The 55,575-nt window shown below is 63.0% G+C and carries 59 protein-coding genes, 3 tRNA genes and 1 pseudogene (1 of these 63 only partly in view); 35 read left to right on the top strand and 28 right to left on the bottom strand.

Annotated features, from left to right (window positions below; genetic code table 11):
* The 8 genes and pseudogenes from BGI27_RS01650 to BGI27_RS01620 all read left to right on the top strand — a co-directional run.
* A protein-coding gene (locus BGI27_RS01650) for a DUF7168 domain-containing protein (RefSeq protein ID WP_095523177.1) crosses the window boundary here: on the top strand, positions 1-410 show its 3' portion. It extends 301 nt beyond the left edge of the window; only the last 410 of its 711 coding nucleotides appear in the window; its start codon lies beyond the left edge, outside the window; the stop codon is at positions 408-410.
* Positions 411-505: 95 nt separating this feature from the next.
* Positions 506-832 (top strand): hypothetical protein, encoded by a 327-nt coding sequence (locus BGI27_RS01645; protein ID WP_141239692.1) that lies wholly within the window; start codon positions 506-508, stop codon positions 830-832.
* The gene (locus tag BGI27_RS01640; protein WP_223871535.1) at positions 787-1,485 is read left to right on the top strand and encodes a gp16 family protein; all 699 of its coding nucleotides are present in this window, start codon (positions 787-789) and stop codon (positions 1,483-1,485) included. The genes BGI27_RS01645 and BGI27_RS01640 overlap by 46 nt, the downstream gene beginning before the upstream one ends.
* The gene (locus BGI27_RS01635) at positions 1,475-1,846 is read left to right on the top strand and encodes a Mor transcription activator family protein (protein WP_095523175.1); all 372 of its coding nucleotides are present in this window, start codon (positions 1,475-1,477) and stop codon (positions 1,844-1,846) included. Before BGI27_RS01640 ends, BGI27_RS01635 begins: the two co-directional genes overlap by 11 nt.
* A 120-nt stretch (positions 1,847-1,966) precedes the next feature.
* Positions 1,967-2,227: pseudogene (locus tag BGI27_RS18395) on the top strand (Ig-like domain-containing protein); the annotation flags it as partial.
* A gap of 45 nt (positions 2,228-2,272) precedes the next feature.
* Positions 2,273-3,463 carry an Ig-like domain-containing protein gene (locus BGI27_RS01630; protein ID WP_263406595.1) on the top strand — a complete coding sequence of 397 codons (1,191 nt, stop codon included), beginning with the start codon at positions 2,273-2,275 and terminating at the stop codon, positions 3,461-3,463.
* An 81-nt stretch (positions 3,464-3,544) separates the two neighbouring features.
* Positions 3,545-6,931, top strand: a complete 3,387-nt coding sequence (locus BGI27_RS01625) for a type I secretion C-terminal target domain-containing protein (RefSeq protein ID WP_095523173.1) — start codon at positions 3,545-3,547, stop codon at positions 6,929-6,931.
* Between the two features lie 309 nt (positions 6,932-7,240).
* Complete coding sequence (locus BGI27_RS01620; RefSeq protein WP_095523172.1) at positions 7,241-9,073, top strand: TolC family outer membrane protein; 1,833 nt, start codon at positions 7,241-7,243, stop codon at positions 9,071-9,073.
* Positions 9,074-9,091: 18 nt separating this feature from the next.
* On the opposite strand, the gene BGI27_RS01615 is transcribed toward BGI27_RS01620, so the two are convergent.
* Positions 9,092-9,724 carry a DNA alkylation repair protein gene (locus tag BGI27_RS01615; protein ID WP_095523171.1) on the bottom strand — a complete coding sequence of 211 codons (633 nt, stop codon included), beginning with the start codon at positions 9,722-9,724 and terminating at the stop codon, positions 9,092-9,094.
* 60 nt (positions 9,725-9,784) lie between these two features.
* Here BGI27_RS01615 and BGI27_RS01610 point away from each other — a divergent pair, with 60 nt between their 5' ends.
* The 5 genes from BGI27_RS01610 (at position 9,785) to BGI27_RS17800 (ending at position 14,563) form a co-directional block, all read left to right on the top strand.
* Positions 9,785-11,224 carry an MFS transporter gene (locus BGI27_RS01610; protein ID WP_095523170.1) on the top strand — a complete coding sequence of 480 codons (1,440 nt, stop codon included), beginning with the start codon at positions 9,785-9,787 and terminating at the stop codon, positions 11,222-11,224.
* A gap of 43 nt (positions 11,225-11,267) precedes the next feature.
* Positions 11,268-12,131, top strand: a complete 864-nt coding sequence (locus BGI27_RS01605) for an EamA family transporter (protein ID WP_095523169.1) — start codon at positions 11,268-11,270, stop codon at positions 12,129-12,131.
* Positions 12,132-12,148: 17 nt separating this feature from the next.
* On the top strand, positions 12,149-12,778 hold the full coding sequence (locus BGI27_RS01600; RefSeq protein ID WP_095523168.1) for a class I SAM-dependent methyltransferase: 630 nt from the start codon (positions 12,149-12,151) through the stop codon (positions 12,776-12,778).
* A 64-nt stretch (positions 12,779-12,842) separates the two neighbouring features.
* Positions 12,843-13,766 carry a cytochrome c biogenesis CcdA family protein gene (locus tag BGI27_RS18760; RefSeq protein ID WP_338140492.1) on the top strand — a complete coding sequence of 308 codons (924 nt, stop codon included), beginning with the start codon at positions 12,843-12,845 and terminating at the stop codon, positions 13,764-13,766.
* Positions 13,667-14,563 carry a redoxin domain-containing protein gene (locus BGI27_RS17800; protein ID WP_239591082.1) on the top strand — a complete coding sequence of 299 codons (897 nt, stop codon included), beginning with the start codon at positions 13,667-13,669 and terminating at the stop codon, positions 14,561-14,563. The genes BGI27_RS18760 and BGI27_RS17800 overlap by 100 nt, the downstream gene beginning before the upstream one ends.
* Here BGI27_RS17800 and BGI27_RS01590 read toward each other — a convergent pair.
* Entirely contained in the window at positions 14,550-16,709 is a 2,160-nt protein-coding gene (locus BGI27_RS01590) for an EAL domain-containing protein (protein WP_095523167.1), read from the bottom strand. The two genes, BGI27_RS17800 and BGI27_RS01590, sit on opposite strands and share 14 nt — an antisense overlap.
* 336 nt (positions 16,710-17,045) lie before the next feature.
* Here BGI27_RS01590 and BGI27_RS01585 point away from each other — a divergent pair, with 336 nt between their 5' ends.
* Both BGI27_RS01585 and BGI27_RS01580 read left to right on the top strand, forming a co-directional pair.
* The gene (locus BGI27_RS01585; protein WP_095523166.1) at positions 17,046-17,231 is read left to right on the top strand and encodes a hypothetical protein; all 186 of its coding nucleotides are present in this window, start codon (positions 17,046-17,048) and stop codon (positions 17,229-17,231) included.
* A gap of 39 nt (positions 17,232-17,270) precedes the next feature.
* A complete protein-coding gene (locus tag BGI27_RS01580) occupies positions 17,271-18,644 on the top strand; it encodes a rhamnogalacturonan acetylesterase (protein ID WP_095523165.1) in 1,374 nt (457 codons plus the stop codon).
* Positions 18,645-18,688: 44 nt separating this feature from the next.
* On the opposite strand, the gene BGI27_RS01575 is transcribed toward BGI27_RS01580, so the two are convergent.
* Together BGI27_RS01575 and BGI27_RS01570 are read right to left on the bottom strand one after the other, a co-directional pair.
* On the bottom strand, positions 18,689-19,075 hold the full coding sequence (locus tag BGI27_RS01575) for a group II truncated hemoglobin (protein WP_223871533.1): 387 nt from the start codon (positions 19,073-19,075) through the stop codon (positions 18,689-18,691).
* Between the two features lie 207 nt (positions 19,076-19,282).
* Positions 19,283-19,459, bottom strand: a complete 177-nt coding sequence (locus tag BGI27_RS01570) for a hypothetical protein (RefSeq protein WP_170942888.1) — start codon at positions 19,457-19,459, stop codon at positions 19,283-19,285.
* Positions 19,460-19,674: 215 nt separating this feature from the next.
* Here BGI27_RS01570 and BGI27_RS01565 point away from each other — a divergent pair, with 215 nt between their 5' ends.
* From BGI27_RS01565 to rpoH, 4 genes are all read left to right on the top strand, one after another.
* Positions 19,675-20,355, top strand: coding sequence for a DUF3334 family protein (locus BGI27_RS01565; RefSeq protein ID WP_095523163.1), 681 nt, complete (start codon positions 19,675-19,677; stop codon positions 20,353-20,355).
* Between the two features lie 88 nt (positions 20,356-20,443).
* Complete coding sequence (locus BGI27_RS01560; RefSeq protein WP_095523162.1) at positions 20,444-21,097, top strand: cell division ATP-binding protein FtsE; 654 nt, start codon at positions 20,444-20,446, stop codon at positions 21,095-21,097.
* Entirely contained in the window at positions 21,094-21,999 is a 906-nt protein-coding gene (gene ftsX / locus BGI27_RS01555) for a permease-like cell division protein FtsX (RefSeq protein ID WP_095523161.1), read from the top strand. The genes BGI27_RS01560 and ftsX overlap by 4 nt, the downstream gene beginning before the upstream one ends.
* Before the next feature lie 139 nt (positions 22,000-22,138).
* A complete protein-coding gene (gene rpoH, locus BGI27_RS01550) occupies positions 22,139-22,987 on the top strand; it encodes an RNA polymerase sigma factor RpoH (protein ID WP_095523160.1) in 849 nt (282 codons plus the stop codon).
* Between the two features lie 70 nt (positions 22,988-23,057).
* On the opposite strand, the gene BGI27_RS01545 is transcribed toward rpoH, so the two are convergent.
* From BGI27_RS01545 to BGI27_RS01525, 5 genes are all read right to left on the bottom strand, one after another.
* Positions 23,058-24,425, bottom strand: a complete 1,368-nt coding sequence (locus BGI27_RS01545) for a methyl-accepting chemotaxis protein (RefSeq protein WP_095523159.1) — start codon at positions 24,423-24,425, stop codon at positions 23,058-23,060.
* Positions 24,332-24,676 carry an MCP four helix bundle domain-containing protein gene (locus BGI27_RS01540; RefSeq protein ID WP_141239822.1) on the bottom strand — a complete coding sequence of 115 codons (345 nt, stop codon included), beginning with the start codon at positions 24,674-24,676 and terminating at the stop codon, positions 24,332-24,334. Before BGI27_RS01540 ends, BGI27_RS01545 begins: the two co-directional genes overlap by 94 nt.
* 203 nt (positions 24,677-24,879) lie before the next feature.
* A complete protein-coding gene (locus tag BGI27_RS01535; RefSeq protein WP_095523157.1) occupies positions 24,880-25,809 on the bottom strand; it encodes a 5'-nucleotidase in 930 nt (309 codons plus the stop codon).
* 60 nt (positions 25,810-25,869) lie between these two features.
* Positions 25,870-26,082 (bottom strand): KTSC domain-containing protein, encoded by a 213-nt coding sequence (locus BGI27_RS01530; protein WP_095523156.1) that lies wholly within the window; start codon positions 26,080-26,082, stop codon positions 25,870-25,872.
* Between the two features lie 31 nt (positions 26,083-26,113).
* Positions 26,114-27,010 carry a LysR family transcriptional regulator gene (locus BGI27_RS01525; protein ID WP_095523155.1) on the bottom strand — a complete coding sequence of 299 codons (897 nt, stop codon included), beginning with the start codon at positions 27,008-27,010 and terminating at the stop codon, positions 26,114-26,116.
* A gap of 116 nt (positions 27,011-27,126) precedes the next feature.
* Here BGI27_RS01525 and BGI27_RS01520 point away from each other — a divergent pair, with 116 nt between their 5' ends.
* The 13 genes from BGI27_RS01520 to BGI27_RS01465 all read left to right on the top strand — a co-directional run bounded on the left by BGI27_RS01520 (position 27,127) and on the right by BGI27_RS01465 (position 39,988).
* Positions 27,127-27,720, top strand: coding sequence for an FMN-dependent NADH-azoreductase (locus BGI27_RS01520; protein WP_095523154.1), 594 nt, complete (start codon positions 27,127-27,129; stop codon positions 27,718-27,720).
* A gap of 72 nt (positions 27,721-27,792) precedes the next feature.
* Entirely contained in the window at positions 27,793-28,671 is an 879-nt protein-coding gene (locus BGI27_RS01515; protein ID WP_095523153.1) for a pirin family protein, read from the top strand.
* A 68-nt stretch (positions 28,672-28,739) separates the two neighbouring features.
* Entirely contained in the window at positions 28,740-30,260 is a 1,521-nt protein-coding gene (gene ilvA, locus BGI27_RS01510; RefSeq protein WP_095523152.1) for a threonine ammonia-lyase, biosynthetic, read from the top strand.
* Positions 30,261-30,284: 24 nt separating this feature from the next.
* Positions 30,285-31,133 carry a hypothetical protein gene (locus BGI27_RS01505; RefSeq protein ID WP_095523151.1) on the top strand — a complete coding sequence of 283 codons (849 nt, stop codon included), beginning with the start codon at positions 30,285-30,287 and terminating at the stop codon, positions 31,131-31,133.
* Between the two features lie 121 nt (positions 31,134-31,254).
* On the top strand, positions 31,255-34,281 hold the full coding sequence (locus tag BGI27_RS01500; protein WP_095523150.1) for an HD domain-containing phosphohydrolase: 3,027 nt from the start codon (positions 31,255-31,257) through the stop codon (positions 34,279-34,281).
* A gap of 245 nt (positions 34,282-34,526) precedes the next feature.
* Entirely contained in the window at positions 34,527-35,534 is a 1,008-nt protein-coding gene (locus BGI27_RS01495; protein ID WP_095523149.1) for an alginate lyase family protein, read from the top strand.
* A complete protein-coding gene (locus BGI27_RS18390; RefSeq protein ID WP_263406592.1) occupies positions 35,516-35,644 on the top strand; it encodes a hypothetical protein in 129 nt (42 codons plus the stop codon). Before BGI27_RS01495 ends, BGI27_RS18390 begins: the two co-directional genes overlap by 19 nt.
* A gap of 222 nt (positions 35,645-35,866) precedes the next feature.
* The gene (locus BGI27_RS01490; protein WP_095523148.1) at positions 35,867-36,178 is read left to right on the top strand and encodes a (2Fe-2S) ferredoxin domain-containing protein; all 312 of its coding nucleotides are present in this window, start codon (positions 35,867-35,869) and stop codon (positions 36,176-36,178) included.
* Positions 36,175-36,825: an alpha/beta hydrolase gene (locus tag BGI27_RS01485; RefSeq protein ID WP_095523147.1), complete on the top strand. Its 651-nt coding sequence runs from the start codon at positions 36,175-36,177 to the stop codon at positions 36,823-36,825. Before BGI27_RS01490 ends, BGI27_RS01485 begins: the two co-directional genes overlap by 4 nt.
* Before the next feature lie 32 nt (positions 36,826-36,857).
* Complete coding sequence (locus BGI27_RS01480) at positions 36,858-37,466, top strand: glutathione S-transferase (RefSeq protein WP_095523146.1); 609 nt, start codon at positions 36,858-36,860, stop codon at positions 37,464-37,466.
* Positions 37,467-37,482: 16 nt separating this feature from the next.
* Positions 37,483-37,806: a divalent-cation tolerance protein CutA gene (gene cutA, locus BGI27_RS01475; protein WP_095523145.1), complete on the top strand. Its 324-nt coding sequence runs from the start codon at positions 37,483-37,485 to the stop codon at positions 37,804-37,806.
* A complete protein-coding gene (dsbD, locus tag BGI27_RS01470; RefSeq protein WP_095523144.1) occupies positions 37,803-39,635 on the top strand; it encodes a protein-disulfide reductase DsbD in 1,833 nt (610 codons plus the stop codon). The genes cutA and dsbD overlap by 4 nt, the downstream gene beginning before the upstream one ends.
* Positions 39,632-39,988 (top strand): RidA family protein, encoded by a 357-nt coding sequence (locus tag BGI27_RS01465; RefSeq protein WP_223871532.1) that lies wholly within the window; start codon positions 39,632-39,634, stop codon positions 39,986-39,988. Before dsbD ends, BGI27_RS01465 begins: the two co-directional genes overlap by 4 nt.
* Positions 39,989-40,040: 52 nt before the next feature.
* Here BGI27_RS01465 and BGI27_RS01460 read toward each other — a convergent pair whose 3' ends face one another.
* On the bottom strand, positions 40,041-40,589 hold the full coding sequence (locus BGI27_RS01460) for a carbohydrate-binding protein (protein WP_095523143.1): 549 nt from the start codon (positions 40,587-40,589) through the stop codon (positions 40,041-40,043).
* 403 nt (positions 40,590-40,992) lie between these two features.
* Here BGI27_RS01460 and BGI27_RS01455 point away from each other — a divergent pair, with 403 nt between their 5' ends.
* Positions 40,993-42,324, top strand: coding sequence for a M23 family metallopeptidase (locus BGI27_RS01455; protein ID WP_095523142.1), 1,332 nt, complete (start codon positions 40,993-40,995; stop codon positions 42,322-42,324).
* A gap of 66 nt (positions 42,325-42,390) precedes the next feature.
* Here BGI27_RS01455 and erpA read toward each other — a convergent pair whose 3' ends face one another.
* Together erpA and BGI27_RS01445 are read right to left on the bottom strand one after the other, a co-directional pair.
* The gene (gene erpA, locus BGI27_RS01450; protein ID WP_095523141.1) at positions 42,391-42,744 is read right to left on the bottom strand and encodes an iron-sulfur cluster insertion protein ErpA; all 354 of its coding nucleotides are present in this window, start codon (positions 42,742-42,744) and stop codon (positions 42,391-42,393) included.
* A gap of 124 nt (positions 42,745-42,868) precedes the next feature.
* Positions 42,869-43,126 carry a YgaP family membrane protein gene (locus BGI27_RS01445; protein ID WP_095523140.1) on the bottom strand — a complete coding sequence of 86 codons (258 nt, stop codon included), beginning with the start codon at positions 43,124-43,126 and terminating at the stop codon, positions 42,869-42,871.
* 332 nt (positions 43,127-43,458) lie between these two features.
* On the opposite strand from BGI27_RS01445, the gene BGI27_RS01440 reads away from it, so the two are divergent.
* Positions 43,459-43,815, top strand: coding sequence for an ArsR/SmtB family transcription factor (locus BGI27_RS01440; RefSeq protein ID WP_095523139.1), 357 nt, complete (start codon positions 43,459-43,461; stop codon positions 43,813-43,815).
* Positions 43,816-43,821: 6 nt separating this feature from the next.
* Here the strand turns inward: BGI27_RS01440 and BGI27_RS01435 are convergent, their stop codons facing one another.
* From BGI27_RS01435 to BGI27_RS01410, 6 genes are all read right to left on the bottom strand, one after another.
* Positions 43,822-45,111: an MgtC/SapB family protein gene (locus tag BGI27_RS01435; RefSeq protein WP_095523138.1), complete on the bottom strand. Its 1,290-nt coding sequence runs from the start codon at positions 45,109-45,111 to the stop codon at positions 43,822-43,824.
* A 156-nt stretch (positions 45,112-45,267) separates the two neighbouring features.
* A complete protein-coding gene (locus BGI27_RS01430) occupies positions 45,268-45,750 on the bottom strand; it encodes an FKBP-type peptidyl-prolyl cis-trans isomerase (protein WP_095523137.1) in 483 nt (160 codons plus the stop codon).
* Positions 45,716-46,279: a peroxiredoxin gene (locus tag BGI27_RS01425; protein ID WP_095523136.1), complete on the bottom strand. Its 564-nt coding sequence runs from the start codon at positions 46,277-46,279 to the stop codon at positions 45,716-45,718. Before BGI27_RS01425 ends, BGI27_RS01430 begins: the two co-directional genes overlap by 35 nt.
* Before the next feature lie 98 nt (positions 46,280-46,377).
* Complete coding sequence (locus tag BGI27_RS01420; RefSeq protein WP_095523135.1) at positions 46,378-46,734, bottom strand: YkgJ family cysteine cluster protein; 357 nt, start codon at positions 46,732-46,734, stop codon at positions 46,378-46,380.
* Positions 46,731-47,396: a tRNA (guanine(46)-N(7))-methyltransferase TrmB gene (trmB, locus tag BGI27_RS01415; protein WP_095523134.1), complete on the bottom strand. Its 666-nt coding sequence runs from the start codon at positions 47,394-47,396 to the stop codon at positions 46,731-46,733. Before trmB ends, BGI27_RS01420 begins: the two co-directional genes overlap by 4 nt.
* A complete protein-coding gene (locus BGI27_RS01410; RefSeq protein ID WP_223871531.1) occupies positions 47,393-48,346 on the bottom strand; it encodes a tRNA dihydrouridine synthase in 954 nt (317 codons plus the stop codon). The genes trmB and BGI27_RS01410 overlap by 4 nt, the downstream gene beginning before the upstream one ends.
* Before the next feature lie 96 nt (positions 48,347-48,442).
* Here BGI27_RS01410 and BGI27_RS01405 point away from each other — a divergent pair, with 96 nt between their 5' ends.
* Entirely contained in the window at positions 48,443-48,883 is a 441-nt protein-coding gene (locus tag BGI27_RS01405) for a DUF1178 family protein (protein ID WP_223871530.1), read from the top strand.
* On the opposite strand, the gene BGI27_RS01400 is transcribed toward BGI27_RS01405, so the two are convergent.
* From BGI27_RS01400 to dnaB, 10 genes are all read right to left on the bottom strand, one after another.
* The gene (locus BGI27_RS01400) at positions 48,840-49,016 is read right to left on the bottom strand and encodes a hypothetical protein (protein ID WP_170942889.1); all 177 of its coding nucleotides are present in this window, start codon (positions 49,014-49,016) and stop codon (positions 48,840-48,842) included. The genes BGI27_RS01405 and BGI27_RS01400 overlap by 44 nt on opposite strands.
* 149 nt (positions 49,017-49,165) lie before the next feature.
* Positions 49,166-49,242: transfer RNA gene (locus BGI27_RS01395), tRNA-Gly, on the bottom strand.
* A gap of 7 nt (positions 49,243-49,249) precedes the next feature.
* A tRNA-Cys gene (locus BGI27_RS01390) sits at positions 49,250-49,323 on the bottom strand.
* A 61-nt stretch (positions 49,324-49,384) separates the two neighbouring features.
* Positions 49,385-49,460 (bottom strand) — tRNA-Gly (locus tag BGI27_RS01385).
* A 73-nt stretch (positions 49,461-49,533) separates the two neighbouring features.
* The gene (recG, locus tag BGI27_RS01380) at positions 49,534-51,576 is read right to left on the bottom strand and encodes an ATP-dependent DNA helicase RecG (protein ID WP_095523131.1); all 2,043 of its coding nucleotides are present in this window, start codon (positions 51,574-51,576) and stop codon (positions 49,534-49,536) included.
* 73 nt (positions 51,577-51,649) lie between these two features.
* Entirely contained in the window at positions 51,650-52,030 is a 381-nt protein-coding gene (locus BGI27_RS01375; protein ID WP_095523130.1) for a RidA family protein, read from the bottom strand.
* Positions 52,031-52,101: 71 nt separating this feature from the next.
* A complete protein-coding gene (fliW, locus tag BGI27_RS01370) occupies positions 52,102-52,509 on the bottom strand; it encodes a flagellar assembly protein FliW (RefSeq protein WP_223871529.1) in 408 nt (135 codons plus the stop codon).
* 101 nt (positions 52,510-52,610) lie between these two features.
* Positions 52,611-52,910: an SPOR domain-containing protein gene (locus BGI27_RS01365; protein WP_095523129.1), complete on the bottom strand. Its 300-nt coding sequence runs from the start codon at positions 52,908-52,910 to the stop codon at positions 52,611-52,613.
* 432 nt (positions 52,911-53,342) lie between these two features.
* A complete protein-coding gene (locus BGI27_RS01360) occupies positions 53,343-53,657 on the bottom strand; it encodes a DUF2802 domain-containing protein (protein WP_170942890.1) in 315 nt (104 codons plus the stop codon).
* A 384-nt stretch (positions 53,658-54,041) separates the two neighbouring features.
* Positions 54,042-55,445, bottom strand: a complete 1,404-nt coding sequence (gene dnaB / locus BGI27_RS01355) for a replicative DNA helicase (protein WP_095523127.1) — start codon at positions 55,443-55,445, stop codon at positions 54,042-54,044.
* Positions 55,446-55,575 lie beyond the last annotated feature (130 nt).

Here is a 55,575-nt window from a genome sequence, read left to right as displayed (position 1 = left end):
CTTTTATCGGCGTTTATCCCGCCAACGACGTGGCGCAGTACGCCTTCGAAGTACTGTTCCGCCAGGCTAGCCGTGCCCGCAAGCAGCACATCAAGGATGTGCTCAAGCGCTACAAGAGATCGAACAAGACGCGTCTGGCGGATCTCTTCTGCGAGGGCTGGGTGCAGACTGCCGCGCTCCAGGTTGCGCCGCTCTCCGGATCGGTAGCCACCGAAGAGGCGCTGGATGCATACATGAAGGTGAATCACCCGGAAACGAGCACGCTCGATGTGCGCGACCGCAACGCCGGCCGCCAGTTCAGTAACAAGGAATACGCCAGTTTCACGGCAGGTAAGGACGCCGGCCGCGAGGCCGAACTCAACAAGGGCATGGGCGCAGCGTCGGTGCCGCTGATGATTGGGGGTGCGTGATGCCTTCTCTGTCATTCAAGAAACAGTTCGCCCCGGCCGTGCGCGCCGGGCTGGCGGTGCGGGCCGCAGGGCGCGAGCCGTTCCTCGGGGAAGCTGTGAAACTGCAGACCATCCGCTTCAGCCCGCGCCGGCAGTACAAGGCGGGCGATCAGCTGCATATGTTTACAGGCATGCGGCAAGCCGGGTGCGAGCGCCTAGGCGTGGCCGTGTGCCGCAGCGTGCAGTCGATCGCGATCAATCCGAGCGCGGGCGCGGTGGAGCTGCAGAAGGCTGGCGTCCGCATGCCGCTCTTCGAAGACGAAATCGAAGAGCTGGCCCGCGCAGATGGCTTTGCTGATGCGAAAGCGTTTTTCGCATTCTTCAATGCGGAGGCGGAATGCTCTGGCGTGGTCTGGCTCGCGGGCCAGCTCATCAAGTGGTGAATGCGATGGCGACGACATCATCAGATGACCGCATCCGCCTGATCCGCTTGATCCACGTCGGGCGCCGCGAACTTGCGATGGATGAAAATACCTATCGATCCATCATCCGCGAAAAGACGCGCGGCGCGCATGACAGCGCGGCGGATTGCAGCGTGACTCAGCTGGAGCGGGTGATCGCGCATCTCAAGTCTGCAGGCTTCAAGGTGAAGGTGAATGCCAGCGCTGGCACACAGCGCCGGGGCGGCAATCGAGCCATGGCAGATGACGATCAGAGCCGCATGATCCGTGGCATTTGGCTGGAGCTGCACGGCATGGGGATCATCCGCGATCCGTCAGAGCAGGCCATGGCTGCCTTCGTCTGCAGGCATACAAAGATCGAGGCGTTGCAGTGGCTCTCAAGCAAGCAGGCCAGCAGCGTGATCGAGCACATGAAGAAGTGGCGCAACCGCATCCTCACCGAGCGGCAGCGGGCGCTTTGGCAGGCGCTCGGTCTCTCGATGACGCCCAGCTTGGCCGAGTTGGCTGTGCAGCATGAGCGGTGCCTGGCGGTGGCAGAGGCCGCGCTCGGTGGTCGCGTCGATCCGATCCAGCAGCACCAGGCACGGTTCGAGCAGGTGCTGCGCAAGGCAGGGGAATTGCGAGATGGCGATTAATACAAAGACCGAGGCACTGCGTACCGAGCTGCTGTCAGACGTGGAATCGCACGGTCGCAGGATCTGCATCGATCACGGCCTGCCTGCAGATGTGGCAGAGCAGGTCGCGGTCGCCATCGCGGATTTTCTCGCTGAGCACTGGGGAGGCCAGAACCTGAACTTCCCGAAGGACTATCGCTATAAGCTGGCTGCTCGCGATCTCGCCATCTATCGGCGGTTCCGGGGTGACAACTACCATGAGCTGGTGAAAGAAACAGGGATGACGGAGCGCGGACTCCGCAAGCTCATCGCCCGCGTCCACGCCCGAGAACTCCCGCGCGTCCAGCCCCGCCTCTTCGAAGACACCACCGACTCCGACTGATTGCATCCCACGCAATCAATTTGCGGAGCCGGTCCCGTCAAATCCCGATACGTCCCGCTGTATCCCGGATTTATCTAGCACCACCCCCCGGATTTATCTCGTTCCCCTTCACTAGATACCACACCGCCAACAGCCACCATCAGCCTTGATCCGATCACGTCAGACAATACGGTCAACCAAAGCGAAGCCCAGGGCAACATCGCGATCACAGGCTCGGTCGGCGGCAGCGCCAGACCAGGCGATACGGTCACGCTGACCATCGGTGGCCAGACCTACTCCGGTGTGGTCGACTCCAATAACCAATACAGCATTCCGGTTCCGGGCAGTGTACTGGCAGCTAATGACCAGATCACAGCCACGATCACCCCTGCCCCGGACGCAGCAGGCAATCCCGGAACGCCGGCATCGATAGAACATGCCTACCAGGTGGACGTAACGGCCCCGTCCATCACCGTCGACGCCCCCGCGCTCACCAACGACTCCACTCCTACCATCACCGGCAGCACCGACTTGCCTACCAGCAGCAGCATCAGCCTGACGGTGACGGACGCCAACGGCAATGCGCAGCAGTTCACGGCCATAGTCCAGCCGGATGGCAGCTATAGCGCAGACGTTCCCGCCCCCCTGCCCGAAGGCGGTTACACAGTGGTCGCCAGCGGCACCGACGCAGCCGGAAACCAAAGCACGGCCACCGACTCCGGCGAATTCGACATCCCTGCCCCCACCAACAACAATCCCACGGCCAACAACGACACGCTGACCACGGCCGAGGACACCCCGGTCTCCATCACTGCCGCTTCGCTGCTGGCCAACGACACCGATCCCGATGGCGATCCGCTGACCCTCACCTCCGTGCAGGGCGCCGTCAATGGCACCGTGGCCCTGGATGCCAGTGGCAACGTGGTCTTCACGCCCAACGCCAATTACAACGGGCCGGCTTCCTTCACCTATACCGTCTCCGACGGTCAGGGCGGGACTTCCACCGCAACGGTCAATCTCACAGTGACCGCCGTCAATGATGCGCCCACGGCCAACAACGACACCGGTGCGGTGACCGAGGATGCCACTCTCAGCGTCTCCGCTGCCAATGGCGTGATCCAGAGTGCAGGCACGGCCGCAGGCCGCGACTCTGACCCCGATGGGGACTCCCTGAGTGTCTCCGCCGTGCGTACCGGGACCGAGACCGGGGGCGGGACTGCCGGCACCGTGGGCGCTGCGCTCGTGGGCACCTACGGTACCCTCACCCTCAATGCCGATGGCTCCTACGTCTATGTCGCCAACCGGGCCGATGCGCTGGCCGCAGGGGCTACCGCGACCGATACCTTCACCTACACCGTCTCCGACGGTCAGGGGGGCTCCGATACCGCACAGCTTTCCATCACCGTCACCGGCACCAACGATGCGCCGACGACGGATGACCTCCATATCTCCGGCAACGAAGACACCCGGTTGACGATCAACCTGCACGGATCCGACGTGGATGGCACGATCTCTGGCTATGTCATTTCCAGCCTGCCCGGCAATGGCATCCTGTATTCCGATGCAGCGATGACCCATCAGATTTCAGCGGGGGATTTGGTCAGCGGCCCGGTATATTTCATGCCCGCACCTAACTAAAGCGGCAACGCCAGCTTCCAGTACGCCGCACAGAACAATCTGGGGCTGCGTGATGCAACGCCTGCCACGGTCAACCTGAATGTGCTGACGGTCGACGATGGCACACCGGTGGCGGTGGGGGATCGCTTCTCCACCCTGCTGGGAACGCCGATCACGCTGACCACAGCGCAGTTGCTGTCCAACGACACGCTATTCGATAACGCACGGATCACGGCCACGGGGTCGGTATCCGGCGGAGCATTGGTGAATAACGGAGACGGTACCTGGACCTTCACCCCCTCGGCCATCGGCACCGGCACCGGCACCGGCAGCTTCACCTATACCCTGACCGACGATGACGGTCAGACGAGCACGGCCACGGTTTCGATCACCGCTTACTCCGGCATCGACGATCTGGCGACCGTTTATGAAAGTGCATTGCCCGGCGGGACAGGCGGTGGCACGACGGTGGCTACCGGCAACCTGCTGGCCAACGACGGCAATACCTCGGCCTCGATCACCAGCGTGGCCGGCGTTACGGATGGCTCGGCGAACGACACCGACACCCGCGCCGGCTATATCGGCATCGATACGGCGCACGGCCACCTCGTCGTCAATACCAGCGGCAGCGGCTCCGGCGATTACGTCTATACGCTGAAGTCGCTCGCCGACAACAGCGCGCCGGCAAACAACAACAGCCTCACCGAGAGCATCGCCTACACCACCAGCAATGGCAGCACAGCGCATCTGCAGGTCAGCATCATCGATGACCGTCCGCAGACCGTCAGCCGCACGGTACAGGTGGCGGAGGCCTCGCAGCCCGACTACAACCTGCTGCTGGTACTCGACACCTCGCGCTCAATGACGCTGGCGGAAGCCGGGGGCGTGGTTCAGTCTCAGGCCGCAGGTGGCTCGGTGAGCCTGACCACACGTCTGGACATGGCCAAGATAGCCATGAAGAACCTCATCAGCCAGTACTTCGACCAGGCCTCCAGCGTCACCGTGCATCTGGTCACCTTCGGCCCCTCCGGCACACTGGTGAGCTACGGCGGCACAACGACCTTCACCAGCAAGACGGCGGCACTCGCAGCGATCGACAGCATCTCCGTCTCCGCCGACGGCGGCACGAACTATGAGGCCGGGCTCACTGCCGCACGCAAGGCGCTGGATGCCAACAGCAACGGAGTGGTGGACAACACCAGCGCACAGACCGTGAGCTACTTCATTTCGGATGGAGCCCCGACCTCGAGCAACACCAATACCGCCACCTCGGCCTGGAATACCTTCACGGCCAATAACGGCATCCAGTCCTACGCCATCGGCGTCGGCTCAGGCATCACCGCCTCCACCGCACTCAATACCATCCACAACGTGGATGCCGACAGCAGTGGCACCCGCGACAGCGCGATCATCATTCCGGACCTCAACGATCTGTCGGGTACGCTGACCAATTCAGTCCCGACGGGTTATGGCGGCAACGTGATCACCGATGGCCAGGGCTCACTGACCAGTGCGCTGGGTGCTGATGGCGGATATATCAAGACGCTTACGGTCAAGCTGGATACCGACGCGAATGGCACGGCGGATACCAACGTGACATTCAGCTACAACGCGAACTCCCACCAGATTTCCTGGGCGGGGGGGCACCCAGCAGGCTCACCGATCAGCGGTGACACGCTCAACCTGACCAGCGCCCGTGGCTTCACGCAAGGCACGCTGAACTTCAACTTCGCCACTGGCGGCTACACCTACTACACCGGTGGTTCCGCCTCTGAAGGCAGCAGCTTCTCACTGAGCTTCGTGGCGACGGATGGCGATGGCGACCTGACCCAGCCCACCACCCTGACCTTCGCAGTGGTGGATGGGCACCCCATCGCACGCCCGGATTTCGACACCCTCGCCCCCAACGGCACAAGCTTCACCGGCAACGTGATCACCGGGCTGGATACTAACTCCGGGCTTGCCGAAGGCACGCTGGTAACGGATTTCACCGCGCGTGGCTCCAGTGCCGACACCATCGTCGACAACGCTCATGTGACGAGCATCGTGTTCCAGGGGCATACCTTCAATCTCGCCGCGGCAAACAGCGGCAACGTGCTCGGCGGCAGCTACACGGTCAATGCCAGCGGCACACTGACCTGGACGCACGCCTCCAATGGCTCCAGCCTGGTATTCAACAGCGCGGGCTATTACAACTACACCCCGGCCAAGGCCGACCTGCCCAACCCGCCAACGTCCAGCACCATCTCGGTCGACCTCGACTGGACCCCCAGCGCATCGAGCGGCCTCAGCGTCACCGGTCGTGACGAAAACGGCAACAACGCCTCGATAACCTATCCCAACAATCTGCTGACCTTCTGGAACAACGGCGCGGGCGTCACAGGCCAGGGGGTGAACAATTCGGCCATGAGCTCGGATGTGCGCAACAGCCCCAACCGCTATCTGGATGCGCTCGAAACCATGGTGTTCACATTCAACAGCGCCACGCATCCGCACGGAGTCGAGAATCTGCGCTTCGTCATCAATGCGGACAACAGCAATCTCGGTGATCGCACCAGCGTGGGCGGAGCCAGCTCGCTGACCTACAGCGTGTACCACATCGACGGCCATCTGCTCGGCACCTTCACCAGCACCGACGAAGGCACGGTCACCCTGCCCCCGGAATTCAGCAACGTAGGCTCGGTCGAGGTGCAGGCGGCGTCCGACACCTATGCACGCATCTCGGGCATCAGCTACCAGTCCATCCTGACGGACGATTGCGACACGGTGGTCGCACCAGTCGTCATCGGCTACACGCTGACGGACAGCGACGGCGACACCAGCAGCAGCACGCTCACGCTGCGCAGCTACACCAACGCATTGACCGGGGATGATGGCAACAACACGCTCAATGGCACGGACGTCAACGATCAGCTATCCGGTGGTGGTGGCAATGACGTCCTCAACGGCGGCGCCGGGCACGACCTGCTCAGCGGTGGCCACGGCAATGACATCCTCAACGGAGGGAGTGGCGATGACTTCCTGTTCGGCGGTCATGGCAACGACATCCTCAACGGAGGTTCCGGTAACGATCGCCTCGTCGGAGGCGCCGGCAATGACGTCCTGACAGGGGGCACCGGCTCGGATGTATTCGTCTGGCAGCTTGGTGATCGCGGCACGGTCGGTACGCCTGCGGTGGACACCATCACGGACTTCGACAAGACCACCGCCAGCGGCGATGCACTGAACCTGCGCGACCTGCTGCAGGGCGAGCAGCATTCCGGCACGGATCTGGGCAACCTCACCAACTACCTGCACTTCACGGTCGCGGCGGGCAGCACCACCATCCAGATCAGCAGCCAGGGCGCCTTCGGCAACGGTTACAACGCCGCCGCCGTCGATCAGCAGATCGTGCTGCAGGGGGTGGATCTGAGCAACGGCGGCAGCCTGGCGAATGACCAGTCCATCATCCAGGACCTCCTCAACAAGGGCAAATTGCACGTGGATTGAGCCCACACGGGGTGGCCATGCCCGATCCCGGGGACATGGCCACCGGCCCGTACCTGCGGACACGATATACCGACGTCAAGGCATGACGGACGGCATCTGCCGGGGAATGACTTTGAATGAATCGAGGCGCCCGGTGGCCCTCTCCGCAACGGCCGCACCGCAACAGGAAAGAAAGCCCCGCATGCCACCGGAGACCCACCTGGGATACCCGGACAGCCCCCAGCCAGAAAACAGAGAGCAACAAGCAGCCGGCACCACGGCCTTTGCCGCGGGCAATCCCAGAAGAACGCATCGAACCGGAGACTCCTCATGTTTCACAAGAACATACTCGCCCTATCGCTGACCCTGCTGGGCATGAACCTGCATGCCGCCACGCTGGAAGAGATCGCGGAGCGTGCCCTGGCGCGCAACCCCGACGTGCAGATGAAGCAGCATGAGTACAAGGCCTCCGGCTTCGAGCAGGATGCCGCACGCGGTGGCCTGCGCCCGCGCATCGACGTGCAGGCCTACGCGGGCCGCGAGCGTTACGACCCGGATGCGGGGACCAGCAACTACTTCAACCACCCGGGCGCCATCGTGGAGCTGCGCCAGTTGCTGTTCGACGGCGGCGCCACGCGCGGTGACATCCGCCGTCTTGGATATGCCAGGGTCACGCGTTATTACGAATTGCTACAGGCCGCCGACGACGTGGCCTTCGAGTCGTCGCGCGCCTATCTGGATGTGCTGCGCTATCGCCAACTGCTCGAACTGACGCAGGACAACTGGCAGATCCACAAGGAAATCTACGACCAGATCAACGAACGTACCCAGGCGGGAGTCGGGCGTCGGGTCGACCTTGAACAGGCGCGTGGGCGTCTGGCTCTGGCTCAATCGAACTGGCTGACCGACATGAGCAATCTTCATGACGTGAGCGCCCGTTTCGAACGGGTCGTCGGCGAGATACCGCCAGTGCTGGCCGATGCGCCCAACCTGACCGGCCAGCTACCGCCCGAGCAGACTGCGCTGAACGACGCGCTGCAGAGCAACCCCGGCTTCATTGCCGCCGTCTATAACCTGCGTGCAGCACGCGCGCAAACGGATGTACGCCGCGCAGCGAGATCACCCACGCTAGAATTCCGCGCCTCGGCGGGCAGCGAACGCAACCGTTCTGGCTTCGATGGCAGCTATAACTCCGGCGCGGTCCAGCTCATGATGAACTACAACCTGTATCGGGGCGGCGCAGACAGTGCCCGCATACGACAGGCCCTCGAGAACTTCGACACGGCGCTCGCCGCCCGCGAAAAAAGCTGTCGCGACATCCGCCAAGTAACCTCCATCGCCTGGAGCAACATCCGCAAACTGCGCGAGCAGATGATCTTCCTGAACCAGAACCTGCAATCCACGCAACGGGCACGCGACGCCTACCGCCAGCAGTTCGACATCGGCCAGCGCACCCTGCTCGACCTGCTGGATACCGAAAACGAACTATTCCAGGCGCGCCGGGCCTACGCGGCGGCACAGTTCGATCTGCAACAAGCCGAATTCCAGGTGCTATCCACATCGCATCGCCTGCTGCCCAGCCTTGGCCTGGCTCCGGTGACAGCCGGCGTTCCGCCCGGAGACGAGGAAGATCCGGAAGATTCCGTGGCCTACTGCAGCCAGCAGCGCAACGCCGCGGCGATCAATCTGGAAGTGGCCTTACCTCTTAGCCTGCCGCCTCCGGCGCCAATCCTCCCGGCGGCCCCGATGCAAACACCGCCCCCCGCACCACAGGCGGCCCTTCCCCCGAGCGACAAGGGGCCGGTGCCCGCACAATGCGAATTCGCCGCCAATGACTGGGCGGCAGCCTGGTCCGCGCGCGATCTGAACAAGTATCTCGGCTATTACTCCACAAACTTCCAGCCGATGACGCGTGCCGACCGGGAAGACTGGAAACGCTTCCGCGCCGAGCGCCTAAACAAGGAGCAGATCTCCGTCAGCCTCAACGGCTTGCAGGTCAAGCAGCTGAGCGAGAACAGCTGCGAGGTCAGCTTCGCGCAGCGCTATCGCTCATCCAACTACAACGATGATGTGAACAAGCGCCTGGTTCTGCGCTATGAAGGCCCCGCAGGCTGGAAGATCGTTCAGGAGGTCGCCTCGGGGAACGGCTCCTCCAGCAACTAGCGCAAGGGGGGGGCGGGCTCAGATGCCGCCCGCCCGCTTCTGCAGATGTGCGCAGGCCAGCTTGTGGGTCTGCCGTACGCCCCGGTCATCCAGCTCCCAGCTGGCAAGTTCGTCCGCGACAGCCTGCGGGTGTTTCTTGCTGATGTCGCGTAGCGCGTTGCCCACTGATTTGCGTACGTATTCGCTGGGATCCTCGCGCAAGGCCGCCAGCCGACGGATGGCTTCCTGCGGATGCTCACGGAAATACGGCCGGCCGGTCCAGATGCGCAGGCCTTCGGTCACGGCACGGCGCACGTTGGCGCAAGCATCGGCAAGCCAGTCATCTATCGTCGGACAAGCCTTTTCGTAACCGAGATCGGCGCAGAAACGGTCAAACGCCTTGGCCAGAATCTCCTGCACACGCCAGTCGGCATCCTGGCTGACCACCTCACGCATCGTCGCCAGGCTCTCGGCCGAGCCGGCAGCCAGTCGCCCGAGCAGGAAGGTTGCGAGCGAGCGCTCCGGCGGGGTCTCCGAAACCAGGATCTGGCGCGCCAGTACCAGACAGTCCCTGGCGGACAGGGCAGCATGGATTTCATCTGCCGCCTGCTGTATCGGCAGAAAGCCATGATCGCAGGCGGACACTTCCTTCAGCAGGGATTCGAGATGCATGCCGGCCTCCCGACAGCTAAATTGGAGCAGGATACGCTTGCCGCTGCGCCAGCGACACGCATGCCCCCTCCAGACGACTATTCCTTCATGAGCACGCTCAATCCATTGACACGCCGCACCGCGCTGATCGTTGCCAGCGCAGCCTTCATGCAGATGCTGGACGGCGCGATCCTCAACACCTCACTCCCCCAGATGGCACAAAGCCTGGGGGTAAAACCTGTGCAGATGAGCGCCGGGATCACCACCTACATGCTGGTGGTGGCAGCGCTGATGCCGCTTTCCGCCTGGCTGGCAGACCGCTTCGGCGCCCTGCGCATATTTCTCGGCGCCATCCTGATATTCACGCTGGGTTCGCTGGCCTGTGCGCTGGCGCAATCCCTGCCGCAATTCATCCTGGCGCGCATGCTGCAGGGCGTGGGCGGTGCGATGATGGTGCCGGTGGGGCGCATCATCGTGCTGCGCCAGGCCAGCAAGCAGGAACTGCTGGAGGCCAGCGCCGTGCTGATCTGGCCGGCGTTGTTTGCCCCGGTGCTCGGCCCCGTGCTGGGCGGGTTCATCACTACCTACGCAGGCTGGCGCTGGAATTTCCTGCTCAACCTGCCCATCGGCCTGGTCGGCTTTCTGCTTGCCTCGCGCTTCCTGCCGCACACGCAGGTGGAGCCCCCGGGCGCATTCGACTGGAGCGGATTCCTCTATACCGCCGGTGCGCTGGGGCTGGCGCTGTACGGGCTGGAATCCCTGGGGCATGGCGCGATCGCCCGCCCGCTACCCTGGCTGCTCATCGGTGCCGGCTTCGCACTGAGCCTGCTCGCGGTACGCCACCTGCGCAGAGTGACCCATCCGCTGCTGGACCTGCGCACCTTCAAGATCCAGAGCTTCGCCCTGTCCACACTCTCGGCCGGCACCTGGATCCGCATCGCGATCAGTGCCACCCCATTCCTGCTGCCGCTGCTCTACCAGATGGCCTTCGGGCTCAGCGCGCTGGGGGCAAGCAGTTTCCTGTTCGCCTATTTCGCCGGCAACCTGGGCATGAAGGCGATCACCACACGCACGCTGCGCGCTTTCGGTTTCCGCCGCGTACTGTTTCTCAATGGCGTGCTGTGCGGGTTGTCGATCGCGGCCTGTGGCCTGTTCGGTGAGGAAACCGCGCACGGCTGGATGTTCGCCAGCCTGTTCTTCGCTGGCCTCACGCGCTCGATGGAATTCACGGCGCTCGGCAGCTTCGCCTTTGCCGATGTGGATGCGCGCGACCGCAGCTCGGCCAGCACGCTGACCAGCATGTTCCAGCAGCTGGCAATGCTGCTGGGCGTGGCGCTGGCCGCCCTGCTGCTGCACGTGACGCCGGCACTGCGCGGCCATGCGCAGCCCGATCTCACCGACTTCCGCATCGCCTTCCTGCTCAGCGGCCTGCTTGCACTGGTGGCCGCCTGCCAGTTCCTGCGCTTGCCGCCGGCTGCCGGTGCCGAGGTTTCCGGCCACCGCCCGGAAGGAAACGGGTGAATGGCACAATGGCGCCCCCGTTCCCCTGCCCAGACGAATTCTCATGTTCTACGTCCTGCTTGCCGCCAGTTGCAGCGTACTGGTCTCCGTGCTGCTGAAGATCGCCCGCCGCCATGAGGTGGATGTGGCCCAGGCCATCGGCTGGAACTATCTTGCTGCCTCCATCCTGTGCTGGTTCCTGTTGCAGCCGCCACTGCACAGCCTGCAGCAGCCAGGCACGCCCTGGCCCTCGCTGCTGGGCCTGGCCGTGGTGCTGCCGACCCTGTTTCTGGTGCTGGCGCATTGCGTGCGCCGTGCCGGCATCGTGCTGACCGACATCGCCCAGCGGCTATCACTGCTGCTTTCGCTGCTCGCAGCCTTCCTGCTCTTCGGCGAGACGGCCAGCACGCTCAAGCTCACCGGCCTCGGCCTCGGCCTGCTTGCCGTGGTGGGCATCCTCGCCCGCCCGGGGCAGGCTGCCGGCAGTGGCGGCGTAAGCGCCTGGCCGGCACTGCTCACGGTCTGGACCGGCTTCGCGCTGGTCGACGTGATGCTCAAGCACATCGCGGCGGCCGGCACGCCCTTTGCCGCCTCGCTGCAATTGAGCTTCGGCCTCGCCTTCATCGGCATGGCCACCTGGCTGGGCGTGCGCGCGGCACGTGGCGGAGCCGGACTCACGCTGCGCAACTGCGCGGCCGGCCTGCTGCTGGGCACGCTGAATTTCTGCAACATACTCTTCTACATCCTCGCCCACCGCGCCCTGAGCGCTCAGCCCGCCGTGGTATTCGCCAGCATGAATATCGGCGTGGTGGTGCTCGGTACGCTGGTCGGCGTCTTCGCATTCCGCGAACGCCTCTCCCGCCTGAATCAGGCAGGTATCGTGCTGGCCATCGTCGCCATCGTCCTGATCGCGATGGGGAAAAGCTGACTCCCCGAGATCACGCCATGACCAACCCCTGGCTTGAAATACCGCTCACCGATTACGAATCCCACATGGCCTTGCCGGCCATCGCCCAGGCGCAGATGCTGGCAGACGGACTGGTGACTGCGCTGCAGCGGTTTACGCCGGACACCGTGGCGATCGTCGGCTGTGCAGGCGGCAATGGATTCGACAGGATTCCGGCCTCGACCCGGCGGGTAGTAGGCGTCGACATCAACCCGGACTACATCGCAGCCGCATCGACCCGCTACGGAGCCCATATTTCCGGTCTGGAGCTTCATGTGGCCGACATCCAGGCAGGCCCGCTGCCGTTCGAGCCGGTCGAACTCCTCTACGCCGCACTGGTATTCGAATACGTCTCGCTGCCGACAGCCCTGAGGCATCTCGCGCAGGCATGCCAGCCGGGTGGTCACCTGATCAGCGTGCTACAATTACCGGCAGAGCAGCTCCATGCGGTGTCCCCCTCCCCCTACCGGAGCCTGCAGACGCTGCCCCCCCTGATGCGCCTGGTGCCCCCCGACGAGCTGGCTGCCAGTGCCACGTTGCATGGTTTCACACAGGAGGCCGAATACACGACCATGCTTGATTCGGGCAAGGCATTCGCGACCCAGGTCTTCCGTCGGACCTCGGGCTGAGAATCTGCCCGTAACCACGAGGCGGATGGACATGATTCTTCTGTTGCTGGCCTACCTTGGCGGTGTGCTGACGATCCTCAGCCCCTGCATCCTGCCCGTACTGCCCTTCGTCTTCGCACGCACCGGCCTGCCTTTCGTTCGCAACGGCCTGCCCTTGCTGGCGGGCATGACGATCATGTTTGCCCTGGTCGCCACGCTGGCAGCCGTGGGAGGGGGCTGGGCGGTTCAAGCCAACCAGTACGGCCGGGCGGTGGCCATGGTGCTGCTCGGCCTGTTCGGGCTTGCGTTGCTGTTTCCGGGGCTCGCGGCGCGGCTCGCACGGCCATTCGTGGCACTGGGCGCGCGGCTGTCATCGCCGGCATCCCGCACCGGATCGCCGATAACGACATCCTTGCTGCTCGGGTTTGCCACGGGCCTGCTGTGGGCACCCTGCGCCGGCCCCATCCTGGGCCTGATCCTCACCGGCGCGGCACTGCAGGGCGCGAATGCCCAGACCTCCTCGCTGCTGCTGGCCTATGCCGCGGGGGCTTCCAGCGCCCTGGGGCTGGCGCTGTTGGCGGGCAATAAGGTACATGCCGCACTCAGGCGTGGCCTGGGCTCCGGCGAATGGATCCGGCGCGGGCTGGGCGCTGCCGTGCTCGCTGGCGTCGTCGCCATCTCGCTTGGGCTGGATACCGGCTTGCTGGCGCGACTCTCCCTGGCAGGCACCAATCGCGTCGAACAGGCGCTGATCTCGCGAATTGCACCAACGTTCGCGGGCAGCGGCCCCTCGGCAGGCGTGGGCGAAGATGCGTCCGCGTTGCCCGTGGAAGGGCCACTTCCCCCGCTGGCAGGCGCAGTCGAATGGCTGAACTCGCCGCCCCTAACGAAGCCTTGCGCGGCAAGGTCGTGTTGGTCGATTTCTGGACCTATTCCTGCATCAACTGCCTGCGCACCCTGCCTTATCTGCGCGCCTGGGCAGACAAGTATCGCGATCAGGGGCTGGTGATCATCGGTGTGCATGCCCCCGAATTCGCCTTCGAGAAGGATCTCGACAACGTCCGCCGCGCGGTGCGGCAACTGGGCATTCACTATCCCGTGGCCATCGACAACAATTTCACGATCTGGCGCGCATTCGACAACCACTTCTGGCCTGCGCACTACTTCGCCGACGCGCAGGGACGGCTGCGCTATCGTCACTTCGGCGAAGGGGAATACGAGCAGTCCGAAAGAGTCATCCAGCAATTACTGGCGGAAGCCGGTCAGAAAGGCGTGGACACGGGAATCGTCAGCGCGGTGACCGAGGGCGTCGGCCTGCAATCGGACTGGCTGTCCGTGCGCTCACCCGAAACCTACATCGGCTACAGGCCCACCGACAACGATCATGAGCGCGTGACGACGTTCGCCTCTCGCGGTGGCAAGGTGAAGGATGCGACGCACACCTACGCGCTTCCTTTCGCCTTCGCGCTGAACGATTGGGGCCTGGGCGGCGACTGGCGGGTGGGCTACGACGAAGCGACCCTGATCGGTCACTCCGGCCGCATCGCCTTCCGCTTCAAGGCCCGCGACCTCCATCTCGTCATGGGGCCCGGGCCGGATGGCCAACCGGTACGGTTCCGCGTCCGGCTGGAGGGCGCCGCCCCCGGCGAAGACCGGGGTGGGGATATCGACGCACAAGGCATGGGCATCGTCACGGAGCAGCGCCTCTACCAGCTCGTGCGACAGCACGGTGCAATCAGGGAAATGACGTTCGAAATCGAATTCCTGGGCCCTGGAGTGCAGGCCTTCGCCTTCACATTCGGCTGACTTCGGCCCCTTCCGTCGGCGCAGGGGGCTCGAAACCCGCATTGCATCGCGCGATGTACCGCCGGCAATCCTCGGGGAGCAAGGGCCTGCTGTAGAGATGCCCCTGGTATTCGCTGCAACCCAGCGTGGCGAGCAGATCCCGCTGGGCCTCGGTCTCGACGAACTCGGCAACCATGCGGACCTGCTTGGTGCGGCACAGATGCGAGATGGTCTCGATGATCTCCTGGCAATTGCGGTTGCCCGAAACTTCACGAGTCAGCGAACCATCGAGCTTGATCGCATCCACACTGAAGCGGCGCATGTAGAGCAGGGAACTGTAGCCCATGCCGAAATCATCGATGGCAAGGCGCACGCCCATGGTCATCAGATCAATCATTGTCTGCACGGTGGCATCGTCATGGGCCACCGCGCGCCCTTCGGTGATCTCCAGCTCGACGTTGCCGGCGGCAAGACCGTGGCGCGCCAATGCCTCCTGCAGGCGGGGGACAAACCTCGCGTCCTGCAGCTGGATGGGCGAGATGTTGATCGACATCCTCACGCCGGTCATCCCCTGCGCCAACCACTGGGCCTGCTGGCGCAGCGCCTGATCCACGATCCACTCGCCGAGCGGGCAGATGAGGTCCGCTTCCTCGCTGATGAGCACGGCGATATTGGGCGGCACCGCACCGAATACCGCATGATCCCAGCGCAGCAGCGCCTCCACGCCGACGACCCGCCCGGCCGCATTGACCTGTGGCTGGTATTGAAGATGCAGCCGGCCTTCCAGCGCGTCCAGCATCAGATCCTGCGCCAGTTGGCGCGCCAGGCTTCCCACGGTGTCGAGGCGCATCAGCAGGTTGGCGCCCGGATTCGTGGTCAGAGCCTCCATCTTGCGCAGCGACTCGTGGAATTCGTGCTGGCGCAATTCGTTGAACTGGCGGCGGGCGGCACGCACGAAAGGCGCGTACACCGCAACGGCCAATGCAAGGTTGAACAACTGCAGGGCAACCCCGCGCCAGGACCCGGTCGCAAGGTAGCCCCCCAACAGAGGCGGCGTAGTCCAGGGAACTGCCTGGTGGATGGGGGGGATGAAACCGCTGAATGTGGCGAATCCACTGACGAGTACCAGCAACAGCGGACTCAACACGAAAGGGATGAAGAACACCGGATTGAGCACCACCGGCAACCCATACACGATTATCTCGCTGATATTGAACAGGCCCGGCACGAACGCGAACCGAGCCAGGCGTGCCTGATGGCTGCCACGCCAGAACAGCAGCACGGCGATGAGCAGCGCCAAGGCCGTGCCCGAACCGCCCATGAGCACGAACACATCGAACAACGGCTTGCTGAATATCTCGGTCGGCACCGCGCCGGCAGCCACGGCGGCCGCGTTCGCATCCGTAGCCGCATTCAGGTAGCGGGCTTCCACCGCACCCAGGATATTGTTGCCATGAGCACCGAAAAACCACAGTAACTGGCTGAGCAGACAGAACATCAGCATGCGAAGCAATGGCGAATCCAGCGGAGCGAACAAGGCATCTGTCCATCCGGCCAGCAGCGAGGAAACCGAACCACCGCCCAAACCAAGCATCTGCTGCACGAACACGAAGCAGGCGATACACAGGCTGGCCGGCAGGATCGCCTGCAACATGCCGGGCAGCAACAGATCGCCATCGTTGAAACGGTACGCACGCAAATCCAGCAGGCGGACCCCAAGCAGACGGATGAACAACTCGGTAGCCAGCAAAGCCACCAGGATCGCGGGGAACACGGCCTGCACCGCGAAAGGATTGCGCGCTGTCTCATCTCCTGCGGGCAACATCAACACCAGAAAAGACATCAGGGCCACGGTGACTGCCACCACCGGATTGAAATCCAGCCGCCGCTTCACCTGCCGCAACCCGGCCAGCACATGGCTGATGGTGATCACCAGACTCAACGCAATGACGCCCGAGCTGGACTCCCGGACCAGAACGAATATCTGCAGCCAGCGCCCCTGGCCATCCATGGCGGAAATCCATGGCACGCTCAGCAGCACCTGCGCAAAGGCACCGACCATGATCAGCGGCAGGGTCAACAGGAATCCCCGCCGGGTCGCCGCGACCCAGTCATTCCCGGCGATCCGGAACAGCGGAGAAGACTTGTACGAAAAATGACTCAGCATCAGGAGCCTTGCGCGACCGGTCTGGCAGACCAGCCATCATCTGCGCCCGTCATGCGCCGCAGTAATGGCGGATTTCCTTGATGGGCGACCAAACCCCGGGGGTCTTAACCCGATTTGCATCGTTTAACCGAAAGTCATACAGACAATCGGGCGACTGTACCCCAAGAAACCGCAGCACCCGGTCTCCCGGCTCCAGCGCTGGATGAGCGGCCGGCCGGCGCGCATCCCCGGTAGCAGGATCTGCAAACGAGCACAAAGATCAGCAATCGCCATCAGGACGCCGCCGTGCCGTGCAGCCAACAATATGGCCTTCCTCTCACCCCGGGGCGCACCTCCATGTCCACCCGTTTCCTCCGCCAGACGGCGCTATGCGCCAGTATCACCATGACCCTGATCGCCTGCAGCACCACACCCGGCCAGACGCCGGCCTCCCCCGCAAACACCGTACGCCTGAGCGGTGTGGCGGCACTGGAAGGCCCGATGGCGGGCGCCAGCATCACCATCAGCGATGCCGCCGGCTAGATCCGCCAGACCCGTGCCGACAGTCAGGGGCGCTACAGCGTGGATGCCAGTGGCCTGAAAGCGCCGCTGATGCTGCTGGCCGTGGAAGCCGGCGGTGACAATTGCAGCGACAGCACGCGCCCATGGTCGAAGTGCGTCGGCGCCCTGCTGCCCGTGCTGGAAGCGGATCAGGCCAACGTGGCCAACCTGAACGCGCTCAGCGACCGTGCCGTCAGCGCCGTGGCCTCCAGCCTCAAGCTGCGCGGCCCGCAGGATCTGCTGGACCGGCGCAGCACCGCCGGCCTGGACGCCGCGCTGATCGCGGCCCGGAATGCCGCTGGCCGCATCCCCGTGCTGCAGGCACTGAAGGACGCCGGCGTCTCCGATGCAGAACGCTTCGACCCGGTGCGCACGCCGATGGTGGCGGACGGCAAAGGGGTGGATGCCGTGCTGCGCGTGCTGGTACACAACCGGGGGTATGACAACGATACCGGCGTACCCGGCGGCACTTCGCTGCAGGATGCTGACTATCGCAACGTGGCCGACAAGGAGCCGCTGGAGCTCGCCCATGCCCAGCGTGCGCTGGCACGTGCGAAGGATCCGGGCTACACGCGCGTGCTGATTGTCGGCGACTCCACCGCCAGCACCTACGAGCGCGAACGCCTGCCGCGCATGGGCTGGGGGCAGGTCTTCGAGGATCTGTTCAAGGCGGACGCCCGGGTGAAGGTGCTGAACAACGCAAAATCGGGTCGCAGCTCACGCAACTTCTACAACCAGGGCTACTTCCGGCAGATGGCGCAATACCTGCGCCCCGGCGATTACGTGATCATCCATCACGGTCACAACGATCAGAACTGCGACGAGAAGCGCCCCCAGCGCGGTCAGGCTGACACCCGCAACATGTGTACCTATCCGAACGACGCGCAAGGCAACCGGCAATTCCCGGTGGGCATGCCCGAAATGAGCTTCCAGCATTCGCTGGAAGTCTATGTGCAGGCCGCACGCGCGAAGGGAGCCATCCCCATCATCATGACGCCCACCACACGCGTCTGGAACAAGGATCGCAAAGCTGGCCAGTTCCCGGTGGTTCCCAACCATTTCACATTTGCCGGTCAGGGCAACGGGGGATACGCCTTCGTCGGCGATTACAGCCAGACCATCCGCGACACCGCCCGTGCCAACAAGCTGCCCTTCATCGATATCGAGGCCAAGACCATAGCCTTCGTCAATGCGCATCAAGCCGACTGGAAGAATTACTGGCTGGCGGCCGATCCGGCGAAATGGCCCTACTACGCCACGCAATCGTCCGGCACGCTGAACAGCCCCGACACCACGCACTTCCAGGAAGCCGGTGCGCGTGCTGTGGCCGCCATGGTGGCCGAAGGCATCAAGGAAACACCGGCGCTGGGCGATCTGGCGAAAAAGCTTAAATAAGCCCCTGGTGGTGGCAGGGCCCAAGCCCTGTCACCACCAGGCCATCAATCCTGGTTGCGCATGAAATCGGCCAAGCCCAGCACACGCCGCCAGAAGGCGTCGCGCACCTCGCCAGCCGGCAGCACCTCCTCGAAAGCCTGCTTCATGCACAGTAGCCAGGCGTCCCGCTCGGCGCTGCCGATGGCGAACGGCATGTGCCGCGCACGCATGCGCGGATGCCCGTACTTCGTTTCAAACAGCGGCGGCCCACCCAGCCAGCCGCTGAAATACTCGAAGAGCTTCTGTCGCACCTCGCCCAGATCCTGTGGATGCAAACGCCGCGCGGGCTGCGCCTCGGGCAGTTCATCCATCAATTCGTAGAAACGATCGACGAGCGCACGCATGGCAGCCTCGCCCCCAAGCGCATCGTAAGGGGTCGGTTCGGGACTCACGGTCATTCCTGTGGCGGAGAAGAATCCGATTCTAGGTCTGCGGAAGCATTTCGATCTGTTTACAGATGCCCGCAGCAGAATCCACCCGCGCGTTGCTGCTCGACACGAACGGATTTCGTATCGGCTCACCCGCCCTCACCCTCCCGTCCGCACTGAAAGCACGCACGGACGCAGGCCTGACACAGGGTTGTCCATGATCGATGGAGATCAGGAAAGCCCGTTCATGGGCTCCTTGCTCTCCCAGTCGGGGTCAGGAGCGGGCGTCTGTGACTTGCGTTGGCGACGCTTCAGCCACAAGGACCGGAACACCTCGACCAGCGGGATGGGCTGGAAATCGGTACGAGGTCTGGCATGGCGGCGGGCGTGGGTCTTCATGGCACTCATCGTCGGTCTCCGTGCTCAAGGGGAAGTCCCTTCATTGTGGAAGCCGGGTGGCGGGAGTGCCAGTGGGTTCTGTTCATCGCACCGATTACATGCCCGTTCTGCCGACGGACGAAGGCTCCGGTTCTTCCCTCACAAGGGGTTCAGAAGCCCGTCGCCAGACCGTAAAGCCAGCATGGCGCATCGCGCGCACCGAACCTCCACCGGACCAAGCCGTCATGACCAAACAAACCAGCCCCGTTTTCGGCACCGAGGACCTCCTCGTCAGCCTGTGCGATTCCGTCACCAAGGTGCTCAGCCTTGCCACACAGAGCCCGATCCGCTATTCGGGCATGGTCCAGCGCATCACCAAGACCTGTCTGCGCCCCGATATCGGCTGCTTCGTGCTTTTCGACGGCGGTTTCTCCGGCCTGGTAGTACTCAACTTCTCGTCACAGTCCGCAATGGAGCTGTATCAGAGTTACATGCTCAACATGGGCATAAGCCGCGAAGATCTGGCCAGCACCTACACCTCGGATGAAGTCAGCAACGTCATGGGCGAGCTGATGAACCAGATCGTCGGCGAATTCAGCGGCAAGGTCTCGCGCCAACTGCAGACGCACATCACGCAAAGCCAGCCCAAGATGCTGGTGATCAACAAGCAGGTGATGCTGAGCGTGGATACCAACCTCGACCAGCCGGAATCCCGCCGCGTCACCTTCTTCACGGCACAGAACGCCATCTTCTACCTGGAGCTGGCGGTCGACCGCACCGAGTTCATCCAGCTCTACGATTTCGAACCGCAGGAAGCGCCGGACCCCGACGCGCTGCTGGAAGAGGCTGCTCGCCCGCAACCGCTTCATGTTCCTGCCCGCGGTAACGACGACCACGAAGATCTGCTGCGCGGCCTCGGCATGTAACACAGCGCCCCGCCACCGACACTCGGGCGAGCAGCCCGACCGGCGCACGGTTAAACTGCCCGCTTTGCGCCCTGCCTGCCCCGCAGCCATGATCCGATTCGAGCGTGTCACCAAGCGCTATCCCGGCGGCCACGAAGGCCTCTCCGACGTCAGTCTGGAAATCCGCCACGGCGAGCTGCTGGTGCTCGCCGGCCATTCCGGTGCGGGCAAGAGCACCCTGATCAAGCTCATCGCCGGGCTTGAAAAACCCACGGCCGGCAAGGTCTGGGTGAGCGGGCAGGATGTCGACGGTCTGCGCCCCAACCAGCTGCCCTATCTGCGCCGCAGCCTGGGCCTGGTGATGCAGGAGCATCGCCTGCTGATGGACCGCACGGTGTTCGACAACGTGATGCTGCCCTTGCTCGTCACCGGTTACCCGCCAGCCGATGCCGCCAAGCGCGTGCGCGTCGCGCTGGAAAAAGTCGGTCTGGCGCAATTCGAACGTGCCATGCCGGTCACGCTCTCTGGCGGCGAACAGCAGCGTGCGGCGATCGCACGCGCCATCGTCAACCGCCCCTCTGTACTGATCGCCGACGAACCCACCGCACACCTGGACCCGGCCTACGCACGCGAGATCGCAGCCCTGTTCCGCAGTTTCCACGCAGCCGGCGTCACCATCCTGCTCGCCACCCACGACGACACCCTGTTCTCCCCCTACGGCGCGCGCCGAATCGAGCTCGCGAAAGGCAAGCTGCTGCCATGATCAACCTCCACCCGCACCGCATGGCACTTCGGCAAGCCTTGCGCCGCCTGCTCGGCAAACCGCTGGGCACCCTGCTCTCCAGCCTCGTGGTGGCCATCGCACTGACCCTGCCGGCGCTGGGTTATGTGTTGATCGACAACCTTTCCGGTCTGGCTCATGGCATGTCTGGCAAGCCGGAAATCAGCGTTTTCCTGCACAGGAACGTGGCACCCACGCAGCTTCAGGCCGTCGAAACCCGTCTGCGTGCGGACAAGCGAATCGCAGCGCTACGCTTCGTGCCGCGTGACCTCGCCCTCAAACAACTGGCTGCGCGCGGCGGCTTCGCCGACGTGACCGAAGTCCTGGGCGACAACCCCTTGCCCGATGCCTTCGTGCTCGAACCCGGCAGCGAAGACCCTGAACTTTTCAAGGCACTGGCCACAGCCCTCACGGCCATGCCGGAAGTCGAGCATGTGCAGCTCGACTCCGCCTGGGTGGAGCGCCTGCACGCCATGCTGCAACTGGCGCGCTGGAGCATGCTGCTGCTGGGCGCACTGCTTGGCGCGGCACTGGTCATCGTCACTTTCAACACCATCCGCCTGCAGATCCTCACGCAGCGCCACGAAATCGCCGTCAGCCTGCTGTTGGGCGTTACGCGCAATTACGTGCGCCGGCCTTTCCTCTATTTCGGTCTGCTCCAGGGGCTGCTTGGCGGTCTGCTCGCCTGGGGGCTGGTCAGCGGCTCGCTGGCCCTGCTCGCGCCACGCCTGATCGCACTGGCACGCAGCTACAACGTGGTGCTCGACCTGCATGGCGCCGACGTGCTGCAGATCGCCGCGCTGCTGATCTTTGCCGCACTGCTCGGCTGGCTTGGCGCCGGGCTTTCCGTGCGCCGCCATCTGCATGACCGGGCCGCGGAATAAACATCCGCAGCCCGGACATAAAGAGACTTGCTTGCAAAATCTGCTCGACTGAGCGAACAATCTGCCCTGTTAGCACTCGAAGGTCGCGAGTGCTAAATTTCAGTTGGGCGCCGCCCACACTGTTTCCAGGAGTAGAAACATGACGCAAGCGTTGGCTTTCCCGGTCCCGAATCCACTGGGCAACATCGATCAGTATGTGCAGGCCGTCAATCGCTACCCGTTGCTCACCGAAGAGCAGGAGCATGACCTGGCTCTGCGCCTGAAGAACGACAACGATCTGGATGCCGCCCGCCAGCTGGTGCTCTCGCACCTGCGCCTGGTGGTGTCGATCGCACGCAACTACCTCGGCTACGGTCTGCCGCACGCCGACCTGATCCAGGAAGGCAACATCGGCCTGATGAAGGCGGTGAAGCGTTTCGACCCGGATCGTGGTGTGCGCCTGGTCTCCTTCGCCATCCACTGGATCAAGGCCGAGATCCACGAGTACATCGTGCGCAACTGGCGCTTGGTGAAGATCGCCACCACCAAGGCTCAGCGCAAGCTCTTCTTCAACCTGCGCAGCCTGCGCGGCGAGGGCAGTTCACTGTCGCCGGAGGATGTGCAGGGCATCGCCGGCAAGCTAGGAGTGAAGCCCGAAGAGGTCGTCGAGATGGAGACCCGTTTTGCCGGAGGCGAAGTCGCCATCGATCGTGGCAGCGACGAGGACGATGAACGCATGGCGCCCATCGACTGGCTGGCCGACGACTCCGCCGAACCGGTCGAGGTGCTCGCCACCGCGCAGGCCGAACGCCTGGCCGATGAAGGCCTGAAAGGCGCGCTGGCCAGCCTGGATGAGCGCAGCCGCAACATCGTCGCGCGCCGCTGGCTGGTCGAGGACAATCCTGCCACGCTGCACGAGCTGGCTGCCGAATACGGCGTCTCGGCCGAGCGCATCCGCCAGATCGAAGCCAAAGCCATGCAGAAGATGCGGCTGGCGCTGAGCGCCTGATCCCGCCTTCCCATACACAACAACGCCCGGCCACCGCAAGGTGTCGGGCGTTTTGTTTGAGGCTGGGCCCCTACAGCCGATAGCCTGCCACGATCCGCTGCATGCGCTCGGCCAATTGATCAAGCTGGCGCGCGGCTTCGGCACTGCCATGAGCAGCCGCACTGCTTTGCTCGGCCATGGTGGCGATGTGCTCCACCTGCTGTGCGATGCTGGTGCTGGCCGCGCTTTGCTCACGGATCGCACTGGTGATCTCGCCCACCATCTCCACCGCGCTATGACTGCCCGTGCTGATCTGCTGGATTGCGAGGCTGGCGTTGCGTGCACGGTCGACCCTTGCACTCACGCGCTCGACGGCATGCGCCATGCCGGTAACGGCCTGCTGGGCGCCGTTGCGCACAGCATCGATCATGCTGGTGATTTCCTGGGTAGAGGAAGAAGTGCGCTCGGCCAGCTTGCGCACTTCGTCGGCCACCACGGCGAAGCCCCTCCCCTGTTCGCCCGCACGCGCCGCCTCAATAGCAGCATTGAGCGCCAGCAGGTTGGTCTGGTCGGCGACATCCCGGATGACCGCAATCACTCGCGAAATGTTCTGACTATGATTCTCCAGCGCCCGGATCTGCCCGGCAGCATCCTCCACCACGTGGGCGATCTCATTGATATCGGTCACGGTCTGACCGATGACCTCGCTACCATCCTCCGCCAGCCGGCCAGACTCAACCGAGAGCATGTTGGCCTCGGTGGCACGATCCCCCACGTGATTGATACTCACCGTCATTTCTTCCATGGTGGCCGCCATGGAGGCTGCCGCCGAACTTTGCTGGTTGGCGGCCTCCGCCACTTCATTGGACGTGTTTGACAGACGTTCGGAGGCATTTGCCAATTGCTGCGCATCGCCCGCGATCTCCTTCAGGTTCTCCTGCATGCGCACAATCAGACTGTTGAGTGCGATCGCCGTCTCACCGATTTCATTGTGGTGGCGTACTGGCGCCCTCAAGGTGAAATCCGGGGTGGTCTCGATCCGTTTCACGGTGTCTTGCATGCCCTGCACAGCCAGGCCGATGCTGCGGATAAGTAGCCAGCCCGTACCCACCACCACCAGGACGGCGACGACGATCACTGTCAGCACCAGCCAGTAGCTATGCCTGGCCGTCTCCGCCGAAGTGCTCTGCATGCTCTGCCCCAGTTGCCGGTTGTAATCGGTCACGATCTTCAGTGCCTCGAACGCGGCATTGCCTGCGGGGGTGATTTCCGTACGCAGCAGATCGGCCGCCGCAGGGGAATTCTCCGTTCGAGCCAGTTCGAGTACTTTCGGCAGCATCTGCACGTAGATCGCGGCAGCACTCTTCATCTTGTCGTAATTGGCCCGGTCAGTGGCATCGGAGACCAAGGGTTCATAGGCGGCGATGCTCTTCGCCAGGGATTCCTCCACCTGCCGCACGGCCCCTCGGCCTGTCCCCTGGAACTGGTGTCCGGCGTCAGGACATAGGTCACCACCCCAAGGTGCAGGCGCAGCATCTGGACCTGCACATCATCGATCAGGCTGATGCTCGGGATCACGTTCTCGTTCGTATCCGTCAGGCTCACCTGCAGATCGGTGATGGCCCGGAATGCCGAACCTCCCACCAGCAACAGGGCAAGTACGGCACCAGTGATCATGATGACAAGGCGATGGGTGATGGTCAGACGCATGACGGACGCTCCCTGATCTGTCTGCCGGCTCTCATGGACGACGGGTGAGTCGCCACGTTGCTGCGGGAGGATGGCAGGCTGAAGCCTCCGGCGCATGGCGTACACGCCTGCAGCCCGCATCCGGGGCGGGCCTGGCGGTGTTATCGACAATGCCGGGGAAAATCCCATGTGCCCACTCAGGCAGGCCAAAGGCCTGGGCGCGCTCAGGCCACGGGGTTGGCCACACCGAACGGCACATGCACCATCGGAATATCGTCGCCGGGGCTGCGCAGATGACTGCGCTGGTCGTCGAAAAACATGTGCGGGCGCAGCACCGAAAGAATGCGGGATTTTTCCATGCCCCCGAGGAAGAAGGCTTCGTCAGCCTCTACCCCCCAGCTCTTCAGGGTGGTGACCACGCGCTCGTGGTTCGGCGCATTGCGCGCGGTGACGATGGAGATACGCAGGATCTTGCGGTGACCGGGCTCGCGCAGCAGACGCTGTTGCTCCAATTGCTGCAAGGCCGAGAGTTTCTGGAAGAGGTCCGCCAGCGGCCCCGGCCGGTGCGGAATGGCGCGCTTGCTGGTTTCGTAAGCCTCGAATTCGTCCAGATCGTGATTCTTCTTGAAGATCGCCTCAGCCTCGTCGTCAGCGATCACGCCATCGAAGTCGAACGCCACCCGCAACTGTCCATCCGTCTCGTCATCCGGCACCTGCGAAGGCAGCACCGCCCCGGCAGGATAGCCGGCCGCCACGGCCTGGCGCACGTCATCCTCATGGGCACTGAGAAACAGCGAAGCATTGAAGGCAGGAATGTATTCATAGGGCGCATGCCCTGCCATGAACCCTGCACGCGTGATGTCCAGCCCGTAATGGCGGAAGCGGAACACGCGCAATCCCGTTTCGGGTGAATTGCGCGAAAGCAGCACCACCTCAACCGGCAGCTCCTTCGGGAAGGCCGCATTGATGCCGAGAAAGCGGCGGATGAAGGGAAAGGCCACGCCTTTGGGGAGCGGCTGGTCGAGATTCGCTTCCTGGTGCCTGCGGTATTCCTCCACGCCTTGCGCACGGAAGATCGCATCGGACTCGGAAAGATCGAACAGCGCGCTGGACGCGACACCGATGACCAGTTTCTTTTCGATCGGATATGCCATGGCGAAGGGCCGTAATCAGGAAGCAGCCATGCTGCCGCGAAGCCCGCTTCACGGCAAGGCTCAACGCTTGATGGCGTATTCCTCTTCGATCTTGTCCTGGTAGTAGCCGGCCGGTGAGCTGCTCGCAAGAAAACGCGTCGCGATCTCTTCGCCGACATTCGTTTGCTGCACGAGCCTGCCATTGGAGAACTCGATCTCCAGGATGCGGCTGGCACGGTCATAGCCCGCCGATTTGATGCCACCGCGATTGATGGGTTTGCGGATGATGGCCATCGCGAGTCTCCTCTTGTGGATGATTTGCCCGCTATCGTGCCAGCCAGCCCTGCAAAGCATCAAGAAACACCTTCGTGCGCGCCGGCATCAGTCTGCGTCCGGGCATCACGGCCCAAACGGTGACGGAAGGCAGACGCCACTCAGGCAACACCCGTACCAGCAGGCCCTGAGCCACGGAATCGGCCACGAAACGCTCGGCCAGCCCGGCAATGCCCAGTCCGTGACAGACCAGCAGACGCAGCAGGTTGACCGAATTGGCAGCCAGCGGCCCCGCCGGCAGCCCCTCCCAGTGCGCGCCTGCCTTGCCGAGTTGCCAGCGCTGGGCTTCGCCACTGCTGCCGATCAACCCCAAGGCGGTGTGCTGCAGCAATTCCTCGGGGCGTGTCGGCGTACCGAAGCGCTGCAGATAGGCCGGGCTGGCGTACAAGCCACTGTGCAGGTCAAACAGACGCCGTGCCACCAGGGTGGCGTCATCCGGCAATCGGGTGGTGACCCGCAAGGCAAGGTCGAACTGTTCGCCGATGATGTCGACACGGCGTGAGGAAAGATCCAGCTCCAGCCTGAGCTCCGGATAGCTGGCGGCAAACTGCAGAAAGAGCGGCGCCAGCAACCACTCGGCGAAATCCGGCGGCATCGAGACACGCAGGCGGCCGCGTGGCGCAGCCTGCCGGTATTGCGCGAGCGCCTGCACGGCTTCGGTTTCTTCGAGCAGGCGGCGGGCGTGTTCGAGGATGCCGGTTCCGAAATCGGTGATCTGCAGACGCCGGGTGCTACGGGTGAACAGACGCTCGCCCAGGCGGTTCTCCAGCGCCGCGATACGCCGGGACAATGTGGATTTTGGCAGTCCCGCACGCTCTGCCGCGGCGGAGAAGCTCCCGGCTTCGGCCACGCGCGCAAACAGCAGGAGATCGTTGGCGTCCAGTTCCATACGGAGATCAAGTCCGGATCAATTGTTCCATATCTGGAACGATGATATCCAGATTAGGTACTTCTGTCTCATCCGTGATCAGCCTATAGTCTGCCTCACCCCTCACGGAGATCATCATGAACATCCTGCAAGTGAATTCCAGCGTACGCGGCGTCGCTTCCGCCTCCACCCGCCTGGCCAGCGCCATCACCGCCCGCCTGCAAGCGCTCTCGCCTGCCGCCAGCCTCACGCTGCGCGATGCCAGCGCCCAGCCCATCCTCGACGAAGCCGCGCTCGGCGCCCTGTTCACGCCGACCGATGCACGCAGCCCGGCACAGGCCGCGCGCGCCGCCATCGACGACGCAACCATCGCCGAAGTCCAGGCGGCTGACGCCATCGTGATCGGCGTGCCGATGTACAACTTCGGCGTGCCCGTGCAGCTCAAGGCCTGGATCGACGCCATCTGCCGCGCCGGCACCACCTTCCGTTACACCGAGAACGGCCCCGAAGGCCTGCTCAAGGGTAAGAAGGTCTATATCGCACTGGCGCGCGGCGGCCTCTACAAGGACACCCCGGCGGACAGCCAGGTGCCCTACCTCAAGAGCGTGCTGGGCTTCCTGGGCATGAAAGACATCACCTTCATTCACGCCGAAGGCCTGTCCCTGGGTGAAGACGCAGCGACCAAGGCTTTTGCCGACGCCGACGCCGAGATCGCCACCCTGGCACTCTGAGCTCGTAGCCCGCTCCCTCGCCGTACCGCCCGCATACAGACGGGTGGACGGCAGCCCCGACAGGAGACTGCAATGACATCCCCGACCCCAATCCTTTCGCCCCGTCCGGTCGAGCGCCTGGTCGCTGGCATCGCCACTTCGGATGGTGCCGGCGTCAAGCTCACGCGTGTGCTCACCCACGACCTGCAACGCCGGCTGGACCCCTTCCTGATGCTCGACGCCTTTCGCAACGAGCATGCGGACGACTACATCGGCGGCTTCCCCAACCACCCGCATCGCGGCTTCGAAACAGTGACCTACATGCTTGCGGGCCGCATGCGCCACCACGACTGCGGCGGCAATTCCGGTCTGCTTGGTCCTGGCAGCGCCCAGTGGATGATTGCCGGCAGCGGCCTGATCCACTCCGAGCTGCCCGAGCAGGAAGAGGGTCTGATGGAAGGCTTCCAGCTCTGGCTCAACCTGCCCGCGCAGGACAAACTCCGCCCGCCGGCCTACCGCGACATCCCCGCCAGGACGATTCCGGAACTCACCACGCCGGAAGGCGTGACCGTGCGCGTACTGGCCGGCGAGAGCCATGGTGTGGCCGGTGCCATGCAGCGCCCGGTGACGCAACCCCTATTCCTCGACCTGCATCTGCCCGCCGGCAGCCGTTTCGAGCAGCCGCTGCCCGCGGCTCACAACGCTTTCCTGTACGTGTATCGCGGCGCCATCGAAACCGCAGACACGCGGGTCAAGGATCGCCACATGGCAATCCTCGCCAACACCGGCGACGGCGTGCACATCCATGCGGAAGAGGCCGCGCGTGCCATCCTGGTGGCAGGTGCGCCCTTGAACGAGCCGATCGCGCAATACGGCCCCTTCGTGATGAACTCCGCCGAGCAGATCCAGCAGGCATTGCGGGATTATCAGACCGGCCACTTCGAGCACGCCCAGGTTCAGCGCCTGGACTGACGTCGGACGGCTTGCATGCCGGGCGGCTTCGCCGCACCATGCCGCCTTTGCCTGCAAGGCTGCCCGGCATGCCCATCGATTATCTTGAGCGCATCCTCAACGCGCAGGTCTACGACGTCGCGATCGAAACGCCGCTGGACCCACTGCCCAAGCTTTCGCAACGTCTGCGCGCCAACATCCTGCTCAAGCGCGAGGATCTGCAACCCGTCTTCTCCTTCAAGCTGCGCGGCGCGGCCAACCGGATGGCGCAGCTCTCCCCGGCGCAACTCGCACGGGGCGTGATCTGCGCCTCGGCGGGCAACCACGCCCAGGGGGTCGCGCTGGTGGCGCAGCGGATGAACGTGCGTGCGGTGATCGTGATGCCGCAGACCACGCCGGAGATCAAGGTCGAGGCCGTGCGGGCACGCGGCGCCGAGGTGGTGCTGGCCGGCGAATCCTTCGACGACGCCTATGCCCGTGCGCGCGAGCTGGAAACCAGCGAAGGGCTGGTTTTCATCCACCCCTACGATGATCCGGACGTGATCGCCGGCCAGGGCACCATCGGCATGGAAATCCTGCGCCAGCACCGTGGTGCGCTGGATGCGGTGTTCTGCTGCGTCGGTGGCGGCGGCCTGATCGCCGGCGTGGCGGCCTACATCAAGCGCCTGCGTCCGCACACCCGCGTGATCGGAGTGGAAGCAGTGGATGCCCCCACGCTTACCCGTGCGCTGGAAGCCAATGAGCGCGTGCGCCTTGCCAGTGTGGGCCTGTTCGCCGACGGCGCGGCTGTGAAACAGATCGGCGAAGAGACTTTCCGGCTGGCCCGCCAGTACGTGGATGAAACCATCCTCGTCGATACCGATGAGATCTGTGCCGCGATCAAGGACGTATTCGAGGATACCCGCGCCATCCTGGAGCCCGCCGGTGCACTCGCCGTGGCTGGCGCCAAGGCCTGGCTGGCGCGCGAAGGCCGGCCCGGCGCGCAGGTGGCTGCCGTGGCCAGCGGTGCCAATGTGAATTTCGACCGCCTGCGCTTCGTCGCCGAGCGTGCCGAGGTCGGCGAGCAACGCGAAGCCCTGCTGGCCGTGACCATCCCCGAGCGCCCCGGCAGCTTCCGCCAGTTCTGCAGCCTGCTCGGCGCACGCAGTGTCACGGAGTTCAACTACCGCTATGCCGACCCCAGCGAGGCCCACGTCTTCGCCGGCGTCGCCATCCGTGACCGCGCCGAGAGCCACGCGCTGATCGCCCAGCTACGTGCGGCCGGGCTCCCCACGCAGGATCTCACCGATGACGAGATGGCCAAGGATCACCTGCGCTATCTGGTCGGCGGCCGTGCCCCGCAGGTCGACAACGAACTGTTGTACCGTTTCACCTTCCCCGAGCGGCCTGGCGCGCTGGCGCGCTTCCTCGATCATCTGCATTCGGACTGGAACATCAGCCTGTTCCACTACCGCAACCACGGTGCCGACTACGGCCGCGTGCTCGTCGGCATGCAGGTGCCGCGCAGCGACTACGCGGCCTTCCAGCACTTCCTCGACCGTCTAGGCTACGAATACAGCGAGGAAACAGCCAATCCGGCCTACCGGCTGTTCCTCGGGCTGCCGGCCTGATCGCCCCCCATGAAAGGAACAGACATGTCCGCATCGCTTCGCGCCGCGCTCGGTTTTCCCCTGCTACTCAGCCTCCTGCTGGTCGCCTGCGGCGGCGGTGGCGGCGGTGATTCCTCCGGCGGAAACTCATCCTCGGCGTCCTCACAGCCGTCCTCCAGCGCCTCGTCCTCCTCCAGTTCCAGTTCCAGTTCCAGCAGCATTGCCTGGTATGCCTACGACGGCAGCCGCCTCCCCGACCATGCACAGGCGCTCGACCTGCCCGATGGCAGCCACGCCCCCTTCAGCGTCAGCGGCAACACCGGCAGCTATTTCAGCATCACCGACGGCAGCCTGCACCTGAACAGCATCAACATCGCCAGTGCCGAACCGCTGGCGAGTTTCGCCAATGCCTGGCCTGCGGATGGCAGCTATCCGAAATCCGGCAGCGTGCTGTTCCGCCTCGCCCCTGGCACGAGCTACACCTTGAATCGCAGTCTGGATGTACGCCTTGCCCTGGCCGACAGCGGCGTTGCAGGCAGCCAGATCGAACTGCGCATCGGCAAGAGCGGCGATGGTGTGCAGCTGGAACTCTGGAACGGCGCCACCACGGCCAGCAAGGCGCTGCACACCTACCAGCTGAACTTCACGCTCACCAGCGCCTCCAGCGGCAGCATCGCGGTCTATGTCGATGGCAGCAGCACGCCCCTGCTGACGCAGAGCGGCACACTGCGCGCCAGTACCAGCCAGGGTGACAACCACATTGCCTTCGGCGATGCACATGACACCACTTACAAAAGTACGCTCGACTGGCTGATCTGGACGCGGCAAGCCTATACCCCCGCCCAGCTCAGTAGCCGTCTGCCCAGCGGCCTGGGAACCACCACGGGTTATTGAGCAGGCGATCCGCGCGCCATCCTGGCGGGCCCGGGCGGATCGGAAGCCCGGGCACAATCACTCAACCGGTACGCCCTGCCGCCGATATAGGCAGACAGCCTCGACCGAGAAGCGACCGACCATGGAGAGCCCGCGTCCGGCCAGCCAGGACTATTTCGTCACGCCCGAGCAGTTGTGCATCGGCTTGTTCGTGTTCGTAGACCTGCCCTGGTTCAGCCATCCTTTCAGCTTCAACAGCTTCAAGATCCGCTCGGACGACCAGATCGAGACCTTGCGCCATCTGGGCGTCAAGCATTTCCGTTACGACCCCGACCGCAGCGAAGTACCAGCGGACTTCCCCGCCATCGGCCTGACCGCAACTGCCGGCATCGCATCCTCCCTGGACCTGACGGGCGATGGCGATCACTCCGACGAAGGCACAGCCGGCCCGGCCCCGGCCGACGACCCGGCACTGGCCGCCAAGCGCGAACGCATCCGCCGCCTGCAAGCGCGGCGCGAACAGATCATCAACGTGGAGCGCGCCTTCGTGAAGGCGGGCAGCATCATGCGCAGCGTCAATCGGGGCCTGCTCTCGCGACCGCGCGAATGCCTTGAAGAACTCGGCATGCTGGTGGAGCAAATGGCCCAGGCTTTTCTCGAAGCCCCCGAACTCACCCTGCATGTGATGGGGGAGAAGGCAGGCGGAGAGGATGTCTATTTCCACGGGCTGAACGCCTCCATCCTCTCGCTGATGCTGGCACGCGACCTCGGCATCAGCAGCGAAGAGGCCCGCCAGCTCGGGCTGAGCGCGCTGCTGCACGACATCGGCCTGGTGGAAATCCCCGACCGTGTGCTGAAGAAGACGGAGGAGCTCACCGGCGCCGAAAACGAATTGCGTAAGCTGCACTGCGAGCACGGCCTGCGCCTGGCGCAGAAGATAGGCTTGCCGGAGACCGTGCAGCAGATCATCTACCAGCACCACGAGATGGTCGATGGTTCGGGCTATCCGCAGGGGCTGCGGGGAGACGCGATCCATCCCGGCGCGCGCATCCTGGCGCTGGTCAATCATTACGACAACCTGTGCAATCCGACGAACCCGACACGCGCGCTGACACCGCACGAAGCACTCTCGCTGATGTATGCGCAGCGCCGCAGCCGTTTCGACACGCGCGTGCTGCAGTTGCTGATCAAGAGCCTGGGTGTGTATCCGCCGGGCTCGGTGGTCAAACTCTCCAACGATGCGCTGGCGCTGGTACAGTCGGTGAACCCGAAGAAACCGTTGCGCCCTTGGGTGCTGATCTATGACCCGGATGTGCCCAAGGACGAGGCCATCATGCTTGACCTCGAACTGGAGCCCGACATCAGTATCAGCAAGGCGATCCGCCCCATCCAGCTGCCATTGGCGGTGTTTGACTATCTCAGCCCGCGCCGGCGCGTAACCTATTACTTCGATGCCGAACTGATCGACGCAGAGGGGCTGCATCAGCGCGCAAACGGCGAGATGCTCATCACGCTGAAAAGCGTCCGCCGCTTGCCCGGCGTTCCCGGCTGGATCACCGTCTGCGTTCAACCCCAGGGCGCGCGCAAGCAGGCAGAGGAATCCCTGGCACGCACCACCTCGCAACTACGCGCCACGCTCGAAGCCACGGCGGACGGCATCCTGGTGCTGGACCGGCAGGGCCGCATCGCCAACATGAACCGGCGCTTTTCCCAACTCTGGCAACTACCTGACGAGTTACTGCTGAGCCATGAAGATGGTCGTCTGCTGGCCTGGCTAGGTGGCAGCATCGCCCCCGGCGAGGATGCCTCGAACCTGTTCACCCGCACCCCGCCCGACACCGATGGCGACACCTTCGATGCGATGGCCCTACGCGACGGACGCATTTTCGAATGCACCTCGCGCCCGGCCCGCCACGGCGAACAGATCATCGGCCGCGTGTACTGCTTCACGGACATCACCCACCGCTACCGCAGCGAGCAGGAGCTGATCGCCGCACGCGATACCGCCAACGCAGCCAACCGCGCCAAGAGCGACTTCCTGGCCATGATGTCGCACGAAATCCGCACCCCCATGAACGGCATCATCGGCATGGCACAACTGCTGGCAGCGACTCCGCTCAACGCCGAGCAGGAGGATTACGTGCGCACCATGCGCAGCTCCGGCGAGGCCCTGCTGGCGATCATCAACGACATTCTCGACTACTCCAAGATCGAGGCCCGCAAGCTCAGCCTGGAACATGCCCCCTTCGGACTCGGCCCCCAGCTCGCCGAGCTTCAGCAGCTCTTTGCTCCGCTGGCTCAGGAAAAGAATCTGGATTTCCAGTGCCATCTCGATCCGGCCATCCCACCCACGCTGGCGGGAGACTCCACGCGACTACGGCAGATCCTGGTCAATCTCGTCGGCAACGCGTTCAAATTCACCACCCATGGCAGCATCTCGGTCTCCCTCGAACAGGGCGAACGTGAAGGCGAGCGTGTGCAGCTGCGCGCCCGTGTGCGCGATACGGGCATCGGCATTCCGGCCGACAAGCAGGCCCATATCTTCACGCCCTTCGAGCAGGCGGACATGAGCACCACGCGCCGCTTCGGCGGTACGGGCCTCGGTCTTTCCATCTGCCGCATGCTGTGTGGCCTGATGCAGGGCGAGATCGGCGTCATCAGTCAGCTGGGGAAAGGCTCGGAATTCTGGTTCACGGTCTGGCTGGACATTGCCGCGCCCGCTGCGCCGCCCGCCATGCCGGACGCGCCGGACAGCCAGATCCCGCCGGAATCGAGACTGCTGATCGTCGAGGACAACAACGTCAACACCCTGGTACTCAGCCGTCTGCTGGCCAAGCTCGGAGCCCAGCATGTCGACTCGGCCGCCAACGGCGAGCTCGCGCTAGAACGCTGCAGCGCGCAGCACTATGACCTGATCTTCATGGACACCCACATGCCGGTACTGGATGGCCTCTCCGCCACCCGCGCGCTGCGCACGCGTGGCGTGCAGGCACGCATCGTCGGCGTCAGCGCCGATGCCATGCGCGACGACCGGACCCTCGCCCTGGCTTCGGGCATGGATGACTACATCACCAAGCCGGTCTCGCTGGATACACTGCAGCGTGTACTCAAGGACTGGTTGGCGCCCGCCGCGCTGGATGAAACGCTTCGGCAGGGCCAGGCAGGTTGACGCAGCCAACGCCCTGGAAAGGCACAGGCAATTAAACGATATTCATCTGAACAGAGAGCCTCATGCGCATAAATATTTTCTTTTAAGATAAACGTTTTACTTGGATCTATACTCGCCTTCGACAAGCCCGGGCATCGAAGCCCGCATGAAGCCACCAAAGGAGGATCGAGAATGTCCGAAAACACCCTGCTCAAAACCCTGGCGATGGGGCTGGCGACACCAGACTCAAGCCGGCCTACGATAACTTGCTCGCCTCGGCCAACAAGGCACTGGGCGGACAGCTGGAGACCGTGACGGCCAAGGACATGACGCCGCTTTCCGGCGACAAGCGCGACTACATGAGCATGGGGCCCTACTGGTGGCCCAACCCCGATACGCCGAACAAACTGCCCTACGTCCGGCGCGACGGCCAGACCAACCCGGAAGTCCGCGGCAACGGGCTGGACTCTGCCCGCCTGCAACGCATGAACACCAGCGTGCGGGATCTTTCCCTGGCCTATTACTTCACCGGCGACAAGAAATATGCCGAACGCGCAGCAGCGCAGCTGCGGACCTGGTTCGTCGATCCCAAGACCCGCATGAATCCCAGCCTGCGCTTCGCCCAGGCCATCCCGGGTGTGGTTGACGGCCGTGGCATCGGACTGATCGACACCCGCAACATGTGGATGGTGATCGATGCCGTGGCACTGATCGGCCCGAGCGACAGTTTCAGCGCCAAGGAACTGCAGACGCTGCGCGCATGGTTTGCCGAATTCGCGGACTGGATGGTCAACAGCGAAACCGGACACGAAGAAGATGTCTGGCACAACAATCACGGCATGTTCTACGACGCCCAGCTGATCAACTACCTGCTCTTCATCGGCAATGCGGAAGGCGCAGCCCGCCGTACTTTCGATGCGCAGACCCGCCGCATCGCCTCGCAGATCGCCACCGACGGCCGCCAGCACATGGAACTCGAGCGGACCCGCCCCTTCCATTACAGCGCCTTCAATCTGGAGGCCGCGCTGCGCATCGCACGCTATGGCGAACAGGTCAGCATGCCGGGCATGACGCTGAAGGCTGACGCGACCCGCACTGCGTGCATCCACAGTTCCGCTGTGCGATCGACGTGTGGAATTTCGAGATCGACGCCCGCTCACTCAAGCGCGGCATCGACTTCCTGGCCAATGCAACCGCCAATCCCTCATCCTGGACACTGGCGACCAAGGAAGAGCCGAAACTCAACTTCGAACCGATGGTGCCCGTGCTGCTGATGGCCGAACGCGCCTACAGGACGGGCAACTACGCGAAGATCCTCGCCGGCCTGCCGGCAGACACGCAGAAGAGCCTGGATCACCTGCTGTGGCCAATCGCCGGGCAATGATCCACTGAACACCTGTTCCGGGTCTGTCGCGAGAGTCCCCACCAGGGGCACAGGCAACATCAAACCGAGCAGCGCATCAACGCTGGACGGGGTCGCAGCAAGATCAGGAACAGGTTCGGAAGCATCTCCTCTGGCCTCGCCACAGGGGCGGTTCATGCCGAGGGTAGCCTCCCGGGCGGGCAAGCCTATAATCTGCGCTTGCCCGCACAACAGAGAGTCGGCATGGACAACTATTACAAGCACCACGTCTTTGTCTGCTGCAATCAACGCGAAGCCCCCGCCGATTGCTGCGCCAACCACCGCTCCTCCGAACTGGCCGCCTACGCCAAGGATCGCGCCAAGACCCTCGGCCTGGCCCGCGGCGGACGCATCCGCATTAACCGCGCCGGCTGCCTGGGCCGCTGCGACGATGGCCCCATCCTGGTGATCTACCCCGAAGGCACCTGGTATCACTTCGACAGAGAAGCGGATATCGACGAGATCCTGACTGAGCATCTGCAACACGGTCGCATCGTGGAGCGCCTGAAACGATGAAGCCTCAAAGCACCGAAAACCTGCTGATCGACGGTCCGGATGGCGCCATCGAGCTGCTTGTCGAATGCCCGCCGGATCCCAAAGGCATCGCGCTGGTGACCCACCCGCATCCGCTGTTCGGTGGAGCCAACACCAACAAGGTCGCGCACACACTGGCACGAACGCTGCGGGATCTGGGTTACGTGGCCCTGCGGCCGAATTTCCGCGGCGTTGGCCGCTCGGTGGGCGCACACGATCATGGCAACGCGGAAACCGAGGACATGCTCGCGGTGCTGGACTGGGCACATGCCCGCTGGCCGGAGCTTCAAGCCACAGTGCTGGCCGGCTTCTCCTTCGGCGCCTTCGTGCAGACGCGTGTCGCGCAACGCCTGGCTGCCGCCGGCAAGCCCGCCAGACGCCTGGTACTGGTGGGCACGGCGTCCGGCTACGTGGAGGGCGCGCGCAGCTACGTCACCGAGGCGGTCAGCCCCGATACCCTGGTGATCCACGGTTCGAAGGACGAAACGGTTCCGCTCGCCAACGTGCTGGCCTGGGCCGAGCCGATCGGCGTACCGGTGCTGGTGGTGCCGGGCGCAGACCATTTCTTCCACGGACGCCTGCAGGTGTTGCGCGACATCGTCAATCGCGCCTTCTGCGAACGACACTGAAGCCGGAGGCCTCCGGCCAAGGAGATGCCACGATGAAGCTCATCGCCTCGCTGACCAGCCCCTTCGCACGCAAGATCCGCGTACTCCTGCTGGAAAAGGGCCAGCCTTTCGATCTGGTGGTCGATTCGCCCTACGAGCCCGACACCTGCGTCACCGCCTTCAATCCGCTGGGCAAGGTGCCCACGCTGGTGACCGAAATTGGCGAAGCCTTTTTCGATTCGCCCGTGATCGCAGACTTCATCGACCTCATCAACCCGGCAGCACCCGTCCTGCCCACCGATGCGCTCGATGCGCTGCATGTGCGCCAGCTCGAGGCACTCGCCGACGGCGTCACGGAAGCCGGGGTGATCTGGCTGACGGAAACACGGCGGCCAGCCGAACGCCAGGACGCAAACGTGGTGGATCGCCAGCTCGCCAAACTCGAACGCGGCATGGATGCATTGGTGCAACAGCTGGGCGACAACGACTGGCTGCGGCCCGATGGATTCTCACGGGCCGACATCGCGGCGGCCTGTTGCCTGCTGTGGCTGGATTTCCGCCTGCCGCAATACGCCTGGCGCAACGGCCGGCCGACGCTTGCGGCCTATGCCGCACGCTTGTCCGAGCGGCCCAGCTTCGCGCAGACCGTGCCGGTTGCCTGAACGGGGCTCCAGCACCATGCCGGACACCGTGCTCCTGATTCTTTGCAACGCCCCGGATGCCGTCACCGCGGAGCGGATCGCGCAAACCTTGCTGGAACGCCAGCTCGCAGCTTGTGTCAATCTGCTCGCCCCTTGCCGCTCGATCTATCGCTGGCAGGGCAATATCGAAACAAGCGATGAACACCCCATGCTGATCAAGAGCACACAGAACAACTATCTCGCGCTGGAAGCCATGATCCGCGAGCTGCATCCCTACGACGTGCCCGAAATCATTGCGCTGCCGGTCAGCACTGGCCTGCCGGCCTATCTGGACTGGGTTCGCAACGAGAGTGCCGCATGAGCCGCCTGCTCGCCCTGTGCCTGCTGTGCTGGAGCCTGATCGCCAGCGCCAACCCGGAACCGCTGCCCCCCGACCAGGCCTTCCGCGCCAGCGCGGTCCAGCCGGACACCACCAGCGTGGAGCTGAGTTTCCGCATCGAACCCGGTTATTACCTCTATCGCGAGAAATTCCGCTTCCAGCTCGACGGCCAGCCCACGACCGCCGAGCTGCCGGAAGGGCTGGCGCACGAGGATGCCTTCTTCGGCCGCCAGCAGATCTATCGTGACAGCCTGCGCATCCGCATCCCCGTGGACCGGCAGCTCCCCGCAGAGGCCGCGCTCACCGTGCGCTTCCAGGGCTGCGCCGATATCGGCATCTGCTACCCGCCCACGGACATCACCCTGCATCCGGCAAGACCCCAACCCGTGGCGGACCTGGGGCAACGCAGCACACCGGGCTGGCTGCAAGGCGTGGGCAATGCGCCTGCAGCAACGCCACTACCACAGAGCACCCCCACGAGCACGGCGAACGAGGCACCATCCTCCGACACGGAGGACGGCATCGCCGGCCTGCTTGCCGGGGGCCACCTGCTGCTGATCCTGCCGGCCTTCTTCGGGCTCGGCTTGCTGCTTTCGTTCACACCCTGCACCCTGCCGATGCTGCCGATTCTCTCCGGCATCATCGTCGGTCACGGTCACGGCATCTCGCGAGGGCGTGCTTTTGCGCTATCCACCGCCTACGTGCTGGGCATGGCACTGACCTACGCCGCCGCTGGCGTGCTGGCAGCATACTCGGGCCAGTTGCTGTCGGCCTGGCTGCAAAACGTCTGGGTGCTGGGGGCGCTCGCGCTGATGTTCGTGGCACTGGCGCTGGCGATGTTCGGCATCTTCGACCTGCAATTGCCCTCGCGCTGGCAACACCGGCTCTCGACCAGCGCCCATCACCACGGCGATTCGGTCGGTCAGTTAGCCATCATGGGCGCGATCTCGGCACTGATCGTCGGCCCCTGCATCACGGCGCCACTGGCGGGAGCCCTCCTCTATATCGCCCGTACCGGTGACGCACTGCTGGGTGGCCTCGCCCTGTTTTCCCTGGCGCTGGGCATGGGGCTGCCTCTGGTCATCGTGGGCGTTGCCGCTCGCCACTGGCTGCCCAAACCCGGTCGCTGGATGGAAGGGGTGAAGCGCTTCTTCGGTTTCCTGTTGTTGGCTACCGCGCTGTATCTCGTCTCTCCGGTACTGCCGCCCTTGCTGCCGATGCTGGGCTGGGGCGCCTTGCTGCTGACGGGGGGCGTATTCCTGCGCGCCATCGACCCGCTGCCACCCGATGCGCCACCTCTGCTCCGATTGTTGAAAGGCATCGGCCTGATCCTGCTTCTCGCGGGTGCGGCAATGCTGGCTGGGGCGCTGGCGGGCGGGCGCGATCCATTGCAACCGCTTGCAGCATTCGGTGCAGACGAAACCGCCGCGCAACACGCCAAACCACGTTTCGAACGCGTGCGCAGCAATGCCGAGCTGGATGCCCGCCTGGCTGCCAGCCCTCGCCCCGTAATGCTGGATTTCTACGCTGACTGGTGCGTGAGCTGCAAAGAAATGGAATACCGCACCTTCAGCGATCCGCGCGTGGCTGAACGCATGGGCGGTTTCACGCTGCTGCAGGCCGACGTGACGCAGAACACGCCAGAGGATCGGGCATTGCTGAAACGCTTCGGCCTTTTCGGCCCGCCCGGCATCCTTTTCTTTGACGCCGGCGGTCAGGAACAGCCCGCCTTGCGCGCCATAGGCTTCCTGCCTCCGGAACGTTTCCTCAACCTGCTTTCCCGGGCAGTCCCCGGAGGACCAACACCTTGAGCCACCCCATTGAACGCCTCAATCCGGCGGTCCGCTACGCCGACGCCACCGGCTTCTGTGGCCTCATCCACGCCGTAGAAGTGCCCGCCGTCGAGGCTGGCGACATCCGTGCCCAAACGACCAGCATGCTCGAACAGCTGGAAACCACGCTGGAGAAGGCTGGGTCAGGAAAGGACAGGCTGCTGATGGCGACGCTCTATCTTGTGGACATGGCCGACTACGAAGGCATGAACGAAGCCTGGACAGCCTGGCTGCCAACGGGTTGCGCGCCCGCCCGTGCCTGCGTGCAGGTCGTCCGTCTTGCCAACCCCGACTGGCGCGTAGAGATTGCAGTGACTGCCGCGCAGGCATGACACAAGAAGCCCGGCTCCACGCCGGGCTTCGCATTTCGGACAACCGACCGGATCAGGGCTTGAACAGGGTCTGCGGATCCGTTCCCTTGGAGCTCAGCACCAAAGCATCGAGGTTAGCCGAACCATTGGCACCATCACCGCCCAAGCTGGTCAGCCGCAGCACATGCTTGCCCGCGGTGAGTTTGAGCGTCAGCGGCTGGCTATTGGCGCCGGCCAGCGTAAGGTTCTGCCATTCCGAAGCGGCACGCCCCCAGCCACCAGTAGTCTTCAGCGTGAGCTTGGCAAAAGCCTCACCCGGCACCTGCCCATCGAGCTTGAGCTCGCGCCAGATATCCCAGCCACGACCGGACGCGTAGCGCAACGTGATCTGATAATCCCCGGCTTCTGGAGCCTCGAAGGCCCATTCGATCCACTGCCCATCGGCATCCCAGCCAATCAGGGCCTTGCCGCCGGATGTAGCCGCACGGTCGGTAGCCATGGTAAAACTGCCGCCCCCGGTCGCTGAATTCGCTTCGGCTTCGAGCAGCACACCTGCAGCCATGGCAGGCGCCACGAACATGCCCCACGTTGCAAAGGCGGCAATGGCGATTTTCTTCTGCATGAGTTGTCTCCTGTAATCGATTGGATGGAAAAAGATACAACCCAAAGGTTGTAATCCCCAGGCAAGACTCTACGGCATAGGGAAAGTTCGCTCAAATCCGCCGGCCACGACATGCCCTCAAGCAACAGCGCGGCGATAATGCGTACCTTCCGGATGGATTATTTTGCATAACGTAACAAATCATCCAGTTCCCCTACGCACGCAGCTGTGAGTTTTCGCAACGGCTGCTCGCAACCCTTGCGCGACATCATTCGACTGTACGGAACCATCGTCGGAAGGTGGCGGTCGTTTAGCGCGGGAGTCTGCCGCAAAAACTGGAAATCACACCGGACGGCGGTATTGGCTCACGCGCAACCCGCGAATCTTGTTACACTTTTTGAAAATTCACAGGCCGAACCACGCAATGACGAACCAGCCGCCCACGCCACCAGTTTCATCGCCCTTGCTTCATCGCTTCCGCGGCTCCCGTTCCAACCTCGCCATCGTTGCCGGTCTCTGCCTCGCCGTCTCCGGCGCCGTGACAGCCATTGCGGTCAGCAGCCCTGGCCGCAACAGTGAAACGCAGACCCCGGTCGTCATCGAACTGGCCGCGCTCGAAGCACAGGCAGAAGCCAGCACGGAACCCGAACTCTTCATGCGCGAAGCCCAGATCCGCCCGGGCGATACCGTACCCGCACTGATGGCCGAACTGGGCATCAATGATGCCGCTCTGCGCACCTACCTGATCAACGATCCGGATGCCTCGCGCATCGTGCGCCGCCTGCGCCCCGGCATGATCATCGAATCCGCGACGGATCGGGAAGGGGCGCTTTCATGGCTGAGCCTACGCTCGCCGGGCAGTGAACTGGCCACGCGCATCCAGCGCGGCAGCGATACCGATTTCGCGCTGGAGGATTACACGCTGGACGTGCAGACAACCGAACAGTTTGCACAAGGCAGCATCCAGAGTTCGCTGTTTGCGGCGACCGATGCGCAGGGGTTACCCGACGCACTGGCGCTGTCCATGGCAGATATCTTCGCCAGCCAGATCGATTTCAATACCGACCTGCGTCGCGATGACCGCTTCACGGTGGTGTATGAATCAATGGAATTCCGGGGAGAACAACTCAAATCCGGCCGCATCAAGGCCGTGGAGTTCGTCAACGCGGGCAAGCGCTACACCGCTTTCTGGTTTGACGAAGGCAATGGCCGCGGGGCGTATTTCGACGCTAACGGGCAAAGCCTGCGCAAGGGTTTCCTGCGCTCCCCGCTGGAGTTCACACGGATCTCATCGGGCTTCAGCAACAATCGCAAGCATCCGCTGTTCAAGGATATCCGTGCGCATCGCGGCACCGATTTCGCTGCGCCGACGGGCACGCGGGTTCGTGCCTCGTCCGATGGCCGGGTGGAATTCGTGGGATCACAGCGCGGCTACGGCAACTTCATCGTCCTGAAACACGACGGGGGTTACACCACTGCCTATGGTCACCTCAACGGTTTTGCCAAGGGTTTGCGCAAAGGGCAAGCCGTCAGCCAGGGCGATGTGATCGGCTTTGTAGGCGCAACGGGCTGGGCAACCGGTCCGCACCTGCATTACGAGTTCCGCAAGAACAACGTTCACCAGGATCCGATGCGTGTCGATCTGCCGGGACGCCCGCCGCTGACCGGAGGACGCCTGCAGGCTTTCAAGGCTCAGAATGCCAGTTTGATCGCACGCCTGGAGAACGCCTCGGTGCAGGTCGCTCAAAAGGATTGATATTTTCTTCAGGAATAAAAAAGGGCTCCCGACGGGAGCCCTTTTCGTTGTGGCGTTGGCTGCCACTCATACCGAGAACGAAGAACCACATCCGCAAGTCGTGGTGGCGTTCGGATTACGGATCACGAACTGAGAGCCTTCCAGGCCGTCGGTGTAATCGATTTCTGCGCCGACCAGATACTGATAGCTCATCGAATCGATCAGCAGCGTAACGCCGTTCTTCTTCATTTCGGTGTCGTCTTCATTGACTTCCTCATCGAACGTGAAGCCATACTGGAAGCCTGAGCAGCCGCCGCCCGAGACGAAAACACGCAGCTTGAGTTCGGTATTGCCCTCTTCGTCGATCAATTCCTTGACCTTGTTGGCAGCGGCGTCCGTGAAGAGGATCGGATCCGGCAGTTCGGTTGCAACGGTATTCATTGGGTAACTCCTGTAGGGGGATCGTGCGAAACGCACGACGGCGATGCGCTATGTTGCCATTGGAGGCGGGGCTCGCCAATAGGTTCGCCTCCCGCCGAAACGATCCGGCGGGAGACGAGGAACTTCAACTGCCGTGGCTGACTTCGTTGTGAAAGCTCTCCGGCAGGTTTTCACGGAACTCCAAGCTCTTCTTGGGCGGTGGCGGGCAGGTGTCGATGCCGATCATCGAATACAGCGGACAGAAACTGGCCAGCCCTGTAGCTATCGGCAGCAACCCGATCCACCCCCATGCGCCGATGATTCCCATAGCCGCCAGAATCACCAGTGCAAGTCCGATCGTCACGCGCAGCGCGCGATCCACTCCTCCGACGTTTCTCTTCATGATGTCTCCTCCTTGCGAATTGGGGGCTGCGATCGAGGGACCGCTTCCCCTTTCATGCCTGCCGATGCATACACATCAACAAGCAGAAACCGTTGAGGCCTCATGGCGGCAGGCCAGCCGTCACTTGGATCATGCATTTGCGCAGAATCGCGCAGTCTCCTGCTTCAGGATAGAAGCTCTTTCACCCTGCCGAAAGGCTGCAGTGCAGCACGACAGATCACCGCACGCCATATCTCCCTATGGTTATATTGCCAAATCGGCGCAACCTCCCGAGGCGACGCTACAATGGCCCATATCGCCCTGCGCCCCTCTTTCCGGAAAGACGTCACATCATGCAAGCTCTGGACGACTCCGCCCTCACCCACCTCGCAGCCTACTTCCGTGCACTTTCGGAGCCCACGCGGCTCCGCATCCTCAATACCCTGCGCGATGGCGAAAAGAATGTGGGCCAGATCACGGAGCTGACGGGCTGCGGCCAGGCCAACGTATCCAAACATCTGGCGTTGCTGTTCGAGGCCGGCCTGGTCACTCGCAGCGCGCAGGGTACCAGCGTGTTCTATGCCATCGCCGACGAAGCGACTTTCGAGTTATGCGACATCGTCTGTGGTAACGTGGCCCGCATCGTCGAACGCCAGTTCGCCAGCGCGACGGCACTCAAGCGCCAGTTGGGTACGATCGGCCGCAGCTGAGCGATTTCAGCGCCAGAGCAGCGTCAGCAATCCTGTCACCAGCACCGCCAGCGTCGCCAGCAACATGCGGCGACCCAGCCCGTGGCTACCGAGCAGCATCGTCATGCCGGCCTTGACCACAGTATTGGAAAGCGTCGCAGCCACGACCGCCTGCAATGCGATCGGCACGTGGGTAGCCTCACGGGCCAGATCGGCCATCGACAGGGTGATCGCATCCACATCGGTGGTGCCGGCCAGAATCGCCACCAACACCATGCCTGAAGATGAAAAATGCTGGCGTGTGATGCCCACCAGCAACAGCACCACCGCGAACAGCATGCCGAACTTGCTGGCAGACCACAGGCTGAACGGGTTCTTCAGCGGAACCTCGCTGACACTGGCCGGATGGTGTCGCGCAGACCGCTGGCTGCGCCAGTAGTAGGTCAGCGCGAAGCCGGTGTTCACCAGCAGCATGAAGACAAAAGGCCAGAGCATCACCGGGATCAACCCCGGATTGATGATCGCCACCATCACCAGGATACGTACGAACATCACCGACCAGGCGATCAACACGCCACCAGCGTAGGCATCGTCCATGGCTGCGTCGCCCTTCTGCCGACTTTCTCGGGCCAGCGACAACGTGGTTGCGGTCGAGGATACCAGCCCACCCGTAAGCCCGGTGACGGCCACGCCACGTGCAGGCCCCAGCCAACGAATGGCCACGTAACCGACCAGTGACAAGGCAGAGATCAGGGTTACGAGCAGCCATAGCTTGTAGGGATTGAGCGCATCCCAGGGATCCACCGTTTGCGAGGGCAGCAATGGCAACACGATGAAACTGGCGATCAGCAGTTTGAGACCGGCAAAGATGTCGTCCTTGCCCAGTTTCTGTACGGCGGCGTGCAGAGGATCCTTGAATGCCAACAATGAGGTATTCACCACAGCCAGTGCAACGGCGATCGCCACATGGCCGAACATCACGGCAGCCCCCAGCAGGAATGCCGTCAGGGCCGCCAGCTCGGTGGTAAGGCCGACAGAACTCGCATCCGCGCGTTTTTCCAGCACGTATGCGGCCACGATCAACCCCACCAGCCCCGCCAGGGCAGCGGCAAAGATTCCGGATATTCCTGTCTGCTGCGACAGCCAGGCGCTCAGCGCGCCGGCCTCCGACAGCAGCACGAAGGTGCGGATGCCGGCGAAGGAAGGTTTTTGCGCATCGACCTTGTGCTTCTCGTGCTCCACGCCGATCAAGGCGCCGAGCAGCAGGGCAATGGCAAACGACTGGAAAGTCTCTATGCCTGGAGTATTCGCAAACATGGCATTTCCAATGCTGTCGGGTTGCCCAGTTTAACGACCATTCCCGACAAAAGGGCCCCTACGCACTTCCTCTATGGGGACTCGCAGCCCCCCAGGGGTGGCGGCAAAAAACAGGCCGCACATGGCGGCCTGCTGTGTTGCATCCGACCCCGGCGATCAGTGGTGGTGATGACCGTGCGGGCCATGCACATGACCATGGTCCAGCTCTTCAGTGGTGGCCTGACGCACTTCGCGCACGGTCACGTCGAAGACCAGCGCCATGCCAGCCAACGGATGGTTTCCGTCGACCACGACCTTCTTGTCAGCGATATCGGTGATGCGGAAGACCATATCGTCCTCGCCATCGTCACCCACACGCTCGAAGGCCATGCCGACCTCGATATCGGAGGGGAACAGCTCCCGGTCCTCGACGAGCACCAGGCTCTCGTCGTATTCACCGAACGCATCGTCCGGCTGCAGCTTGATGTTGAGCTTTTCGCCCACTTTCAGGCCATGCAGTTTTTCTTCGAGCAGGGGGAAGATGGCGTCGTACCCGCCATGCAGATAGACCAGCGGATTGGCACCGTCATCGACCACGTTGCCTTCCGGATCGCGCACGGTGTAGTCAAGCGTGACGACGGTGTTCTTGAGGATTTCCATTCTTTCTCCCTAATGATTTCAACAGATCCAGCAGGTCCGCAGTGTGGGACCGCAGGTCGACATTGTAGTCGGCGTGCAGCAACAGGCCATCGCGGTCGATCACAAAGGTGGCACGGTGCACCGCCGGGCGTATCACGCCGTCGATGGTCCTATCCTGCCACACGCCGTAAAGCCTGCATACCTCGCCGTCCGGATCCGACAGCAACGCTATCGAGATGCCGTGCTCATCACGGAAATCCGCATGCGTCAGGCACTCGTCCAAACTCACGCCAGCCACCGCGGCGCCCAGCCGGGCAAACTCGCGCTCACGTTCGGAAAACGCAATGGCCTGCTTCTGGCTCGAGGGCATCGCATTGCGCGGATAGAAATGCAGCACCACGAGTTTGTCCCGCAGCACCTCGCCAAGATCGAACATGTCCATTTCCGCGTCTGGCAGGCAGAACATCGGAGCGGGCTCGCCAGCACGCAATGGAGCGTTGTCGGAGGATGCCACGCTTGTGGCCTCGGGCGTGTTCCAGAGCTGTTCCATGTGATTCCCCTTCGCGCTGACTACCTCTTTCTGGATAGACGGCACAGCGGTGAACAACAAGTTGCAGCGCCGCAACAAGCTGGCACTGGCACGGAAGACTACGACAGTCCTTCAGGTGCGGGGAGCGGCGATAGGCCGTAACGGCGGCGCACACGACTGCATTCAGCGTTGCTGATGCCGTAGAGGCCATGCGGGGCGAATTCGCGGCAGGGATCAGGCCGGCAATCGTAGATACTGCAGCGAACCGCATCCCCCACCGAGCCCTCGAGTGCCATGCAGCGTGGCGGGGATTCGTCGGTCCCCCGCATGCGCCAGGTAGTGCAGGTTTCGGCATTGGCCAGCACGTCCGGCACGTAGCCGCCCTCGGACAGCAACTGACTGTGATGGAAACTCACGCGCAGGCTGGCACAGCAGGCGCCGCAGGACAGGCAAGGCTCATCATCGGGCAGGCTCATCGGCAATCCAGGTCGGCGCAGAGGCGGAACAGGGGCTGACCGGAATCCTGATATTTGCGCTCGAAAGGCGTCTGCGCATGCACGGGCACCCAGGTCTCCACCCCAGCCTGGACACCCAGCAGGAAGTCCAGCGCCAACGCCATCTCCTCGAGATAGATGCGCCAGTTGCTGCGTGACTCCAGCACACCGCCCAGCGCCAACACAGTCGGAAACACCGGATGTGCATGCCAGCGGCGCGACAGCTGCCCGATCTTCGGCCAAGGATTCGGATACAGGATGAAGTGGCGTGCCAGCCGGACTTCCGCCGCATGCAGCAGCCGCCAGAAGTCGACCAGATCGGCGCGAACAAAATGCAGGTTGGGCGGCATTTCGCCCGGTTTGCCGCGCAGGATGCGATCCTGACTTTGATCTACCCCCAGCACGAAATGATCCGGATAAGTCCGCGCAAGATGCAGGCTGCTCCACCCGACGCCACATCCGGCATCCAGAATCAGCGGCGACTGTCCTCCCCAGGCGCGTAGTGCGCATTCGAATGCGGCCTGATTCCAGGGTGCTACGGGTTTGCGAAAAGCCTGACCATGCTGCCGAGTCAGCAGTTGGAGCAACTTCTCGTGCGGCCCTTCCTGGGCACTGCGGATGTCGCGTGAATTGGCGTACATCAGACCGGTCTTGCCGCCGACATCGCTGCATCCACGTCCGCACTGTGACGCAGGGGGCGTATCGCCTGATAGAGCACTTCAGCCTGCGGGTAGTTGCGGCGCAACAGATTCAGCCATTGCTTCAGGCGCCCCGGTGCGTGGCGGGCCTGCACGCGCGCCATCACCTCCTGCCAGTAGGCTGCGAGCAGGGGCCACAACCGCAGCCAGTCGCCCGGCTCGATCTGCTCGGGCAAATCACCACGCAGGCGCGCCGGTAGCAACGGATCGGCCACAGCCCCCCGCCCCAGCATCACATCGGGTACGCCCGAGGCTGCCTTGCAGGCGCTCCAGTCAGCGACAGACCACACCTCGCCATTCGCCACCACTGGCACATTCACAGCCTCTGCCACCCGTGCGACCCAATGCCAATGCGCGGGGGGGCGATAGGCCTCGGCTTTGGTACGGGCGTGCACCACGAGCAATTCGGCGCCCCCCTCCACCAACGCCTGGGCAGCCTCCAACGCCGGCGAATAATCGGAAATCCCCAAGCGCATCTTGGCGGTCAGCGGTATACGACCGGCAATGCCGGAAGCTACGGCACGCATGATGCGGAACAGGAGGTCGGGCTCCGCCAGCAGAACAGACCCTCCACGATGACGATTCACCGTCGGCGCCGGGCAACCGAAATTGAGATCGATGCCGGCAGGTGCCAGAGCGGCGAGCCGCGCAGCACTGGCGCCGAGCCGCTCCGGGTCCGAACCGAGCAGCTGCACGCGCACCGGCGTACCGGATGCAGTGCACGCGCCCTGCAGCAATTCGGGCGCGATGCGGGTGAAGAAACGCGCTGGCGGCACGCTGGCTGAAATTCGCGCGAATTCGGTCACGCACCAGTCATAGTGGCTCGCACGCGTGAGCACGTCACGCATAGACGCGTCCACCAGACCTTCCATCGGAGCAAGCAGGATCCGACCCATTGCAGGCCAATCAACACAAACAGGCGCGCGATTCTACGCGCTTGTCCGTCGAAGCCCCACAAGCCCGTGCTATCTTCGCGGCTTCTCAAGACATGGGTGGATCGCGCAGTGATCGTGCTGGATCTGGAATGCCCCCAGGGACACCGCTTCGAGGGATGGTTTGCATCGCCCGAAGCTTTCGCCGAGCAGAATGCCGCGGGCCAGATCAGCTGCCCTGTCTGCAGCGTCCATCCGGTTCGCCGCCTGCCTTCGGCCGCTCATGTAGGGCGTGGTTCGGGCTCGGAGGTCTCGCCACCGGCGCATGGCGATCCGGAGCCCGCTCAATTGCTCGGTCAGTTGCTCGAGACTCTGCGCAACGTGGCCGCACATTCTGAGGACGTAGGCGACGGATTCGTCGCGGAAGTACGCCGCATTCAAGCCGGCGAGGCCGAACAGCGTCCGGTACGGGGCATCGCCACCGCACACGAAGCCATCACGCTGCTCGAAGAAGGCATCAATGTGCTGCCTCTGCCTCCGGCAAAGGAAGATCTGCACTGAAGTCGTCCGCGGTCACGCCAAGATCGGGCACAAAGTTAATCGGCATGAGGTTTTCTAACGGCAGCCATTCGACACGCTGCAGCCATTGCAGGCAACGCAAGTGCAGCGACGCCTTCGTCAGATGAATAGCCATCACGGAACCTCCACAGTTTCGGTGCAGCAAAACTACGACGGAGACGTGACGAGGCGCTGACGGAATGGTGACGCCTGCATGACATCAAGCCCAGGAAGCCCGATGCAGAAAAACAAAAAGGGGAAAGGCATCAGTTTTTTCCCTTCAATTGGAGCGGGAGACGAGTCTCGAACTCGCGACCCTCAACCTTGGCAAGGTTGCGCTCTACCAACTGAGCTACTCCCGCATACACCTGGAGGCGCGAGCCGGAGTCGAACCGACCTACACGGATTTGCAATCCGGTGCATAACCGCTTTGCTATCGCGCCCTATTCGACTTGTCCGGCTTTTACGCCTGAGAAAAAGCTGCCGTGCTTTTTCTGAAAACTCTGGAGCGGGAGACGAGTCTCGAACTCGCGACCTCAACCTTGGCAAGGTTGCGCTCTACCAACTGAGCTACTCCCGCAACGGAAGCCGCGCATTTTAGCGCCTTTGGAGGACTTGTCAAGCATCCCGAAACGCAATCCCCCACGGAAAGCTCAGGCCTTGAGCAGCTCTGAACGCCCACCATACCAGCGACGCAGCAAGTCATCGGCAGCCTCCGGATAGCGTGCCTGCAGCTCTTCCGCGGCCTGTTTCGCGGCCTCGATCAAATCGACATCGGTATCCAGATTGGCATAACGCAACAAAGGCACGCCGCTCTGGCGCGCACCGACGAACTCCCCCGGCCCACGTAATTGCAGATCAGCACGCGCGATCTCGAATCCATCGGTTGTCTCGTATATCGCCTTGAGGCGCGCACGCCCGTTCTGTGACAGCGGCGAGGCATACAGCAACACACAGGAAGAGGCCGCTGCCCCTCTTCCCACCCGACCACGCAACTGGTGCAGTTGCGCCAATCCGAAACGCTCCGCGTGTTCAATCACCATCAGGCTGGCATTGGGAACATCGACACCGACCTCGATCACCGTGGTGGCCACCAGCACCTGCGTTTCGTTGCGCAGGAACGCATCCATCACGCTCGCCTTCTCATCCGGCTTGAGGCGACCGTGCACCAGCCCGACCTGCAACTCCGGCAGCTCTGCCACCAAGGTTTCATGGGTTTCGACGGCGGTCTGCAACTGCAGCGTCTCGCTCTCCTCGATCAGTGGACACACCCAGTATGCCTGGCGCCCTTCACGGCAGGCGTCACGCACGCGCGCAATCACTTCGTCGCGACGCGCATCGGCCACCAGCCGCGTAACGATGGGCGTACGCCCGGGCGGCAGTTCGTCGAGTACGCTGACATCCAGGTCCGCCATGTAACTCATGGCCAGCGTGCGTGGAATCGGTGTTGCACTCATCATCAACATGTGTGGCAAACGCCCGCTGACTTTCTCGCGCAAGGCAAGGCGCTGACGCACGCCAAAGCGGTGCTGCTCGTCGACAACCGCCAGCCCCAGGTTTTCCAGCCCAACGGAATCCTCGATCAATGCATGCGTTCCCACCACCAGCAAGGCTTCACCATTGGCAATTCTCTCCAGCATGGCTGTGCGTTCGCGCTTCTTCTGTGAACCGGACAGCCAGGCCACGGTAACGCCAAGCGGCTCAAGCCAACCCGCCAATTTGCGAAAATGCTGTTCGGCCAGGATCTCGGTGGGTGCCATCAACGCGGCTTGCAGCCCATTCTCTGCCGCTTGCAGCATTGCCAATGCAGCAACGATGGTCTTGCCGCTTCCCACGTCCCCCTGCAACAAACGCTGCATGGGCCATGGCTGCGCAAGATCGCGCGCAATTTCGTCCACCGCACGCGCTTGCGCTCCGGTCAGCGCGAATGGCAAGGCTGCGATCAACAAGGCGGTAAGTCTCCCCAGCGCAGGAATGGCTGCTGCAGTGTGTGAGCGACGTTCAAGATACGCACGGCGCAGCTGGATCTGCTGGGCCAACAACTCGTCGAACTTGATCCTTCGCCAGGCAGGATGGCTACGGTCTTCCAAAGCTGGCAAACGGGCATCCGGCGGTGGTTGGTGCAGATAACGCAGGCTGCGCTCCCAACCCGCCAGCTTCAGACTCTTGCGCAAGGCGTCAGGCAACAACTCAGCCAGACTTGCCCGCCCGAAAGCACGCAGCACCAGCTTGCGCATGGCCGCCTGGGCAAGGCCTGCAGTCGCAGGATAAATGGGGGTGAGCGCCTGCGGAAGAGCATCCCCCGAGGAAACTGCTTGCAAGCGAGGATGGATCATCTCCGGCCCCCAGAAGCCGCTGCGCACCTCGCCAAAGGCGCGCACACGCTGCCCGGGAATCAGCAATTTCTGGATGGCTGGATAGAAATTCAGAAAGCGCAGGCAGAGCGTGCCGCTCTCGTCACGCAAACGCGCCACAAGTTGTCGGCGCGGTCTGAAGGTGACTTCTGCGTGCTCGACCTCTGCTTCGATCTGCGCCGAGGCTCCACTCGCCGCATCGCGGATGTTCACCAGACGCGTCTCGTCCTCATACCGCATCGGCAGGTGCAGCAGCATGTCGGCATCATTGTAGATACCGAGTTTGTGCAGTCGGCCGGTCAGTGCAGATGCGGGTTTCCTGACCGGACCATTGCCGGCCATACGACTCTCCGCCTGCTTGCTCTTGCCTGCCCGTCGCCGTCTGGGCGAAGGAGTCTCGCTCAAGGGAGCTGGATCACTCAAGGACCAGAACGGCGTCGATCTCGACTTCTGCCCCGCGAGGCAGCGACGCAACCCCAAGCGTTGCCCGGGCGGGAAATGGCGCAGTAAAGAAAGTCTGCATCAGCTCATTGACCAACGCGAACTTGCCCAGATCCGTCAGATAAATGTTCAGCTTGACGATCTGCGCCAACGATCCCCCGGACGCCTCGACAACCGCTTGCAGATTGCGCAGAACCTGCAATACCTGTGCTTCAAAACCGAGCGCCAGCTGACCGCTTTCGGGTTCCAAACCGATCTGGCCTGACAGGTATACGGTATCGCCCGCACGGACCGCCTGCGAATAAGGACCGATCGCGGCAGGCGCCTGCGTGCTGGATATGGCTTGGTGCGTCATCACAACCTCCGTGGACAGGAATAGGGCGATTGTAAACGCCCATGGCCCACCTCAGTTCAAAGGCTTGAGCGTCAACTCACACCCCAGGCGTGCATCACCTTCTGCAGGCCCTTGCGCCCTTCCATATTGATCACCAATGGCGCGACCAGATTGGCATGCACCGATTCGCCGTCCTTCTCTCCCGCCCGCAGGATCAACAAGACGGCGAGATCCTCCACCTTGCTGACCCCCAACAGGCGCTCCTCATCTTCTGTCAGATCGAATTCGTAATGCAGACCAAGCAGATCCGGAGTGGTCACGGAAAAGGCCACATCCGGGTCATCCATGCTCTGCAGCACAGCCACGACCTGTTTGGCTGACTCCATCTCCAGCATGCTGAAGGTTCGGCAGTTTTCCAGCCCCGGAAGGCCGAGCGGAAACTCGATGAGTTTGTTGCTCTCCACTTCAAGCGTGCCGAAGCGCGGACTGTCAATCTTCATGGTTCATTCTCCTGAACTTGAACTGCAATGAGTCAAGACAACACTGTACACAGACAGGTCACTCGCGGAATCATCAAACAGATCCCGGAATGAAGATCTACTCACGGCTTGCGGTTTTGCTGCACCAGCATTCCCCGCCCGACCCCGAGGGCATTCAGTTTCTCCTGTGCCTTCGCAGCCTCTTCACGCGAGGCAAACGGGCCGACCTGTACCCGTGTTTCGAGCTGCGCGGGGATACCCGCAGTACGCAAACGGTTGTATAGCTCTTCCGCGTTATGTTGATTGGCGAAAACGCCAAGCTGCAGCAGATAGTTCGGAGGGACAACGCTGGCACTCGCACTCCTCCGGCCCGCCTCTGCCGCAGGACGGTGCGCTGGCGCCTCCATTTCAGAGGTGATCATCACACGGTCTGTCTGGCCGGTTGAGACGGTGCGAGAACTACTGCTCGCAGCCGCGTGCACAACTCCCTTGGCTTTCGTTGAAGGACTACTCTCTGCTAGCGGAGCCTCTGGTAGAGCGGTCTCTTCAGGTACGCCCTCCGTCGCAGGCACCAGGGGCGGCTCAGCGAGTGCGGACTCCTCCGCAGGTTCGCTCTTGGGACTTTCTACAACCGCACTAGCGGCCTCCGGGACGCCTGGCTTGCTCACGCTGATACCAATTGCTGGCGGAAGACTGGCATTCACCGCAGGAACCGGGGAGCCTACATTCTGGCTGGATTCGAAATATAACAGCCCCCCAACAGGCCAATAATCAGTACGAAAGCGAGCGCAACCCGCGAGAACACTGCACGCCGGGCTTTCGAAGCGGACTCTTCATCACCACTCTGCCGGAAATCAGCCACGTTCGTCGTCCTTCTCATCTGTAGTTGGGTCAATGCTCAATGCATTGACCAGCTGGGCCTCCGCCACAGAGATTCCACACCGTTCCGCAATGGCATCCACGCTGAAGCCACGTCTCGCCAATGCGACAGCCTCGCCATACATGGGTGAGACCTGAGCAAATGCCCGGACTTCGGCCAAAGCCTTACGCAAGGCGACGACCTCGGCCTCCAGGCTCTCATGTCGCCCGAACAACTCATCTAGTCGATGCCGGGTCTGCCGCATCTCGAGCAAAGCATCGAAGGAAAACTCGGTAGGATCCGGCTCCACGGGGCGATGCAAAGGAGGGATAGCACTTAGCCGAGGCTCCAGGGAGGACGGAGACACTGTCTCAGGCTCCAGATCGGCATCAAAATGCACAGATGAAAAGCTAGGGCCCGTCCCGGCACCCAGTATGCTGGAATGGATCGCCTGGGATGACTCTGCGTCGCGCTTCGCTGCTGATCTGCGTCTTGCCATAAACCATAGCCGCAGCAACTGCCAGCATACGTAAAGCAGCAATACGCCGATCAAGCCGAAAATCACTTCCCGCGTCACCCTACCTCCCTGGCAAGCGGCAATTCGCCGCCTTTAGGTGCAATATGTTCCTATGCGGGATGATACGACACGAATCGGCCGCTCGCGGATAATCCGCCCATGCAGCGCAAGGCTTGGTCAGTAGGGATCGGTGTGCACGTAATTTTCAAACCGCGTGTATTCCCCCAGGAAGGTCAGAGGTACGGTGCCTGTCGGGCCGTTCCGGTGCTTGCCGATGATCAGTTCCGCCTTACCCTTGTCCTGAGTGTCAGGGTTGTAGATCTCGTCGCGATACACGAACATGATGATGTCAGCATCCTGTTCGATAGCCCCAGATTCACGCAAATCGCTCATGACTGGACGCTTGTTGGGGCGCTGCTCAAGACTTCGGTTCAATTGAGACAGCGCCATGATCGGCACTTGCAATTCCTTTGCCAAGGATTTTACCGATCTCGAGATTTCGGACAGTTCGGCAGAACGGTTGTCGCTCTCCTTGTGAGAGCTCATCAGTTGCAAGTAGTCGATCACGATCAATCCCAGCTTGCCACCGCATTGTCGATGCAGGCGCCGTGCACGAGCACGTAGGTCGATCGGATTCAGCCCCGGCGTCTCATCAAGGAAGATCGGAGCCTCATGCAGTTTGCCCAGCGCGTATGACAGACGCTGCCATTCATCATCATTGAGTTTCCCGGTGCGCAGCCGATGCTGGTCAAGTCGCCCGACCGAGGAAATGAAACGCATCACGAGCTGAGTAGCCGGCATTTCCATGGAGAAAATCGCCACGGGCAATTGTGCAGTCAGCGCAACGCTTTCGGCGATATTCAACGCGACGGAGGTCTTACCCATACCTGGACGCCCCGCCACAACAATCATGTCGGTGGCCTGCAGGCCAGAGGTCATCTTGTCCAGATCGGCCAGTCCGGTAGGCACGCCGGTAACAGCAGCAGGATTGTCCCGATCGTACAGCTCCTGGATTCGGTCCACCACCTGTGTCAGTACCGGTTGGATAGCGATGAAGCCGGAATTCTGGCGAGAGCCTTCGTCGCGGATCGCTAGGATCTTGGACTCGGCCTCATCCAGGATCAAACTTGCATCCCGCCCTGAAGGTGTAAGCGCACCAGCAGCGATCTCATCGCCGACCGTTACTAGTTTGCGCAGAATGGCGCGCTCGCGGACGATCTCTGCGTAGCGACGGATGTTCGACGCAGAAGGCGTGTTGTTCGCCAGTTCGCCGAGATACGCCAAACCACCGATATGCTGGGCCTCGCCATTCTTTTCCAGCGCTTCGAAAACCGTGACCACGTCAGCCGGCTTGCCACGCTCGATCAAACCAGCGATCTGCTTGAATACCCTGCGATGCTCGTCTCGATAGAAGTCAACTTCGCCGACTAGGTCAGCGATCCGATCCCACGCGGAGTTATCCAGCAGGATTCCGCCGAGCAGCGACTGCTCTGCTTCTAGTGAATGGGGGGGGAGCTTGATCGCGGCGAGCTGAGGATCTACAGCAGGGCCTTCAAACGCTTTGTCTCGAGAGCGGGCCATGAGGGAATCGTGAGTGAAGCTGATGGGGAAGTGTACCGCAGAGCATGCGGTGGGCTGGAGATGTTACGCCAGCCCACAAAGTAAAACGCCCTTGTACCTGGGAGGTACAAGGGCGTTTTGTTGGTTAGTC

The sequence above is a fragment of the Candidatus Dactylopiibacterium carminicum genome (genome assembly GCF_014736495.1).
GTDB lineage: Bacteria > Pseudomonadota > Gammaproteobacteria > Burkholderiales > Rhodocyclaceae > Uliginosibacterium > Uliginosibacterium carminicum.
Note: the sequence above shows the minus strand (reverse complement) of the source record. Positions and strands in the feature narration are given on the sequence as shown.

What these genes read in the sequence shown, in the direction of transcription:
- BGI27_RS01640 (WP_223871535.1), top strand. Translation starts at nt 787, where the DNA reads ATGCTCTGGCGTGGTCTGGCTCGCGGGCCAGCTCATCAAGTGGTGAAT.
- BGI27_RS01635 (WP_095523175.1), top strand. Translation starts at nt 1,475, where the DNA reads ATGGCGATTAATACAAAGACCGAGGCACTGCGTACCGAGCTGCTGTCA.
- BGI27_RS01620 (WP_095523172.1), top strand. Translation starts at nt 7,241, where the DNA reads ATGTTTCACAAGAACATACTCGCCCTATCGCTGACCCTGCTGGGCATG.
- BGI27_RS01615 (WP_095523171.1), bottom strand. Translation starts at nt 9,724, where the DNA reads ATGCATCTCGAATCCCTGCTGAAGGAAGTGTCCGCCTGCGATCATGGC.
- BGI27_RS01610 (WP_095523170.1), top strand. Translation starts at nt 9,785, where the DNA reads ATGCCCCCTCCAGACGACTATTCCTTCATGAGCACGCTCAATCCATTG.
- BGI27_RS01605 (WP_095523169.1), top strand. Translation starts at nt 11,268, where the DNA reads ATGTTCTACGTCCTGCTTGCCGCCAGTTGCAGCGTACTGGTCTCCGTG.
- BGI27_RS01600 (WP_095523168.1), top strand. Translation starts at nt 12,149, where the DNA reads ATGACCAACCCCTGGCTTGAAATACCGCTCACCGATTACGAATCCCAC.
- BGI27_RS01590 (WP_095523167.1), bottom strand. Translation starts at nt 16,709, where the DNA reads ATGCTGAGTCATTTTTCGTACAAGTCTTCTCCGCTGTTCCGGATCGCC.
- BGI27_RS01585 (WP_095523166.1), top strand. Translation starts at nt 17,046, where the DNA reads ATGTCCACCCGTTTCCTCCGCCAGACGGCGCTATGCGCCAGTATCACC.
- BGI27_RS01570 (WP_170942888.1), bottom strand. Translation starts at nt 19,459, where the DNA reads ATGAGTGCCATGAAGACCCACGCCCGCCGCCATGCCAGACCTCGTACC.
- BGI27_RS01565 (WP_095523163.1), top strand. Translation starts at nt 19,675, where the DNA reads ATGACCAAACAAACCAGCCCCGTTTTCGGCACCGAGGACCTCCTCGTC.
- BGI27_RS01560 (WP_095523162.1), top strand. Translation starts at nt 20,444, where the DNA reads ATGATCCGATTCGAGCGTGTCACCAAGCGCTATCCCGGCGGCCACGAA.
- ftsX (WP_095523161.1), top strand. Translation starts at nt 21,094, where the DNA reads ATGATCAACCTCCACCCGCACCGCATGGCACTTCGGCAAGCCTTGCGC.
- rpoH (WP_095523160.1), top strand. Translation starts at nt 22,139, where the DNA reads ATGACGCAAGCGTTGGCTTTCCCGGTCCCGAATCCACTGGGCAACATC.
- BGI27_RS01540 (WP_141239822.1), bottom strand. Translation starts at nt 24,676, where the DNA reads ATGCGTCTGACCATCACCCATCGCCTTGTCATCATGATCACTGGTGCC.
- BGI27_RS01535 (WP_095523157.1), bottom strand. Translation starts at nt 25,809, where the DNA reads ATGGCATATCCGATCGAAAAGAAACTGGTCATCGGTGTCGCGTCCAGC.
- BGI27_RS01530 (WP_095523156.1), bottom strand. Translation starts at nt 26,082, where the DNA reads ATGGCCATCATCCGCAAACCCATCAATCGCGGTGGCATCAAATCGGCG.
- BGI27_RS01525 (WP_095523155.1), bottom strand. Translation starts at nt 27,010, where the DNA reads ATGGAACTGGACGCCAACGATCTCCTGCTGTTTGCGCGCGTGGCCGAA.
- BGI27_RS01520 (WP_095523154.1), top strand. Translation starts at nt 27,127, where the DNA reads ATGAACATCCTGCAAGTGAATTCCAGCGTACGCGGCGTCGCTTCCGCC.
- BGI27_RS01515 (WP_095523153.1), top strand. Translation starts at nt 27,793, where the DNA reads ATGACATCCCCGACCCCAATCCTTTCGCCCCGTCCGGTCGAGCGCCTG.
- ilvA (WP_095523152.1), top strand. Translation starts at nt 28,740, where the DNA reads ATGCCCATCGATTATCTTGAGCGCATCCTCAACGCGCAGGTCTACGAC.
- BGI27_RS01505 (WP_095523151.1), top strand. Translation starts at nt 30,285, where the DNA reads ATGTCCGCATCGCTTCGCGCCGCGCTCGGTTTTCCCCTGCTACTCAGC.
- BGI27_RS01500 (WP_095523150.1), top strand. Translation starts at nt 31,255, where the DNA reads ATGGAGAGCCCGCGTCCGGCCAGCCAGGACTATTTCGTCACGCCCGAG.
- BGI27_RS18390 (WP_263406592.1), top strand. Translation starts at nt 35,516, where the DNA reads ATGGTGCCCGTGCTGCTGATGGCCGAACGCGCCTACAGGACGGGCAAC.
- BGI27_RS01490 (WP_095523148.1), top strand. Translation starts at nt 35,867, where the DNA reads ATGGACAACTATTACAAGCACCACGTCTTTGTCTGCTGCAATCAACGC.
- BGI27_RS01485 (WP_095523147.1), top strand. Translation starts at nt 36,175, where the DNA reads ATGAAGCCTCAAAGCACCGAAAACCTGCTGATCGACGGTCCGGATGGC.
- BGI27_RS01480 (WP_095523146.1), top strand. Translation starts at nt 36,858, where the DNA reads ATGAAGCTCATCGCCTCGCTGACCAGCCCCTTCGCACGCAAGATCCGC.
- cutA (WP_095523145.1), top strand. Translation starts at nt 37,483, where the DNA reads ATGCCGGACACCGTGCTCCTGATTCTTTGCAACGCCCCGGATGCCGTC.
- dsbD (WP_095523144.1), top strand. Translation starts at nt 37,803, where the DNA reads ATGAGCCGCCTGCTCGCCCTGTGCCTGCTGTGCTGGAGCCTGATCGCC.
- BGI27_RS01460 (WP_095523143.1), bottom strand. Translation starts at nt 40,589, where the DNA reads ATGCAGAAGAAAATCGCCATTGCCGCCTTTGCAACGTGGGGCATGTTC.
- BGI27_RS01455 (WP_095523142.1), top strand. Translation starts at nt 40,993, where the DNA reads ATGACGAACCAGCCGCCCACGCCACCAGTTTCATCGCCCTTGCTTCAT.
- erpA (WP_095523141.1), bottom strand. Translation starts at nt 42,744, where the DNA reads ATGAATACCGTTGCAACCGAACTGCCGGATCCGATCCTCTTCACGGAC.
- BGI27_RS01445 (WP_095523140.1), bottom strand. Translation starts at nt 43,126, where the DNA reads ATGAAGAGAAACGTCGGAGGAGTGGATCGCGCGCTGCGCGTGACGATC.
- BGI27_RS01440 (WP_095523139.1), top strand. Translation starts at nt 43,459, where the DNA reads ATGCAAGCTCTGGACGACTCCGCCCTCACCCACCTCGCAGCCTACTTC.
- BGI27_RS01435 (WP_095523138.1), bottom strand. Translation starts at nt 45,111, where the DNA reads ATGTTTGCGAATACTCCAGGCATAGAGACTTTCCAGTCGTTTGCCATT.
- BGI27_RS01430 (WP_095523137.1), bottom strand. Translation starts at nt 45,750, where the DNA reads ATGGAAATCCTCAAGAACACCGTCGTCACGCTTGACTACACCGTGCGC.
- BGI27_RS01425 (WP_095523136.1), bottom strand. Translation starts at nt 46,279, where the DNA reads ATGGAACAGCTCTGGAACACGCCCGAGGCCACAAGCGTGGCATCCTCC.
- BGI27_RS01420 (WP_095523135.1), bottom strand. Translation starts at nt 46,734, where the DNA reads ATGAGCCTGCCCGATGATGAGCCTTGCCTGTCCTGCGGCGCCTGCTGT.
- BGI27_RS01410 (WP_223871531.1), bottom strand. Translation starts at nt 48,346, where the DNA reads ATGGGTCGGATCCTGCTTGCTCCGATGGAAGGTCTGGTGGACGCGTCT.
- BGI27_RS01400 (WP_170942889.1), bottom strand. Translation starts at nt 49,016, where the DNA reads ATGGCTATTCATCTGACGAAGGCGTCGCTGCACTTGCGTTGCCTGCAA.
- recG (WP_095523131.1), bottom strand. Translation starts at nt 51,576, where the DNA reads ATGGCCGGCAATGGTCCGGTCAGGAAACCCGCATCTGCACTGACCGGC.
- BGI27_RS01375 (WP_095523130.1), bottom strand. Translation starts at nt 52,030, where the DNA reads ATGACGCACCAAGCCATATCCAGCACGCAGGCGCCTGCCGCGATCGGT.
- fliW (WP_223871529.1), bottom strand. Translation starts at nt 52,509, where the DNA reads ATGAAGATTGACAGTCCGCGCTTCGGCACGCTTGAAGTGGAGAGCAAC.
- BGI27_RS01365 (WP_095523129.1), bottom strand. Translation starts at nt 52,910, where the DNA reads ATGATCACCTCTGAAATGGAGGCGCCAGCGCACCGTCCTGCGGCAGAG.
- dnaB (WP_095523127.1), bottom strand. Translation starts at nt 55,445, where the DNA reads ATGGCCCGCTCTCGAGACAAAGCGTTTGAAGGCCCTGCTGTAGATCCT.